This window comes from Sphingomonas sp. Leaf38 (assembly GCF_001421825.1).
Taxonomy (GTDB): domain Bacteria; phylum Pseudomonadota; class Alphaproteobacteria; order Sphingomonadales; family Sphingomonadaceae; genus Sphingomonas.
Genome location: NZ_LMLD01000011.1, coordinates 925,644 through 982,516 on the forward strand (window position 1 = coordinate 925,644; position 56,873 = coordinate 982,516).

The 56,873-nt window shown below is 66.1% G+C and carries 42 protein-coding genes and 1 tRNA gene (1 of these 43 only partly in view); 12 read left to right on the top strand and 31 right to left on the bottom strand.

Annotated features, from left to right (window positions below; all coding sequences use genetic code 11):
- The 14 genes from ASE88_RS11615 to ASE88_RS11675 form a co-directional block, all read right to left on the bottom strand.
- Positions 1-89 carry the 5' end (the start) of a hypothetical protein gene (locus tag ASE88_RS11615; RefSeq protein WP_056478236.1) on the bottom strand. Its footprint begins 1,030 nt before the window's first position, so only the first 89 of its 1,119 coding nucleotides appear in the window; the start codon lies at positions 87-89; its stop codon lies off the left edge, out of view.
- A gap of 3 nt (positions 90-92) precedes the next feature.
- Positions 93-410 (bottom strand): hypothetical protein, encoded by a 318-nt coding sequence (locus tag ASE88_RS11620; RefSeq protein WP_055872919.1) that lies wholly within the window; start codon positions 408-410, stop codon positions 93-95.
- Positions 411-421: 11 nt separating this feature from the next.
- Complete coding sequence (locus ASE88_RS11625) at positions 422-1,165, bottom strand: hypothetical protein (protein WP_056478237.1); 744 nt, start codon at positions 1,163-1,165, stop codon at positions 422-424.
- Positions 1,165-3,108 carry a hypothetical protein gene (locus tag ASE88_RS11630; RefSeq protein WP_056478238.1) on the bottom strand — a complete coding sequence of 648 codons (1,944 nt, stop codon included), beginning with the start codon at positions 3,106-3,108 and terminating at the stop codon, positions 1,165-1,167. Before ASE88_RS11630 ends, ASE88_RS11625 begins: the two co-directional genes overlap by 1 nt.
- A complete protein-coding gene (locus ASE88_RS11635; protein WP_056478239.1) occupies positions 3,108-5,042 on the bottom strand; it encodes a hypothetical protein in 1,935 nt (644 codons plus the stop codon). Before ASE88_RS11635 ends, ASE88_RS11630 begins: the two co-directional genes overlap by 1 nt.
- Positions 5,039-6,904: a hypothetical protein gene (locus ASE88_RS11640; RefSeq protein ID WP_056478240.1), complete on the bottom strand. Its 1,866-nt coding sequence runs from the start codon at positions 6,902-6,904 to the stop codon at positions 5,039-5,041. Before ASE88_RS11640 ends, ASE88_RS11635 begins: the two co-directional genes overlap by 4 nt.
- A gap of 3 nt (positions 6,905-6,907) precedes the next feature.
- Positions 6,908-7,132, bottom strand: coding sequence for a DUF6760 family protein (locus tag ASE88_RS19805; protein ID WP_321163415.1), 225 nt, complete (start codon positions 7,130-7,132; stop codon positions 6,908-6,910).
- Positions 7,075-7,881 carry a hypothetical protein gene (locus ASE88_RS11645; protein ID WP_055872903.1) on the bottom strand — a complete coding sequence of 269 codons (807 nt, stop codon included), beginning with the start codon at positions 7,879-7,881 and terminating at the stop codon, positions 7,075-7,077. Before ASE88_RS11645 ends, ASE88_RS19805 begins: the two co-directional genes overlap by 58 nt.
- Entirely contained in the window at positions 7,878-8,348 is a 471-nt protein-coding gene (locus ASE88_RS11650; RefSeq protein WP_056478241.1) for a phage tail protein, read from the bottom strand. The genes ASE88_RS11645 and ASE88_RS11650 overlap by 4 nt, the downstream gene beginning before the upstream one ends.
- A gap of 28 nt (positions 8,349-8,376) precedes the next feature.
- Entirely contained in the window at positions 8,377-10,476 is a 2,100-nt protein-coding gene (locus ASE88_RS11655; protein WP_056478242.1) for a phage tail sheath C-terminal domain-containing protein, read from the bottom strand.
- Positions 10,477-10,489: 13 nt separating this feature from the next.
- Complete coding sequence (locus ASE88_RS19125; RefSeq protein WP_235527915.1) at positions 10,490-10,768, bottom strand: hypothetical protein; 279 nt, start codon at positions 10,766-10,768, stop codon at positions 10,490-10,492.
- A gap of 4 nt (positions 10,769-10,772) precedes the next feature.
- Positions 10,773-11,804, bottom strand: a complete 1,032-nt coding sequence (locus ASE88_RS11665; protein WP_056478244.1) for a hypothetical protein — start codon at positions 11,802-11,804, stop codon at positions 10,773-10,775.
- Positions 11,805-12,645: 841 nt separating this feature from the next.
- On the bottom strand, positions 12,646-13,701 hold the full coding sequence (locus ASE88_RS11670) for a LacI family DNA-binding transcriptional regulator (RefSeq protein ID WP_321163416.1): 1,056 nt from the start codon (positions 13,699-13,701) through the stop codon (positions 12,646-12,648).
- A 1-nt stretch (position 13,702) separates the two neighbouring features.
- Positions 13,703-14,944, bottom strand: coding sequence for an MFS transporter (locus ASE88_RS11675; protein ID WP_235527916.1), 1,242 nt, complete (start codon positions 14,942-14,944; stop codon positions 13,703-13,705).
- 182 nt (positions 14,945-15,126) lie between these two features.
- Between ASE88_RS11675 and ASE88_RS11680 the strand changes: the two genes are divergently transcribed.
- The 5 genes from ASE88_RS11680 to ASE88_RS11700 all read left to right on the top strand — a co-directional run bounded on the left by ASE88_RS11680 (position 15,127) and on the right by ASE88_RS11700 (position 24,124).
- The gene (locus tag ASE88_RS11680) at positions 15,127-17,430 is read left to right on the top strand and encodes a beta-glucosidase family protein (protein WP_156357053.1); all 2,304 of its coding nucleotides are present in this window, start codon (positions 15,127-15,129) and stop codon (positions 17,428-17,430) included.
- A 138-nt stretch (positions 17,431-17,568) separates the two neighbouring features.
- Complete coding sequence (locus ASE88_RS11685; RefSeq protein WP_055872883.1) at positions 17,569-20,841, top strand: TonB-dependent receptor; 3,273 nt, start codon at positions 17,569-17,571, stop codon at positions 20,839-20,841.
- A 55-nt stretch (positions 20,842-20,896) separates the two neighbouring features.
- A complete protein-coding gene (locus ASE88_RS11690) occupies positions 20,897-21,601 on the top strand; it encodes a SapC family protein (RefSeq protein ID WP_056478247.1) in 705 nt (234 codons plus the stop codon).
- Positions 21,594-22,628 carry a cupin-like domain-containing protein gene (locus ASE88_RS11695; RefSeq protein WP_056478248.1) on the top strand — a complete coding sequence of 345 codons (1,035 nt, stop codon included), beginning with the start codon at positions 21,594-21,596 and terminating at the stop codon, positions 22,626-22,628. Before ASE88_RS11690 ends, ASE88_RS11695 begins: the two co-directional genes overlap by 8 nt.
- Positions 22,625-24,124, top strand: coding sequence for a tryptophan halogenase family protein (locus tag ASE88_RS11700; protein WP_056478249.1), 1,500 nt, complete (start codon positions 22,625-22,627; stop codon positions 24,122-24,124). The genes ASE88_RS11695 and ASE88_RS11700 overlap by 4 nt, the downstream gene beginning before the upstream one ends.
- Before the next feature lie 116 nt (positions 24,125-24,240).
- Here the strand turns inward: ASE88_RS11700 and ASE88_RS11705 are convergent, their stop codons facing one another.
- From ASE88_RS11705 to ASE88_RS11725, 5 genes are all read right to left on the bottom strand, one after another.
- Positions 24,241-25,626, bottom strand: coding sequence for a M20/M25/M40 family metallo-hydrolase (locus tag ASE88_RS11705; protein ID WP_056478250.1), 1,386 nt, complete (start codon positions 25,624-25,626; stop codon positions 24,241-24,243).
- 53 nt (positions 25,627-25,679) lie between these two features.
- Complete coding sequence (locus tag ASE88_RS11710) at positions 25,680-28,280, bottom strand: TonB-dependent receptor (RefSeq protein WP_056478251.1); 2,601 nt, start codon at positions 28,278-28,280, stop codon at positions 25,680-25,682.
- A gap of 117 nt (positions 28,281-28,397) precedes the next feature.
- Positions 28,398-29,963, bottom strand: a complete 1,566-nt coding sequence (locus ASE88_RS11715; RefSeq protein WP_235527918.1) for a tetratricopeptide repeat-containing sulfotransferase family protein — start codon at positions 29,961-29,963, stop codon at positions 28,398-28,400.
- Between the two features lie 714 nt (positions 29,964-30,677).
- Entirely contained in the window at positions 30,678-31,901 is a 1,224-nt protein-coding gene (locus ASE88_RS11720) for an MFS transporter (RefSeq protein ID WP_056478253.1), read from the bottom strand.
- Positions 31,902-31,912: 11 nt separating this feature from the next.
- The gene (locus ASE88_RS11725) at positions 31,913-32,947 is read right to left on the bottom strand and encodes an aldo/keto reductase (RefSeq protein ID WP_056478254.1); all 1,035 of its coding nucleotides are present in this window, start codon (positions 32,945-32,947) and stop codon (positions 31,913-31,915) included.
- 87 nt (positions 32,948-33,034) lie between these two features.
- Between ASE88_RS11725 and ASE88_RS11730 the strand changes: the two genes are divergently transcribed.
- Together ASE88_RS11730 and ASE88_RS11735 are read left to right on the top strand one after the other, a co-directional pair.
- Positions 33,035-33,943 (top strand): LysR family transcriptional regulator, encoded by a 909-nt coding sequence (locus ASE88_RS11730; RefSeq protein WP_055872857.1) that lies wholly within the window; start codon positions 33,035-33,037, stop codon positions 33,941-33,943.
- Between the two features lie 173 nt (positions 33,944-34,116).
- On the top strand, positions 34,117-35,025 hold the full coding sequence (locus ASE88_RS11735; RefSeq protein WP_235527919.1) for a DUF1080 domain-containing protein: 909 nt from the start codon (positions 34,117-34,119) through the stop codon (positions 35,023-35,025).
- 24 nt (positions 35,026-35,049) lie between these two features.
- On the opposite strand, the gene ASE88_RS11740 is transcribed toward ASE88_RS11735, so the two are convergent.
- From ASE88_RS11740 to ASE88_RS11755, 4 genes are all read right to left on the bottom strand, one after another.
- Entirely contained in the window at positions 35,050-36,642 is a 1,593-nt protein-coding gene (locus ASE88_RS11740) for an alkaline phosphatase D family protein (RefSeq protein WP_056478255.1), read from the bottom strand.
- Between the two features lie 19 nt (positions 36,643-36,661).
- Entirely contained in the window at positions 36,662-39,244 is a 2,583-nt protein-coding gene (locus ASE88_RS11745; RefSeq protein ID WP_056478256.1) for a TonB-dependent receptor, read from the bottom strand.
- A gap of 543 nt (positions 39,245-39,787) precedes the next feature.
- On the bottom strand, positions 39,788-40,885 hold the full coding sequence (locus ASE88_RS11750; protein ID WP_056478257.1) for a biotin carboxylase: 1,098 nt from the start codon (positions 40,883-40,885) through the stop codon (positions 39,788-39,790).
- Positions 40,886-41,036: 151 nt separating this feature from the next.
- Positions 41,037-41,585 carry a TetR/AcrR family transcriptional regulator gene (locus tag ASE88_RS11755; protein WP_055872847.1) on the bottom strand — a complete coding sequence of 183 codons (549 nt, stop codon included), beginning with the start codon at positions 41,583-41,585 and terminating at the stop codon, positions 41,037-41,039.
- A gap of 86 nt (positions 41,586-41,671) precedes the next feature.
- Between ASE88_RS11755 and ASE88_RS11760 the strand changes: the two genes are divergently transcribed.
- Together ASE88_RS11760 and ASE88_RS11765 are read left to right on the top strand one after the other, a co-directional pair.
- Positions 41,672-42,346: a DUF1349 domain-containing protein gene (locus ASE88_RS11760; RefSeq protein ID WP_200910205.1), complete on the top strand. Its 675-nt coding sequence runs from the start codon at positions 41,672-41,674 to the stop codon at positions 42,344-42,346.
- 2 nt (positions 42,347-42,348) lie between these two features.
- The gene (locus ASE88_RS11765) at positions 42,349-42,897 is read left to right on the top strand and encodes a sugar O-acetyltransferase (RefSeq protein WP_056478259.1); all 549 of its coding nucleotides are present in this window, start codon (positions 42,349-42,351) and stop codon (positions 42,895-42,897) included.
- Positions 42,898-42,904: 7 nt separating this feature from the next.
- Here ASE88_RS11765 and ASE88_RS18925 read toward each other — a convergent pair whose 3' ends face one another.
- From ASE88_RS18925 to ASE88_RS11785, 4 genes are all read right to left on the bottom strand, one after another.
- A complete protein-coding gene (locus ASE88_RS18925) occupies positions 42,905-43,210 on the bottom strand; it encodes a hypothetical protein (RefSeq protein ID WP_156357012.1) in 306 nt (101 codons plus the stop codon).
- Positions 43,211-43,695: 485 nt separating this feature from the next.
- Positions 43,696-43,770: transfer RNA gene (locus ASE88_RS11775), tRNA-Glu, on the bottom strand.
- 61 nt (positions 43,771-43,831) lie between these two features.
- Positions 43,832-45,592 (bottom strand): single-stranded-DNA-specific exonuclease RecJ, encoded by a 1,761-nt coding sequence (gene recJ, locus ASE88_RS11780; protein ID WP_056478261.1) that lies wholly within the window; start codon positions 45,590-45,592, stop codon positions 43,832-43,834.
- Positions 45,593-45,689: 97 nt separating this feature from the next.
- Positions 45,690-46,556, bottom strand: a complete 867-nt coding sequence (locus ASE88_RS11785; protein WP_055872837.1) for a TraB/GumN family protein — start codon at positions 46,554-46,556, stop codon at positions 45,690-45,692.
- Between the two features lie 189 nt (positions 46,557-46,745).
- Here ASE88_RS11785 and ASE88_RS11790 point away from each other — a divergent pair, with 189 nt between their 5' ends.
- The 3 genes from ASE88_RS11790 (at position 46,746) to ppdK (ending at position 52,910) form a co-directional block, all read left to right on the top strand.
- Positions 46,746-47,585, top strand: a complete 840-nt coding sequence (locus tag ASE88_RS11790; protein ID WP_056478262.1) for a glycine--tRNA ligase subunit alpha — start codon at positions 46,746-46,748, stop codon at positions 47,583-47,585.
- Between the two features lie 127 nt (positions 47,586-47,712).
- Positions 47,713-50,154, top strand: coding sequence for a glycine--tRNA ligase subunit beta (gene glyS / locus ASE88_RS11795; RefSeq protein ID WP_056478263.1), 2,442 nt, complete (start codon positions 47,713-47,715; stop codon positions 50,152-50,154).
- 92 nt (positions 50,155-50,246) lie between these two features.
- Positions 50,247-52,910, top strand: coding sequence for a pyruvate, phosphate dikinase (gene ppdK, locus ASE88_RS11800; RefSeq protein ID WP_056478264.1), 2,664 nt, complete (start codon positions 50,247-50,249; stop codon positions 52,908-52,910).
- Positions 52,911-53,140: 230 nt separating this feature from the next.
- On the opposite strand, the gene ASE88_RS11805 is transcribed toward ppdK, so the two are convergent.
- The 4 genes from ASE88_RS11805 to ASE88_RS11820 all read right to left on the bottom strand — a co-directional run.
- Complete coding sequence (locus tag ASE88_RS11805) at positions 53,141-53,521, bottom strand: hypothetical protein (RefSeq protein ID WP_056478265.1); 381 nt, start codon at positions 53,519-53,521, stop codon at positions 53,141-53,143.
- Positions 53,522-53,573: 52 nt separating this feature from the next.
- A complete protein-coding gene (locus ASE88_RS11810; RefSeq protein WP_055875169.1) occupies positions 53,574-54,566 on the bottom strand; it encodes a type II secretion system F family protein in 993 nt (330 codons plus the stop codon).
- A gap of 10 nt (positions 54,567-54,576) precedes the next feature.
- Positions 54,577-55,548 carry a type II secretion system F family protein gene (locus ASE88_RS11815; RefSeq protein WP_055872829.1) on the bottom strand — a complete coding sequence of 324 codons (972 nt, stop codon included), beginning with the start codon at positions 55,546-55,548 and terminating at the stop codon, positions 54,577-54,579.
- 50 nt (positions 55,549-55,598) lie between these two features.
- A partial coding sequence (locus tag ASE88_RS11820) for an AAA family ATPase (protein WP_056478266.1) occupies positions 55,599-56,873 on the bottom strand: 1,275 nt, incomplete at its 5' end.

A 56,873-nucleotide genomic window follows, 5' to 3' on the forward strand; every position in this document is an offset into this window, starting at 1 on the left:
TCGACATCGACGAAGCGGACGTTCGCCGAGATGTCGATGCCCTGAAGGAGCACGCGCTGGTAGGGCAGGGCTGCCGGTGCGCTGGCCACTGCTCAGAACCGCCGGTCGCGGACGATGCGCCCGGTGTCGTTCGTCCCGACGATGTCGACCACCTCACCGGCGCGCCAGTCGAGCGGGAACGCGAGGCGGTTGGCGTCCGCCACCCGCCACCAGCCATCGCTGGTGCCGCCGTAGCGCCAGCTGAGCGTCTCGAGCGTCTCGGTGCCGGTCAGCGCGTGCCGCGACCGCGCCGCAGCGGCCGGGGGCGTGTCGTAGAGCCGCGCGGGCAGCATCGCACGCGCGGTGCCGTCGCGGTCGGGCGCCTGCCGGACGGCGCTGGTGGCGTAACGCGATCGAATGGCGACGGGCATGCTGCGCTCCCTCAGAGATCGAAGATGTGCTTGATGGCGGAGACACCGGGGATGACGTTGACGTAATCGCCGCCATATCCCGGCCGCGCGAGCGTGGTCGCGACCCGGATCGTCCGCTCGATGGTCTCGATCATCGGCGTGATGGCCTTGGTCTGCTGCTTCAGCGTCACGCTCACCTCGGCCCGCGCGGGCGACGTGTCGGGATTGAATCGCGTCATCTTGATCGACAGGCTCTCCATCACGCAGTCGGCGTTGATCCCGCCGTAGATCAGCGTGCACTGCGGTGGCGGGAACGTCGTCTCGAACCCGCTGCTGAACCATTCGATCAGTCCGCCGGCATCGACGCCCGGATTGACGAACGATCGCAGGATCGCGAGGTCGGGTTCGATGCTGCCCTCGTAGCGATTGCCGACCTCGGCGGTCGCGCCGTCGAGCGGGACGCCGCCGTCGATGACGAAATCCAGTGAGAAGATGCGGTGATCGCCGCAGCCCGCCTGGAGCGGGTGGGTGCGGACCAATTTCGGCCCGATCTTCTGAACGTCCTTGTATGCGGCCGCCGGGGCGGTCGCGAGCTTGGTGTACCAAGGCTGCGCCGAGCTCATCGCCGCACTGGTCTTGTCGAATTCCCAGTTCCCGAAATTCGTCGCGTCGGTATATTTATAACTCTTCTTCTCGGTCATCGATTCCGGATTGAACTGGAACCGGAAGACCAGCGGCGGCAGGCTGAGCCACGAGGCGAGATAGCCGCGCGCCATCAGACCGCTGCCGCCAGCGGGGCGCCGGGTGCGAAATCGAGCCCGCGGCGCCGCAGTTCGTCGAGATGCGCGAGCACGTCGCCGGTCAGCCGGTCGATATCGAAGCGGGCATGCGGTTCGGCGCGGCGGGCGGGGGCGGCGGCCGGGGTCAGATCGATGACGACGTCGGCGATCTCGATCGTGGCGCGCACGCGATCGACCGTGTCGGCCACGACCGCGCCGGGGATCGACTGTGTGTCGGTGGCCGGCGTCCGGCGGAAACTGTCGGTCAGCCGGTCGAGCATCGTCGTAAATCCCGTGCCGGTCAGCCAGGCCTCGTACGCGCGGGCGATCGCCTCGAGTCCGGTCGCGGGCTGCCGGCGCGCCGCGGTTTCGGCCTCGGCGAGGATGCGGGCTTGCTCAAAACTGCCTGCGACCTCGGTCGAGCGTTGGTGGACGAGCGCGAGCTGGGTCGCGAACCGGTCCGAATTGCGCTGCAATTCGTCGGCGACGAGCGTTTCCATCCGCGTCGCGACCGCCCCCAGTCCCGCGCGCAACGCTCCGATCGTGTCGTCCATCCCCTGGAGCAGCCCTTGGCGCGTGCTGTCGAGCGCGCCTTGCAACGCGGCGACCGCGGCCGGTGGTGCGATCGCGTCGGCGACGTTGGGCATCGGCGGGAGCAGCGACGACGGCAAGGCGCCCGCCGTCTGCGGACCGGGAATCCCGATCGCTGCCGCGGCGGCAAGCGCCGTGGCCTGGGCAGGATCCAGCGCGGGCGCGCTTGGCCGGATCAACGCGAGCAGCGGCGGCAACACCGCGGGCAGGATCCGGACGAGATGCGTGATAAGCCGGAAGATCCGCAGATCGCCGAACCGTGCCAGGACGACGAACAGCGTGTCGACCAGCCAGCGGAGCATGACGTTGACGGTGCGCTGCAACGCTCCCGCCAGGAACTGGAAGACGCTCAGCGCGCCGGTCAGGACGGTGCCGACCAGCGTGAAGATCCCGGTCAGCGCGCCGCGAATCGTCTCGGCCAGGATCGCGGCGAGCCCGGCGGCCAGCCGCGCCGCCGAGGCGACCAGATCGAACACCGTCACCAGCACGACGCCGCGCAGCAGCAGGACGTTGCGCACCAGGAACTGTAGCATTTCGATGATCGCGAGCTTGATCGCATCAAGCTTGTCGACGAACAGCGCCAGGCTGCCGACCAGGATCGGCACCAGCGCGGTCAGGCCCTCGACGAGGCGCGAAACGCTGGCGACGGCCGCCTCGACGGCGTGGAGCATCGTCAGCCAGCGCTCGCCGGCCGGGGTCAGCGAGGCTTGGAGCCGCTCGGCGGGCGGCGGCGCGCCGCTGCCAGCCGCTTGGACCAGCCCGGTCGCGAGGTCGAGGATCGACCGCAGCTCGGCAAGCTGGTCGGTCGCCGACTGCCCCAGGGCGCCGGTCGGTGTCGTCGCCGCCGACGGGGAGTCCGTGGTCGTCGCGGTGGCGGGCTGCGGACCGATCCCCAGCCGCCGGATGATGGCTTCGATCGTCGTCACGATCGACTGCATCATCCCAAGCATCACCGGCAACGCGACGCCGGCGATCGTGCCGCCGACGATGCCGCCGACCAGCCCGCCAAACAACCGGCCGATGCCCCCCAACAGCCCCTCGATGAACCCGCCGATCCCGCCGCTCGCGACGAGATCGCGGATATTGACGATGTGGACCGCGAGCGCGCCGGCGACCATCGGCGGCGCGCCGAAGCCACCACACGGCGTAAACGCCTCGGCGAACGCAAATCCGGCATAGCGCGCCGTCGCTGCCGCGATCTGGTCGACCGACAGCCGCATCCCCGCCAGTTGCGCGATCGCCTGCCCCAGTTGCGCGGCGAGGCTGTGCGTTTCGAGCGCGGTGACCCGCCGCGCGAGCGCCTCCTGCTCCATCAACAGCAGGCTGAGCGGGAAGCTGGTCGGGTCCATCAGCCGCTCGCCGCCTGCGCCAGGATACGGCAGCCCTCGCCATAGGCGTCCTGGACCGCGCGCCGGACGCACTGAGCGGTCTCGCGGACCAGCGCTTCGTCGATCGCGCGGTCGCCACGGCGGATGTCGAGCCGGTGCATGTCGACCCGGGCGAGCACAGCATGGCGGGCGAGGATATGCGGCGAGGTGGCGGTGACCACGACGGTGTCGCCGCGTCCGGCAATCGCCTCGTCGTGCCAGAAGCTGCGCATCGCGCCGACATAGATCGGGATCACGTTGCCGATCGCCGCGAACCCGCCCGCGCTCAGCCAGCGCTCGATCGCACCGGCTGGGGCGTGCGGCCGTGCGTCCAACGCCCCGACTTGGTCGGCGAACAGGTCGTTGGCTGCGGTCGCGGTGGCGGCCTTGAAGTCGGTCAGCGCCGGACCGGTCCGCGCGACCTCGTCCGCACTCGCCGAGAGGGTCGCCGCGAGATCGGTTAACGCGTGCGCGCCGACACCGATGATGCCGGCGATATCCCGCGCGATCGCCGTGCCGAAGCTGGCGACGGACCGGCCGATCGCAGCGCCCCGTGCGCCGATCACCTGCTGATGGAGGTTGGGCATCCGCGGCAGGCGTGGTGCGATCGTCTCGTCCGGGTAGCTGCCGGTGTTGGCGAACAGCGCCGCGACGATCTCGCTGATCAGGCGCAAGGCACGGCTTGCCGCTCGGCCCCGCGCGCCGGGAATCGGGAATACCGCGACACGGGCGGCCGCGATCATGCCTTGCAGTGTGTGATACAGCGCGAAATTGAGCGCGGCGCCGGCGGCGTCGATCAGATCGTTGGGCGTCAACCGGATGCCGAAATAATCGAGGATGAACGTGCTCGGGCCGAGGAATGGCCTGATGATGCCGAGCAGGTCGAAGTCGAGCGCGTGATCGATCGCGCTCAGCACGGTGTCGACGATGGCGATATACTGGTTGATATACGCGCGGATCGCTTCCAGAAAATCGTGGAGGACCTCGGTCAACAGCCCGAAATAGCGTTGCGCGAAATCGCCGTAATGGCGGACATTGTCGGCCAGCAGCAGCCCCATGACGGTGACGATGGCGGGGATGCGGCGCAACTTGTGCGGCAGCGTGGTGAAGAAGATCGCATAGACGTGGCGGCGTAGTGTCGCGAGCTGGGCCTCGACCGACTGTATTGCGGTCAGCACGACGAGCCGGAACCCCGTCCAGATACCCCGAACGAGCGTGGCGAGGATGTCGGGTAACGCTGGTATGACGACCAGCGCCGCGACTACGTACCGGGTCAGCGTGTCGAGCGGCTGCGCGTTGAGATAGCCGGGGATCGTCGCTGCGGGATCGGCGGCGCGCACCGTAGCGGCCGCGGGCGTGGACGGTCCGACATCGCGCAGCCCGCGCACCCAGGCGATGCCGCCCGCGATCGTGCGGAGCTGGCCGCTGCTCGTGACGATCGCGCGATAGGCCATCGCTGCCAGACCGAACAAGTGTCCGGCGCGTGCCGTGCGCGGATCGAACATCGTCGCGGTCGGCGTGGCATAGGTGGCGATCTGCTCGTCGATCGCGACCAGGATGGTGCGGATCGTGCCGAGCAGGGTCGGCAGGATCGTCTCGTCGCTCGCCGCCTGCCCGACGCGACCGACACCGCGCCCGAACGCGGCGAAGGGCGCCGCGATCGCGCCGCCGATCGCGCCACGACCCGAACCATGGGCGGTCAGCGCGCCGGCTTGCGTCGCGGCGACACGGCCGACCAGCGCGGTGCCCTCGAAGGCATAGACCGGGAAACCGCGGGTGCGGGGCTCGAGGATCTGCAGCTGCTCGAGCCGTTGCGTCAGCCAGGGGCCAAGCGGCGTGAAGCTGCCGAGCAACCGGTCGATCGCGCGCCGGAACGGCAATGCGTGCGCAAGGGCGGCGAGATCGATCGGCATCATGCCGCCGCCAGATAGGGTTGCGCGCGCAGCAGCCCGGTCAGGTCGTTGGCGAAGTTGCGCGCCGTCGCGGGATCGCCATCGGGGAGCATTATCGTCAGCCGGCCGATGATCGGGCGCAGTCGGCCATTGTCGGGTACGAGGCGTACCGGATGCTGGTCGGCGGTCATGTCCGCCTGCGCGACGACGACCGCGTCGATCGCGGCGAGCATCGGGCGCAACGCAGGCAGGTGCGCGCGGATGAGCGGCATCAGGCTCTCCGCGATGAGGCTGTGTGCCTCTGCCCGGCGCTCCTCGATCGCCGCGCGCCCTTGCTCGACAATCGCGGCCGGTACGATGTCCATCAGCAACGGCAGAAGTTCACGCGCCCGCGCCAAACCGATCACCGGAGCCGCCGCGGCGGCCGCGTCCGCGACCGTCGCTGCCAGTTGATCCGCGACGATGCTGGCGGGTGCGCGCGTCAATCGCGCGATCATCGCCCGCGCTTCGTCGGTCAGCCGGAACGGCGCGACCGTATCGGCCGGCAGCGCGCCGATCGTGAACCGCGCGGCCGATCCGAGCAGCGATTGAGGATCGAGCAGCGCCTCGGCATTCTCCAGCGTCGGCGCCGCGGGACGCAGCCCGATCAGGCCCTCCACCACGGCCGGGTCCGGCAGCCCGGGCCATTTCGGCGCCGCGGCAGGCAGCATCGACCCCGTCGATCCGCCAGCCGGCGAGGGCGGCGTCGGCGCGGGCGGGATGATCGTCCTGACGAGGGTCACGACGCGGCCAAGCGCCCGGAACGTCGCGATCAGCGGGATCCTGACCAGAATATTGCGCGCGGCGCCGATGGTCGCGTCCAGATCGTTGCGGGTATAGGCGTTGGCCAGGAAGGCGCCGATGATGAACTGGACGGCAAGGGTCCAAAGCGCTTCGGTGACAAGCGCGATCATCCGGTCGATGCCCGTCATGACGCCCTGCAACAGGCTGGCGAGCAGGTCGGGCAGCGCACCCGGCGCGCCGCTCCACAACCATTCGAGCGGCGCGCGCGCGTCGTCGATGATCGCGGCGACCAGCGCGATGGTCGCGTCGGCAAGTCGCTGGATCGCCAGGAATTCGAGCGTCCACGGCAGGATCAGCGGGCCGATCCGCCGGACGACCCATGCGAACGCGCCAAGCCCCTGCGCGAACAGCCCCGCCAGCCGATCGAGCAGCCCGAGCAGCGACGCGATCAGCGGGTTGCCGATGTCCGAGCGCGGCCCGAGCAGGCGCGCCACGAGGTGCGGCAGGGCCACGAACAGCCGCGCCAGTGCGCCAAGCGCCTCGAGCCCCAACTGGACCGCGTTCGGTACGCCGGCGGTGGCCACGACATAGAGGATCGCGCCGATCACGCTGACCGGCAGCAGGATCGCCGCCACGCCGAGCCCTGCACCGGCTACCCCGGCGCCGATCCCGAACGCCGCCGCACGACCAAGGAAGGACGTGCTGAACAGCAGATGGAACAGGATTCGCGGCAGCTTTCCAGTCGCGCTGCCCAGTAGCCCGTAGAGGGCGAGAACGATGCCCGACGGCGACAATATGAGCCCGAGCGCCATGCCGGTCAGTCCTGCCAGCGGCTCGACGAGATTGGGCCCGCTCGCCCCTGCCACCGACGGCGCGCGGGCCAGGCGATACTGCGCCGCCAGCGCATCGAGATTGGTGATCCCGATCAGCAGCGCGTCGCCCGCGGGCGGCAGGCGTGCGCCGAACCAGTTCGACAAAAACGCACCGCGCGCACGATCGATGACCAGCGCCTCGATCGCAAGCACCGCGCGCCAGCGGTCGAGCGGCGGCTTCACGCTTGCCAGCCGGCCCAATTGCTGTTGGAGGAAAAGCGCGATCGGCACCCGTCAGCCCCGCCGCGCCGCATTAATCTCGGCGTTCTCGCGTTCGATCTGCTCGCGCAGCAACGCGGCAAACGCCTGTCTCTCGTCAGTAGGCATCGACATGATTTCGCTCCAGGACCAGTGAAGATGGTAGGCGAGGAAGAACAGTTCGCGCCTCAGACCCTCCAAATTCACTCCACTGCTAAAAAACGCGACAGATCCAGATTGGCCTTGAACTCGTTGCCGCATGCTGGACACTCGATCGGTCGGATCAGGTCCACCCCGGGTGCGGCCGAATTCAGCGCGCGATCGATCAGCCGGCGGTCGGTCATCGTCAGGTCGACGAGCATCTTGGGTCCCAGCGCCTCGAGCCGGTGCGCCGGGACGTCACCAAGAGAAACCATGCAGCGCGCGAGCAATGCGTTCTTACCGAGCGAGGGGTTCTTGCGCATCTGTGCGGCGACCGCACTTTCGTCGGCCCCGGTCGGCAGCCGCAGCACCATTGCGGTGTGCAGCATCCCCGCCCGGTCGAGATAGCCGTCCTCCAGCTCGACCAGGATCGGCTCGACGCGCTCGCCCTCTTCGAGCGAGCGGACCGGGAGGTCGTCGAGGTCCTCGGTCACCTCCCAGCCATGGCCGCAGGACGGGCATTTGTAGCTCGCCTCCAGCGCGGCGCCGAAGGTGATCGCGCGCAACCGCAGCAACAGATAGTTGCGATCCGCCGAATACATGTTGGCGACGACGACCGGCGATACCGGCTCGCCGCCGAGATCGACGATACAGCCATGCAGCAGCTCGGTGACGAGCTTGCCGCCGTTGCGCTGGTTCTGCGTGTCGGCGAGGATCGCCTCCTCGCGGCCGGTCATCTTGCGCAACGCGCCGTCGCGGCGGATCGCGCCATCCTCGTCGGTGACTCCGATCGGCAGCGTGAACGGCAGCGTGCGATGACCGCTGGCGGGCTGCGCGCGATCGAGCGGAAACTCCTCGTGCATGTTCATCCGACGCGCTCCAATCCGTCATGCTCCAGCACGATCGTCTGCTTGAGCAGCGTCGTGCTCCCCGCCTCGAGATCGGTGAATTTCGACGACTTCACCCAGGCGCCGTAAAAGGCGAAGGTGAGGACGTCGGCACCGTTGTGGCGCTTGACGATCATCCCGTTCTTGCGGACGCCCGACGATCCCTGATCGGTGACGTTGAGCCGGAAGGTCGACTGGAACCAGTCGCGGAACACCTTGTCCTGCGGACTGCCGTCGACATAGCGCTCGACCGTCAGCGATTCGAATTTCACCTTGGAGCCGGCGAGCTTGTAGACCCTGAGCGACGCGCCATCGGGCTGTTCGACCGATTCCAGCTCGCCTTCGGACAACCCCGAGACCTTCGACACGCCGGGGCTTTCAACCCCTTCGACCATCAGCACGAACTCGTTCGCGCGGTAGCTTTCCCAGATATTTCCGACGAGAGGCATCGCAGTTTCTCCTGGCTGGACGGTGGCGTCACTGCTCGGCGACGACGCCGCCCGACGGTTGCTGGCCGACGGTGATGAGGATCGTCTCGGCGGGCCGGGACGGGTAAAAATAGACTTCGAGGTTGAGGATGCCCTGATCGACCTGGTCGGGCGGGTTGTTGGTCGTGTCGCAGATGACGGTGAACACATCGGCGGGATTGCCCGTCCCGAACGCGCCGCGTCGCCACAGCCCGAGGAGGAACGGCGTTACCGTGCCGTAGTTGATCGAATTCCACAGCTGCGCGCGGTTCGGTTCCTGGCGGACCCAGCGCAGCCCGTCCTTCAGGCTCGACTTGACCAGGTTGAACAGCAGCCGGACGTTGACATACAGCCAGCGCGTATCGGTGCTCAGCGTCCGCGAGGCATCGATGACGATGCCGGCGCGGGGCATCGCCCGGATCCCGTTGACGCTGCCCTCCTTGACAAGCTGCGTGTGCTCCTCGTCGGTCATGCGATAGGTCACGTCGATCGCGCCGGCGAGGTTGGCCTCGTCGCCGGCCGGCGCTTTCCACACGCCGCGTAACCCGTCGATCCGCGCATAGACGCCCATGATGTGGCCAGTCGGCGGGATCGTCCGCTGCGGGGCATCGCCGACGCCCTGCGGATCGGACACGACGATCCAGGGGCTGTAGAGCGCGCCGTACACCTTGCGGCCCTGAAACGCCTGGCCGTAGGCGACGGCATCGGCTCCCACCACGCCCTCCGGCGTCGCACCGACATACATGCAGTCCTCGCGGGCCTGGCAATAGGCGAGGCCGCCGATCACGACTGCGGGATCGCTGCGTTCGCACGCGACGAGCTGGACCGCGGCGGTGTCGAACGCATGGAAACCCGTGCGCGCGGCGGGATCGCCGACGAAATCGGCCGCCGAGGGCGCGCCGTCGCGACCACCGGCGAGCGGCGCGAAACTGGCGCCGACCGGCAGATCCGCGCCGACCAAGCTCGCGCTCAACAGGTCTTCGGCGAACACGAACCGCGATCCGGTCATCGGGTGATTGAGCCGCGCCGGCGCGTAATCGGCGGTGTCCGCCTCCATCGACAGCCCGTCCCACACTTCCGCGACATTCGCCGGATCGGTTCCGCCTTGCGCGACGATCAGCTTGAAGCGGACGGCGCGCACGCGGATCTCGCGGCCCTTCCACGTCGCGATGTTGGCAACTGCGGGTGCCCAGGTGATCGCACCCGTCAGATCGTTGCGCGTCATCAGCTTGGCGAAGGCGCGGTTCGCCGGCGTTGCCGGATCGGTGATTTCGAGCGCATCGCCGGGCATGAACGCGTCGCTGCGGCGCAGTGTCGCGCCGGTCGGCGCCACCGCCGCGGGCGCGGCAAAGCTCTCCGCGACGATCGCGGGGAAGCCGGTCGCGGCATTAGGCGCGCGGACGCCGACGCTGGTCCAGCTATTGGCGAGATGCGCGATTTCGCCGGAGGACGTGAGCACGAGCTTGCCGCCCGGATTGATCGCCGCGACGACCTTGCTCTGGCGCGCGTTGATCGCCGCGGCGACCTCGCCTGGGGTGGCGTTGGCGGGATCGGCGAAATCGGCGGGTTGGAAGGTGATGGTCTGGTCGGTGCCGTCGACCGTCAGCGCCAGCGAGGGCAGCGCCGAAAGGTCGGCGGTCGCGGGCAGCGCGGCGGCCGATACGATCGATGCCCGCGCGCCTTCGCGCAGCCGCGTCTCGAACGCCGAGCTGGCCTCGACCTTGATGGCGAGGCCATCGCCCCAGCGCCCGGGGTCCTTGGCGCCGCGAAAACCGGCGAACAGGCGCAACGTCGATGCCGCCGCCGCATCCTTGAGCGACAGCGACGCGGCAAGATGCCCCGTTGCCGGGTCCGAGGAGACGACCCGGTTGATATAGGCCGCGCGGCCGCCATTGTCGAAAAAGCCCTTGACGAGGTAGGCGCCGAGCCCTGCCGGGCAATAGCTGCCAAACCGCTCGACGAACTGGTCGAACCGGTCGATCCGGACAGGCCGGTTGGCGACCCCGCGCCGGGTCAGCACGTTGAACGCCGCGACCGAGGTGGGGGCGGCGACGATCGAGGGACTGGCAGAGCCGTCCACTTCGCGGATGTTCAGGCCGATATTGGGCATGGGCGTGCTCCTGCTAAACGGGGCGGCGAGGAAGGTCGGGGCGTCGGCGCGGCGATTCCGGCTTTTCCGGCGCTTCGGGCGGATCAGGCTGTTCAGCGGGCGGCGTCGTATCCAAGGCCAAGGAGGGCGCATCCGGCGGGGATGCGCCGACATGCTGGAGCGCACCGCCGGCGATCAGGCGGTCGATCTGGCGCGATCGAACGCGTTCGACGCGCTCGCCAGCAGCCACGACGACCACCTCGCCGTCGGCGTGCAATTCGACCGGCCGGCGGCGAGGATTGTAGAGGATCACGCGATCATCCACCGGCCCTCTCCCGCGGATCGATGGTCGTCGTGATCGCCTTGACGGGGACGACGACCACCGGGACGCCGCGCTCGCGCCACGCGGTCACGCGCAGATGGATCAGCTGGCGTTCGATCGCGAAGGCGCGGTCGCGGACGGGCGCCGTGACCCATTCGAGGCGCAGCGCCGCGTCGTTGACGGCGATCGTGCCCTGGCGGGGTAGCGCATCGAGCAGGAAATCGACCAGCGCGGCCTGATCGGCCCGCGTCGCGGCGCGCGCCTCGACCGCGTAATCGAGCGTGACCGCTTCGCTGGCCCCGCGCAGACGCAGCCCGCCGCCGGTGAAATCGGCGGGCGTGACGCCTGCGGCATCGAGCGCCCAGGCGGGCTGCAGATCATAGGGCTGGAGGAGGAGCAGCGGCAGCGTTGCGGGCAGCGGCGCGCCCGCCGCCACGATCTGCGCCGCCACCGGCACGCCGGCGATGCTGATCTTCGCGTCGAGCCGGGCGAGCAAGGCCGCGTCGATGTCGGCTGGTATCGATGCGCGCGCGGCGGCGAGTGCGTCGAGGCGCGCGACGAACGGCGTATTCGCCACGCAGCGCAGTTCGATCTGGTTCACGGCGGCACGGACCAACGGCGGCAGATCGATCAGACTGAATCGCGGCGACTCCCACCGATCGGCGCGATCGAGCGGCAGCCGCCGACGCCAGTCATTGCCGGGCGAACCGATCGGGGCTGCGGCGGATCCCAGCCGCAGTTCGAGGAAGAAGGGGGAGTCGGCGCGCGACCCGGTCGCTATATTGGCCTGCCACGTCAGCCGCAGTTCCGGCCAGGGCGCGAGATCCAGCGGCGCGATGCTGCGGCGCAGACGATGGTCGAGCACCGGCCCCGCACTCTGCGCCACGAGCGACCGCGCGTCGCCGCTCGGCGTCTCGGTGGCAGCATCCCCGACGATGGTCAGCCCGGCGGATGGAGTCATTCCATCGGACGACAACGCGGTCCACGCCCCCCATAGCTGCATAGCGTCGATCATCAGCGCAGCCAACAGTTCCTCCTGTTGCGCCCGCCTACTGAAAGACGGTCGCCAGACTTCATGCTGTTCAATGTCGGTACGCGGTACTTGCTGCCGCGACTCGCGTCAGAAGTCCTTGAATATGTGCACAGTGTCCGTGAGCTGGAACGGCCTGTCAATAAATTGTAGATCTGAATCGAACCGTTCGGAGGCCGAGGCTGACTATAGAAATCGAGACTATCGCAATATTATCTGACCAATATGTATGAAGACCTACGGCTGGGGTAGTTTAATTCTAGAGATTGCAAGCTATCCCGATAGCGCAATGTGCGGCGCATTCCGAACGCCTATCCTATCATACTGACCGATAAAGATCAGGGAGTAGGAAGGGGAACGGTAGGCATTCATCCAGTGTGAACCATGTTCTTCGGCGACCGTCGACAATGCCATGCCGCGCCAAGACTTGTCCATCGCCTTAGCCGATAGCAAAGGACCGTAGGTCTGTGCGCCAGGTCAGCTGAGGGATCGGTGCCGGCAAATGACGTTTTGGGCCGTCGTGCGGCAGCGTTCGCGTTGCCGACCACCGCCGCCGACCACGGCCGATCGCCGCCGCATGGTCACGATGGCGTGGCGGTGCTCCGACACGGCCGCGGTCCCGGTTGGCCATGCGAGGGCCACGGACGGTCGATAGATGGTCGCACGTGGCGGTTACGGCGCGATGGTGCCGTCGATGCCGTGCAATGCCGAGCGTCTATCAGGACGATCGGTGGCAAATCCGGCTGATGCCGCTCCCTCAGCGCCTTTCGCCGCATCGGTCGCCACCGACGGGCACTGCGCTGGCACACCGCCTCCCGGTGGCAAACACCCCATCGAGCTATGCGGCGGTCGGTTGGCCTGTTTTCGCCCCTTGAGCCGGTCCCGAGCTTGAGCGGCCGATAAAGCTATAGGGTACCTGCACCGATCGCGCGGGCCGGTCGCCGGCCTGTTGGTACGCGGGGTCGGCCAGGATATCGATGGCCACACCGGCGAGCACGGCATTGGGTTGGCGAATGGTCGTCAGCTGAGGCCATGCCATGCGGGCAATGGGCGCATCGTCGAAGCCGACGACGGAGAGCGCCTTGGGTACGGCAATGTTCCTGCGCGCGGCGCTCACCAGAACACCCAGAGCCATCTCGTCATTGGCGGCAAACACCGCGCTGGGACGGTCTTCGGTCGACAGGATCGCGTCGCCCGCGGCGATGCCCGACCGGAAACTGAAGTCGCCGGCTTGAATCCAGGCTTCCCTGATGTCGATCCCCGCGCACCGCATCGCATCGCGAAAGCCCGCCAGCCGTTTGCCGGCGGCATCATGCGATACGATCCCTTGCACGAACGCGATGTCGCGATGCCCCAGCATGATGAGGTGCTCGGTCATATCGCGCGCGGCCTGATAGTCGTCGATGTGGATCACCGCGGCCGACGCGCCGGTTTGTGATGAATTCAGCTTCACGACCGGGATGCCGCGCTGCTCGAGCAGGTCGGTGAGATCGGACCAATCGCCGATCGGCGGGGTGAGAATGACGCCGGCGAGTTGCAAGGCCTGCAACGTTCTCGCGACCTCGTCGAGCGGCGCGGGCGCGTCGCGGTCGATCCGTTCGACGACGAGATGATAGCCGTGATGGCGGCAGCGGGCCATCGCGCCCAGCTGGACCTCTGCGGCATACCCCGATGCCGGATCGTCGAAAAACAAGCCGATGAGGTAGGATCGCGAACTCGACAGGCTGCGGGCGTAGGCGTTGGGGCGATAGCCCAGTTCCGCGACGACCCGCAGCACATGGTCCCGCACCGCTGGGCGAACATGCGCCTCCGCATTCATCACCCGCGAAACGGTCTTGGGCGACACGCCTGCGGCGCGCGCGACATCCTTGATGGTTACCGGCGGCGTCATCATGCTATAAATCCCATGTGCGATGCCGCCACCACGCGAACGCCGCGATGACGATATAGCAGGCGCCTGGAAGCATGAATGCCATCGTCAAGCCGACTGCGTCCGCAACGATGCCGGTCAGCAGCGGGATGATCGCGCCGCCGACGACGACCATGCACAACAGCATCGAGGCATAGGTCGCGGTGGCATGATCGTCGGGCAGCGAAAGCGCGAAGATCGTCGGATACATGATCGCGTTGCACAGCCCGACTGCAAGCAGCGCCGCGGCGGCCACCGGCCCCTGCAGGCTGATCGCCACCGCCACGAGCGCGACGGCGCCGATCGCGCAACCGAGCAGCATCGTCGGCGCGCCATAGCGGGTGAGGCAGCGCGCGCCGACCAATCGGCCGACCAGCGCCCCGGCCCAGTACAGACCGACGAGTTGCCCCGCCGCTACTGGCGAGACGTTCAGGATGTCGGGCATCGCCAGATATTCGACGAGCAGCGTGCCGATCGTGACCTCGGCACCGACATAGGCGAACATCGCGCCGCCACCCGCCAGCAATCGCCGGTTCGCCAGCACGTCGACCATGCCCGAGAGCGGCACGCGCCGCGGTGTCGAGGATGCGCGCAGCAGATCGCGTCGGCCGATAAAGGCGGCGGCCAGCGCAAGTGCGACAAGCGCGACCGCAAGGAATGGCAGGACGACCCGTATATGCTCTGCCACGTCGCCGGGCCGTTGCCGACCCGTCCCGAGCAGCAGCGTGGATCCTGCCAGCGACGCAAGCACGGTACCAAGCGAGTTGAAGCCTTGCAGCAACGTCAGTCGCGAGACGGCGCGGCGTACCGGTTCCACCACCGGCACGACGATGTTGGCGGCGATCTGCAGAAAGGTAACCCCGCCGGCGAGCGCGAGTAACGCGAGCAGGACCATGAAGTATCCAAGCGACCCAAGCGAGGCCGCCAGCAGGCCGCAACCAAGGGCGATGACGACCAGCCCCGCCGCGATGCTGCGCATGTAGCCGAATTTCACCACCAGCACCGTGATCGGCACGGCAAAGAGGAGATAGCTTGAATGGAACGCGAACTGCACCAGCAACGCGCGCGCGTGGTTCAGTCCCTCGATCATCCGCAATCGGGGTACCAGCAGTCCGACGAGCGAGTTGAGGAAGCCGCCGAGGAAATAGACGCCGATACAGAGCCGGAACAGCAGCGTCGCGCGCTGTTCGCTGGTCGTGGGCGCAAGGGGCATGCTGATGGTGGTCACGCCTCATCCTAGCAAGGCGACGCGGCTGCGCAACGTGCGACCATGGCAGCGCGCTTCGCATTGACATCGATGTCGGAGTTGGCGATCACGCCGCCAAGCCGCCCGGGAAGATGCGGCATGGGAGGATATTGACGATGAGCACGGGGATGAGCACCGGATTTTCGCGGATCGCCTGCGCGCTGATGAGCGTCGCGCCGATCGCGCTTTCGGCGCAGACGCTGCCGGTGCCGCTGCCGCTGCCGGTGGCGGGGTCCGCACAGGCGTCGGCGACAACGACCGCCGGCGTACCGGATGCCCGCACGTCCGAGATCTGGCGCGATACCACGCGAACCGCTGCGGACCGCGCGGACGCGCTGGTAAAGGCGATGACCAGCGCCGAAAAGCTCCGCTATGTTCACGGCATATTCCCGCCGATGGCGAAGCCAATGACGGCCGACATGATTCCGTCCGCCGGGTACGTGCCCGGTGTTCCACGTCTGGGCATACCGACGTTGCGCGAGAGCGATGCGTCGCTGGGCGTTGCCAACCAGGTCGAGCAGCGCAAGGGCGATGTGGCCACTGCGCTGCCCGCGAGCCTTGCCACCGCCGCGAGTTTCGATCCCGCCATCGCCTATGCCGGGGGCGCGATGATCGGCAGCGAAGCGCGGGCGAAGACCTTCAACGTGTTGCTTGCGGGCGGCGTGAACCTGACGCGTGACGCCTGGAACGGGCGCAACTTCGAGTATCTCGGCGAGGATCCGCTGCTCACGGGCGTGATGGGCGCCGCGTCGATCCGGGGCGTCCAGTCGAACCATATCGTTTCGACGATCAAGCATTTCGTCCTCAACAGCCAGGAGACCGGACGGGCCGTGCTCGATGCGCGGATCGATCCGGCGGCTTTGCGCGAAAGTGACCTGCTGGCGTTCGAGATCGCGATCGCGGACGGAAAGCCGGGTTCGGTGATGTGCGCGTACAATCGCATCGATGGTGACTATGCGTGCGAGAACAAGCGTCTCCTGACCGACGTGCTGCGCGGGGACTGGAAATATCCAGGGTTCGTCATGTCCGACTGGGGGGCCGTACATTCCACCGAGAAGGCCGCCAATGCAGGGCTCGATCAGGAGTCGGGTCAGGAACTGGATGCAAAGGTCTATTTTGGCACGCCGCTTGCTGACGCCGTCGCTGCGGGGCGGGTCTCGACGGCACGGCTCGACGACATGGTCCGCCGCATTCTGACGGGCGTCATCGCCAGCGGCCTTTACGACCGTCCCACGCCCCTGTCCGCACAGCCGATCGACTATGCCGCGAACGCCGAGGTCGCGCAGCATGCCGCCGAAGCCGGGATCGTCCTGCTTAGGAATGAGAACGGGCTTCTACCGCTTGCCAGGACGGCGCGATCGATCGTGGTCATCGGCGGGCATGCCGACGTCGGCGTGCTGTCCGGGGGCGGCTCGTCTCAGGTTCGCTCGGTCGGCGGCGTCCCGATCGAGATCCCGCTCAAGAGTGGCGCGGCCGCGTCGTTCGCGCGGGTGACCTATCATTCGTCATCGCCGCTGCGAGCCATCAGGGCGCTGGCCCCCAACGCGAAGGTGACGTTCGTCGACGGCACCGACCCCGCCGCCGCTGCCAAGGCGGCGCGCGCCGCCGACCTGGCGATCGTCTTTGCAACGCATTGGCAGACCGAAGCGCAGGATGCGCCATCGCTTTCGCTTCCTGATGATCAGGACGCGGTGATCGACGCGGTCGCCGCCGCCAACCGACGCACGATCGTCGTGCTCGAAACCGGTGGACCGGTTCTGATGCCGTGGGCGATGCGCGTGCCGGCGATCGTCGAGGCCTGGTATCCGGGCCAGCGCGGCGGCGAGGCGATTGCGCGCGTGCTGTTCGGGGAGGTCGATGCGTCGGGCCGTCTGCCGATCAGCTTCCCGCGGAGCATCGCGCAGCTGCCGCGCCCTCGGCCGGTCGCATCGCCGACGGGCGCGACGCGCAACGATGCCTCCGCCAATGCCGGTGCCGGAGACGCGAGCCTGCTTCCAGCCTATCCCGTTACCTATCGGGAGGGCGCGAACGTCGGATATCGCTGGTATGCCACGCGCAAGGACACGCCGTTGTTCCCGTTCGGCTTCGGGCTGAGCTATGCCAGCATCAGGATCAGCAACCCACACTTTTTGGGTGGGGCAAATGCGGGCGTGACGTTCGCCGTAACCAATCGGACGGCGCGGGCGGGGGTCGCCGTACCGCAACTCTACGCGACGCTGCCGGACGGCGGCGCCCCGCGGCTGGTCGGCTGGTCACGTCAGACGCTGGCGGCTGGCGAGACCAGAACCGTGACGATCACCGCCGATCCACGCGCGCTGTCGCGATGGGGCGCCGATGGCTGGCGCCTGAAGCGCGGCGCCTATGTGCTCAACCTCGCAACGGACGCGCAAACGACGGTCGCGGCGGGCACGGTCGCTCTGACGGGCCGGCGGCTGGCCTCGGCGCGTGCTGCTTTTGACACACCTTGAAACAAATCCGCGGATGACGGGCATGAATGGCGCGCGGTGATTGACATCGATGTCGGGCGACAGCACGGTCGGGAAACGCGGGGATACACCGCCAAGAATAACACACCGGCAAGGACTTGCTGGTCAGGGAGGATGAGTATGAGGGGATCTATTCCGTTGGCATTTGCGCGCTCGACGTCGCTAGTCGCGTTGGTGGCGGGGCTGACGATGCCCGCCTTGGCGACTGCGCAGGCCGCGCCTGTTCCGACCCCGTCGGAACAGGCCCAGCAAGGAACCCCGCAGGCTGATACGTCGCCAGGCGCTCCGCAGACCGAGACCGGCGCGACCGCGACCAACGCGATGCCCGACCAGGCCCCGGGCGACGAGATCGTCGTGACCGGCGTTCGTGCCTCGCTCGAGCGGTCAATCGCGATCAAGCGCGATTCGTTCGGTGTCGTTGACGCGATCAGTGCGGAGGACATCGGCAAGTTCGCCAACACCAACCTCGCGGAATCGCTGCAGCGCATCACCGGCGTGTCGATCGATCGCCGCAACGGCGAAGGCTCGACCGTCACGGTTCGCGGTTTCGGTGCACAGTATAATCTCGTCACGCTCAACGGCCGCCAGCTCGCGACATCGAACATCGTCGCGGTGGGCGGTGACCAGGGTGGCGACGGTGCCGGCGGGTTTGGCCGTTCGTTCGACTTCTCCAACCTCGCTTCCGAAGGCGTCAAGACGCTCGAGGTCTACAAGACCGGGCGCGCCGCGATCCCATCGGGTGGCATCGGCGCGGCCGTGAACGTCGTCAGCCGTCGTCCGCTCGATTCGAAGGACACGGGTTTGCTGGGCTCGCTCGGCGTCAAGGGCAGCTACGACAACAGCTCGTCAGACTGTTTCGACTGCGGCGCGCGCGTGACGCCCGAAGTGTCGGGCACCGCCAGCTGGAGTGATCCCGACCAGCGGTTCGGCGTGTCGCTCTTCGGCAGCTATCAGAAGCGCAACTTCAGCTTCTCCAGCGTCGCGCCCGACAATTGGAATATCCGGTCGCTGACCGATTTCCTCAATCCCGGCAACGGCTTCGTCAATGGTCAGACGGTCATCAACAACCGTCCGACGAACGGCAATGTCCTGGTGTCCGTGCCGAACGATTCGCGCTATCACTTCTCCGAGGCGAGCCGCGAGCGCATCAACGGGTCGGGTGTCCTGCAATTCCGACCGACCGACACGCTGACCTTCACCGCAGACGGCCTCTACGCCCAGCTCCGCCAGTCCGAACGGCGCTCGACTCAGTCCAACTGGTTCAATCGTCCGTTCGGCGTGGTCACGTTCGATGACGCCAGCAACGGCATTGCGACGACGAGCTTCCTGTCCGAAACGATCAACGGCGTGAAGGACGAGGCGTTCGAGCAGGCGTACCGCGCGCAGAAGAACAAGCTGTACGATTTCGGGGGCAACATCGAATGGAAGCCGACCGACCGCTTCTCGCTCGCGATCGACGGTCATATCGGTCGCGCGGACAGCGCGCCTGACAATCCCAATGGCCAGACTTCGACGACGGTTGCCTTCAACGCGCCGGTCGTCGCCGCACATTCGCTGACGCTGGGCAAGAATGGCTTCCCCCAGCAGACGATCGGCATCAATGACGGTTCGGTCAGCACGACGCCGACCGGCCAGTCCTTCATCAAGGGCAATGGCAACGGTGTGATCGATCTCGGCGATCTGTCGAGCGCGGTGCAGCGTCAGTTCGCCTCCAACCAGACGCAGCGGGTCAAGGAGCTGCGCGCCGACGCCGGATGGGCACTGAACGATCAGCTTCGCCTCGACGCGGGTGCCGATTACCGCACCACGAATACGCGTCAGACACAGTACAACACACGCCAGGTCCTGGGTGACTGGGGCAACTCGCTGCCGCCCGACATCGCGCGTCTCGCGCCCGGTCAGGTGTTCCAGTTCTGCAACGTGTGCAAGTTCGAGCATAACGACGGGAAACCGGACGCCAACACGCTGGTGGCGTTCCGTACGCAGGATGCGACGAAGCTCTACAACACGCTGTTCGACTATTATCGCGGCGTGACGAACGACGGCGTGAACCACGCTAACAACATCGACGCGAACGACGACAACCGCGTCCGCGAGAACATCTGGTCGGGCTATGTCCAGGGATCCTGGAACGGCACGCTCTTCGATCACAACGCACAGCTGGTTGCCGGCGTTCGGTATGAGAACACCAAGGTCCGGGCCGTTTCGCTTCAGCCGGTGCCGACCGCGGTCGTCTGGACGGCCGACAACGACTTCTTCGTGGCGAACACGGCCGATCGGCAGACGCTGTCGTCGCGCGGCGGCTACAGCAACTGGCTGCCGTCGGTGGATGCCAAGTTCGAAGTCGTCGACAACCTCTTCGCCCGCGCATCGTACAGCAAGACGATTTCGCGCGCCGGTTACGGCGACCTGTTCGCATCGACCAATGTGAGCGGTCCGGGTCGTCCGACGGCGATCGGCGGCATCGCCACCGGCACGGCGCACAATACCGATCTCGATCCGTTGTCGTCGGACAACATCGACGTGTCGCTCGAATGGTATCCGCGCAAGGACGTGTTCCTGTCGGCAGGCTTCTTCAACAAGAAGGTCCATAACTTCATCGGTCAGACGGTGGTCAACCGCAACCTGTTCGGTCTGCGCGATCCCACCTCGGGCGCCGCCGGTACGCGCTCGGGCACCGCGCGTCAGCAGCTTGCCGGCACGTTCAACGCCGACATCACCGACGTGAACCTGTTCACCTACACAGCGCTGCTGCAGCAGAATGCGGGCAATGTCGCGGCGACGAACGCGCAGTTCGCGGCCAACTACAACACGCAGAGCCGCGCGTTGAACCAGGGGTTCGTCGATCAGATCCTCGGCCAGTACGATATTACCGCCAATGGGCAGGATCCGCTGTTCAACTTCGCGGTGAATACGCCGATCAACAACCAGGACGCGCATATCTACGGCGTCGAGCTCGCCGGGCAGTATTTCCTCGGAGACACGGGTTTCGGCGTGGCCGCCAGCTATACGCTGGTCCGCGGCAATATCGGCATCGACATCGCGGCCGATCCTAGCGTGAACACGTTTGCGCTGGTCGGTCTGTCGGATACTGCCAACGCCACGCTGATCTACGACAAGAACGGCATTTCAGCGCGTATGTCCTACAACTGGCGCGACAAGTTCCTCAGCGGTATCAACCGCGGCGGCGATCGCAATCCGGTGTTCACCGCGCCTTATGGTCAGCTCGACCTTTCGGTAAACTTCGACCTTACGTCCCGTTTCGCGCTCGGGTTCGAAGCGATCAACATCACCGAGGAAGGCGTGCGCTCCTACGGCCGCGACGAGAGCAACATCTGGTACCTGTCGGAAGGGTCCGCCCGGTATCTGGTCGGAGCGCGATACCGCTTCTGACCAAACGGCGAGAAGGCCGCTGACGAAAGCGGCCTTCCTCGTCTAGGATCAACGCATGGCCTCTCCGGTACTTCTCAACAATATCGACCACCGCGACCTGCGTGTCGCGGTCGGTCATCACGCGCGCTACGGCGATGCGATCAACCAGACGCGCGTCTTCCCGGGCGAGTTCGAGGAGCTGCAGCGCGATTATGCAATCCTGCTGCGTCGCGACGAACAAGGCGTCCTCTTCGCGACCGTCCTACTCGGGCTCGATCCCGACGAGAACCTGTTCCTCGACGGCGAGAACTGGGACGCGCGGTACGTGCCTGCGGCGCGGGCGCGTGGTCCGTTCTCGATCGGCGTCGATGCCCATGGCGAGCCGATGATCCATGTCGACCCGGACCATCCGCGCATCGTCGACACCGGGGAGCCGGTGTTCCGCGAGCTTGGCGGGAACGCGCCGTTGCTCGATCACGTCTCGGCGATGCTGCAGCGCATCTATATCGGTCTGGAGACCGAGAAGGCGATGTTCCACGCGTTTGCCGCCGCCGACCTGCTCGAACCCGCGACGTTGCAACTCGATCTCGCCGATGGGCGTCGGTACGACATTCCCGATCGCTTCACCGTCGATGCAGGGCGCCTGGCTGCGCTCGACGGCGACACTTTGGCGCGTCTCCACCACGACGATTTTCTGCGTCCGGCGTTTTGGATCGCCTCGTCGCTTGGCAACCTGCGTCATCTGATCGATCGGAAGCTGCGGAAAGAGCTTCATGGCTGAGAGCTTGCGGGTATCGCGACGGGTGCGCGAGATCGATCACACCGATCTGCTTGATCTGGACGCGTTGATTGCGACCGACGAGCCGGTGATCCTGCGCGGGCTCGCCGCCGACTGGCCGCTGGTTCAGGCCGGACGTCGGTCGCCGCACGAGGCTGCCGCCTATCTGCGCGGGTTCGATGCCGGGCGCCCCGTCACCGGCTATGTCGGCGATCCCGCGATCGCCGGGCGCTTCCATTATGACGAGACCGCCACCGCGATGAACTTCACGGCCGAGCGGATCGCGCTGGGCGACTTCCTCGATCGCGTGCTTGGTCATCGCGGCGATGCCACGCCACCGGCCTATTATCTCGGCTCCACCGATCTCGACACCTATCTCCCCGGCTTTCGCGCGCACAATGATCTGGCGCCGCACGGTGACGTGTTCGATCGCCACCCGCCGCTCGCCAGCATCTGGATCGGCAACCGCACGATCGCGTCCGCACACCATGACATGTCGAACAATGCGGCGGTCTGCGCAGTTGGGCGGCGGCGCTTCACGCTGTTTCCACCGGACCAGGTCGCCAACCTCTATCCCGGCCCGCTCGCGCCCACCCCAGGTGGGCAGGTGGTGAGCATGGTCGATTTCGCTGCCCCCGATCTCGATGCCTATCCGCGCTTCGCCGCCGCGCTCGCTGCCGGATCGGTGGCGGAGCTGGCAGCCGGCGACGTCCTCGTCTACCCGGCTTTGTGGTGGCACCATGTCGAGGCGCTCGACGACTTCAACGTGCTGGTGAATTATTGGTGGAACGCGGCGCCCGCCTTCATGGATACGCCGATGGATACGCTGCTGCACGGTCTTCTCAGCCTTCGCGACCGGCCCACGCAGGAGAAGCGCGCATGGCGCGCGATGTTCGACCATTATGTGTTCGGCGATGCGGAGGCGGTTGCCGCACATCTGCCGCCGCCCGCACGCGGACCGCTCGCACCGCTGGACGAACCCGGCGCACGGCAGTTGCGCGCCTATCTGCTGCACAGGCTCAACCGATGAACGATGCGTCTGAGCCGCCGCGTACCCGCATCGTGGTCGCGGGTGGTGGCACCGCCGGATGGATCGCCGCCGCGGCGATCGTGCGCCAGCTCGGATCGCTCGTCGCCGTGACGCTTGTCGAATCAGACGAGATCGGCACCGTCGGCGTCGGCGAATCCACGATCCCTACCGCGCGCAGCTTTCACGCGTTTCTCGGCATCGACGAAGCCGCCTTCATGCGTGCCACGCAGGCGACCTTCAAGCTTGGCATCGCGTTCGAGAACTGGCGCCAGATTGGCGACCGCTATTTCCATCCGTTCGGCAGCGTCGGCAGGTCGGTGGCGATCGCCGACTTCCAGCATTTCTGGCTCGAGGCGCGCGCACGCGGGTTCGGTGGCGCGTATGGCGACTATTCGCTCGAGCAACAGGCCGCCGGCGCGGGCCTATTCGGTCACGACGAGCAGCATTCGCTGGCCTATGCCTATCACCTCGACGCGACCGCCTATGCGCGGTTCCTGCGAAGCCTGGCAGAGCCCTGGGGCGTGCGGCGCGTCGAGGGACGCATCGAGCGGGTCGAACGAGACGGCGAGGGGGGCGATATCGCCGCGCTTGTCCTGGCATCGGGCGAGCGGATCGCGGGCGACCTGTTTATCGACTGCACCGGCTTCCGCGCGCTCCTGACCGAAGCCACGCTCGGGACGGGCTACGAGGATTGGTCGGAATGGCTCGCAACCGACCGGGCACTTGCCGTGCAGACGGAGACCGTCGCACCGCCGGTACCCTACACGCGCGCGATCGCGCACGCTGCCGGCTGGCGCTGGCAGATCCCGCTCCAGACCCGGACGGGCAACGGTCTCGTCTATTCCAGCCGGCACATGAGCGATGACGAGGCGCACGCGACGCTGATCGGCGCGTTGGATGGCCGCCCGTTGTTCGAGCCGCGACCACTGCGTTTCCGCTCAGGCATGCGACGGCAGGCTTGGAACCGGAACTGTATCGCGCTGGGTCTCGCGGCGGGGTTCATCGAGCCCCTCGAGTCGACCAGCATCCATCTCATCATGAATGCGGTGATCCGTCTGATCCAGCTGTTCCCATTCCGCGGCGACGATCACAACGCACTTGCTGCGCGCTACAACGTTCAGTCGCGACACGAGTGGGAGCATGTGCGCGACTTCATCATCCTGCATTACCACGTCACCCAACGTGACGATTCCGACTTCTGGCGCGACTGCGCGCGGATGACTGTTCCGGATAGCCTGGCCGAGCGGATCTCGCTTTTCACGGCGACGGCTGGCGCATGGCAGGGACAGGACGACCTGTTCAGGATCGATTCCTGGGTTTCGGTCATGCTCGGGCAAGGCGTCGTGCCGCGCGCACATCATCGAATCGCGAGCATCATCAAGGCGCACGACCTGCAAACCTCCTTTGACGATCTCTCCAGAGGAATAGCGGGTACGGTTCGGACGCTACCGCGACATCATGATTTCCTCGCGCACTATTGCCCGGCGTCCGGCTGATACTTCGGGGGGCCGCAGGGCAAAACGAAGATGGGCACCAATTTCAGAGACAGCGCCGCATTTGCGCATGAGCGGCGGCGCATCGGCGGTAGCAGCGAGCGCCGGCGCAGGGGGCGTTATCGCGTCAGATCGGTGAGCAGCGAGCGGTAATAGGTGATCGCCAGCGGGATGTTGTCGATCGGTGTGCGTTCGTTGAGGCCGTGGCTGAAATCGTCTGATTGCTTGATGAACGTCGGGCTGACACCGTAGCTCGGCACGCCGACCGAGCGGTACCACATCGAATCGCTCGCGCCCGCGGACATGCTCGGGAACACGGGCACGCTGGGCCGGATCTTGCCCATCGCGGTCTTCACCGCATCCGTCAGGTCGGCGCGGAGCGGCGAGGCGTCGGTCGGGTTCGACCCTTCGGTAACGTCATTGAACGTCACGCCGGGGTCCGCGGCGACCTTGGCCAGTTCGGCCATCACGGTCGCGGGTTTGACGCCCGGAAAGATCCGGCAGTTGATATTGGCGGTGGCGCGCTGCGGCAGCGCGTTCAGCGCATGCCCGCCGCTGATCATCGTCGTGACGCAGGTGGTGCCGATCTGGCCGACATAGCCGGGATTGGCGGCAAGCGTCTCTATCGCCGCCTGATCCTTCGGGTTCGCCGCAAAAGCGCGCATCGCCGAGCCGATCGCGGGCGTCTGGCGCGGGGCGACGCCCTCGAAATAGCCCTTGGTGATCGGCGACAGCTGCGGCGCGAACCGGTAATTGCCGATCCGGACGAGGGCGGCGGACAGTTCGTTGATCGCGTTCACCTTGCGCGGCGCGGACGAATGGCCGCCGGGGTTCGTCACCGTCAGCTGGAAGTCGGCATAGGTCTTCTCGGCCGCGCCGATCGTGAAATATTCGGCCTTGCCGTTCTCCGCGTACAGCCCGCCGCCGCCGTCGATGTTGAGCGCCATCTCGGCGTTCTTGAGCGTGCCGGCGATCAGCGACGAGGTCTTCATCACCGTTTCCTCGTCGCCGGACAGCGCCAGGACGATGCCGCGTCTGGGTGCGAAGCCTGCCTTTTTCATGTCGAGCAGCGTGGCGATCGCGAGTGCGGCGTCGAGCTTCATGTCGGTCGCGCCGCGGCCATACAGATAGCCGTTCTCGACGACCGGCGTGAACGGATCGCGCTGCCAGTCGGCGGGTTTCGCCTCGACCACGTCGATATGCCCGGACAGGACGATCGGCTTTAGCGCCGCGTCGCTGCCTTTCCACGTCGCGATCAGATAGGCGGTATCGTCGACCGGGGTGACGGTCACGTCGCTTGCTGCGAAACCGCCGCCGACTAGCACCGACTTCAGATACGCGGCCAACTGCGGCGTCTGGTTGCCGGGGCCGCGGACGCTGCGGAAGGCAATCATTTTCTTGGCAATGGCGAGACCGTTGTCGGCGGCGGTCTGCGCCTGAGCGGGGAGGGCGGTCATCGCGGCGGTGCAGGCGAGAAACAGCTTGAGCTTGGACGTCATCTTCATCTTTCTTTGAAATCTTCCCCCCGGCAGGGGGAGGATCGGAAGGGCGTTCCGGTCTAGAATTTCGCGCCTGCGCGTAGGCCGATCGTGCGCGGCGTGCTGGTGACGATATAGGTGCGCTGCGAACACGTTCCACATTGCTGGAACCGCGACAATTGCGCGCGTTCGTCCCAGAGGTTCTGGACGAACAGTTCGAGCGTGTAGCCGGACAGGTCGGCACCGATCGAGGCATTGGCGGTCGTGTACGCCTTGAGTCGCCCGAGCGTGCCCGCTTGGAACGTGCGAATGTCCGCCGACGCCGAACTTTGATGCGCGACCAGCCCTTGGATATACGCCTTCGCGGTGCCTACCGGGACGCTGTAGCGCGCCGTTCCACTTGCCTTGAAGCGCGGCGTGATTGGCAGGCGCGTTCCCTTCACTGCCAATACCGGATTCTCCTCGCCGCCGCAGGGCTGTCTCGCGCACAGATCGTTGCGCGTCTTCGCATCGGTATAAGAGGCCGCCGCGGTCAGCGACAGCCCGCCGGTGGAGAAGTTCGCATCCGCCTCCGCGCCCCTGATCCGCGCGTTCGGCCCGTTCTGAATGATCGTGAAGCTGTTCGGTCCGAGGAACGAGAACTGGAACTTGTCCCAGGCCTGCTGATAGATCGCGGCGTTGAACCGGAGACGGTCGAACAGCGTCGTCTTCACGCCGAGCTCGTAATTGGTCAGGAAGTCCGCGTCATAAGGTGCGACGTCGCCGCGGCGGTTGATCCCGCCCGGCCGGAAGCCGCGCGAGAAGGTGGCATAAACCATCACCTTGTCGGTCGCCTTGTACGTCAGGTTGAAGCGGTAGGTGGCACCTTGTCCTTCCGTCTTTTTCGGGATCAGGCCGGTGGTCGTGTACGTCGCCAGGTTGGTGCAGGGCGACCCGGAGACCGCCGCGGGCAGCAGCGTGGAAGTATCGCCGCCGCTCCGATACGCCTCGCGCAACGTCTGGCCATTCGCCAGATAGCAGCCCGCGACGCCGGTCAGGCTGCTGCCCGCGGCGTTGAATGGTGTCGCGCTATAGGGCCGGCCATCGTCGGGATCGACCGCGGGATTACGGCCGAACCCGTAGAACCCGATCAACGAATTGTCGTAGATATAGGCACGGCCGCCCGCGGTCGCGGTCAGGTTCGGCAGGATGTCGAAGCTCGCCTCGCCGAACATGGCGTAATCCTTGTCGACGCGCTTCTGCTTGGTCAGCCACAAGGTGCCGGGCGCGCCGTTGACCGACACCGCGGTGCCGAGATTGGCGATCTGGTAATCCTGGAAGATCGCGTTCGTCTGGCGCTGGTAGAAGGCGCCGGCGACGATCCGGAACCGGTCCTCGACGGGCGATGCGACGCGCAATTCTTGACTCGTCTTCTTGAAATGATCGGTGCCGATGATCTTCTGCCGCGGATCGATCGTCCGCCCCGCATTGTCCTGGTAATAGAAATAGCCGGCGAGCCCACCGACCGACGAATAGGCGGAATCATAGGCCTCTGCGTAATCGGTATAGTCGCTCGACGTGTACGTCTTCCGATCGAGATACGCACCGGCATAGGTGACGTCCCAGTTGCCGACCTTGCCCTCGATCGTCAGCGCGCCCTGGATAAAGCGGTCGCGGCGGAATTCGGGGAAGAAATGCTGGAGCTGGAGGTCGCCGACCTTCGGATCATAGCCATAGGTGCCGTGGTTGCGCTGTTCCTGGTACAGCACGGTTGGCGTCACGGTCCAGTTGCTGTCGAGATCGACCTTCAGCGCGGCGCGGCCGCCATAGGTCTCGGTGTCGTTATAGTTCTTCTTCACGAACGCGGCATTGTCGACGACCACGCCGCCATTCGCCGAGGTGCACGAGGTCGGGGTGGGTTCGGGCAGATAGCTGCGGCATCCGGCGACGTTGTCGATGAAGCCGGCGTCGCGCTGGTAGAAGCCGACCACGCGCAGTGCCGCGGACTGCGACAGCGGCATGTTGAGCATGCCCTCGATCTTGCTGCCGATCCCGCCAGACTTGACGCTGTTCACCGCACCATCGACGCGGCCGTAAAAGTCGCTCGTGTCGGGCTTGTTGGTGATGATCCGGATCGTCCCCGCTTCGGACGATGCGCCGTATAATGTGCCCTGCGGCCCGGCGAGGCTCTCGATCCGCGCGATGTCGTAGACGTGGACGTCGAGCGTCCCGCCGATCGTCGTCACCGGCTGTTCGTCGAGATACGTGCCGACCGAGGGGAGCGGGCCCGAATGATTGCCGTCGCCACCCGATGCCACGCCGCGCATGTAGACGACGGTTGAGCCCGGCTGCGTCGTCTGGAACGACACCGACGGCAGCAGTTGCGTGTACTGGTTGAAGTTCGAGATGTTGAGATCGTCGAGCCGCTTGGTGCCGATCGCCTGGATGCTGATCGGGACCGTCTGGATATTCTGGTCGCGCTTCTGCGCGGTGACGACGATGTCGCCTTCATATTCCCCGGCCACCGGCCCGGTCTGCCCGGTGTCGGTCTGCCCGGTGTCGGTCTGCCCGGTGTCGGTCTGCGCCCTATCAGCCTGCGGCGGCGCGTCCGGCGCGGGAGCCGTCTGGGCGAACGCAGGCGCCACGACCGAAGCCGAGGCGAGCAGCGACGCGATCAATATGCGACGACCGAAAAGATGCATGCCCGTTGCCCCCACGACGATTTATGTCGGCAGAGTGTGTTGCGGCGCAACAAAGGTCAAACGAAGCTTGCGCGATCATGAATTTTTGTGACGCATCCGTGACGTTTTCGCCACGGGTCACGGCGTGGCGTCCAATCCCAGTGCCGCGCGCAGCGGTCCGAGCCACGCGTCATAGGGGCGCCAGGCATCGACGCCGTCGCGGTTGATCGGCCTGCGGACCTGTTCGGAACTGGCAGTCCGCACCGCGCGCTCGGTCTCATGGAACGCGAGACAGGCGGGCTCGAACGCCAGCCCGCAGGCGGCCAGCAACGCGCGGACCTCGGCCTCGGTATCCGCGATCAACGCTTCGTGATCGACGCGGTGGACCCGCCCCGGCAACACCGCGTCGACATGCGTCATCAGCCGCACATAATCGGTATAGTAGCGGCCCATATCGTCGAGCGCATAGCTGAACGCCTGCCCCCGCGCGTAATGCTGCTTGAAGTTCGAGAAGCAGCAGTCGAGCGGATCGCGGCGCGCGTCGATGATCCGCGCATTGGGCAGCGCGAGTTGGATCAGCGCGATATGCGCCCAGTTGTTCGGCAGCTTGTCGATGAAGAACGGGCGATCGGTACGCCGCTGGATCGCGGCGCGGCGCAGATACTGCTCGCCGATGTCGCGCGCTGCGTCGGCGGACAGCGTCGCCAGACCCTCGGGATAGGGTGCGATCCGGCGTGCCAGCGCGGGCATGTCGGGCAGTTCGGTCGTCCCCTCGACCAGGCTATGGCTTGCGAGGATCTGTTCGATCAGCGTCGAGCCCGCGCGGGGCATGCCGAGGATGAAGATCGGGTCGGGCGCATCGCAGCCCTCGCCCCGGCGTGCGTCCAGAAACGCAGGCGTCAGCAGCGCGATGCTGCGATCGACGAACGCACGCGTTTCGTCGGCGTCGTACACGATCCGCGTGCGGCGAAGTGCATTGCCCGCCGCGTAATGGGCGAACGACCGCACTGGATCGCGGCGATCCTCAAACGCCTTGCCGAGCGCGAAATCGAGATGGAAGCGGTCCTCGTCATCCAGATTGTCCCGCGCAAGCGCAGCCTCCATCGCCGCGATATCATCGTCATCGAACCGCACCGTCTTGAGGTTGGCGAGGCTCCACCACGCATCGCCGAGCGTCGGCAACAGCGCCAGCGCACGGCGATACGCGGCGATGCCGTCGTCGCGGCGCCCGACGGTCTTGAGCATATGCCCATAGCTCAGCCACACGCGCGGCTGGCCCGGTGCGTCGTGCAGTATCTTTTCATACAGCGCGATCGCGTCCTCGAACCCGCCGAGCCGGCCGAGCGCGGCGGCCTTCAGGTTCGCGTGCCCCGGATTGTCGGGCTCGTCGGCGATCACCGCGTCGAGCAGCGTCAGCGCCTCGGGCGCGCGGTTCTGGCGGTACAGCACGAGCGCGAGGTTCGCACGCGCCGCGGTAAAGCCGGGCGCCAGTTCGACCGCGCGGCGCAGCAACGCCTCCGCATCGCCGTACCGGCCGATCCGCCCCGCCAATTCGGCCAGCATCCGGATCGCGCGCGCATCGAACGGATCGCGCTTGAGATACGCCTTGAGCAGCGGCTCGGCGACGTGAAGCTGGTTGTCGTGCAGCGCAAGCGCGGCCTGCATGAGGTCGGCGGGCCAGCGGGGGGGCGGAATGGAAGCCATTATGCCGACTCTCCAAGGTGACCATGGCGTCGTCAAGCGCGCAGCTCCCCAGCGGCAGACGTCTGCTGATCAGTCATAGCCATCATTCAGGTCCGGATCCCCGCGCGCGCGCAAACGATCATCTTCAAGCCAGCAGCGTGAGGGCGACGTGACGAAGGACGTCGCGGCGCTGCGACGCTCCTTTGGGTGCCACCCAGCCATCTTTGACGAAATGCCCCCGAACTCGCGATGCCGAGATCGATGCGCTGCTTGACCAGCATGTCACATGTGCGGAACACCAGAGCCGCGCCCTGCTGCCGCTCGGTCTTCGCCGCCACGAACCGCCGAGAACCGTAACATCGACCGTCGCACTGCCTCGCCAATCGCCCGGGCATCGACCGAACCGTTCCCGTAACGCTGCACGAACAGTGTCACCTAGGCCGCCGGGATCAGTCGGACTGCGTGCTCGACCGGCTGCAGTTCACGCGCCCTGTGATGAGCACCCCCGCACACCTCCAGCGCCACCGTGCAACGCGGCTGCCGCCCGAAGAACAAAGCTGTTCGACACCCTCACTTTGGTGCCTCGATGCCGTCGGGGCGGCGTCCACTCCATCACCAACTTTCGCCATTTGCCTGGTGAAATCGTTGCACCGGACGCTGCCGTTGGCGGTTGCCGAATGGCTGATTCCGGGAAGCAAAACAGCGCCGTGGAGGTCTGCAACGGGGTCGTTTGAACTATCGACGGGCACCGGCGGCTTGCGCTGCAAGCAAATCTTTGCGGTCGCCGCTCTTTGGGTCATGGGCGGCAGGGGATGCCCTTCCGCTGCGTACGCTAACGATTACCGCAACCAAGCCGAGCACCGAGGCGCCGGCACCAGCCAGCGCCACGGCGGGGTAGCCCAGACCGGCGGCAATCACGCCGCCGCCCACCGCTGCGCCGATCGCATTGCCCAGATTGAACGCGCCGATATTCATTGCCGAAGCCAGATTGGGCGCATCGGCGGCCGCGTGCATGACACGGATCTGAAGCGGCGGAACCAGGGCGAAGCTGGCCACGCCCCACAGGAAGATCAGGATCGCGGTCGGCCCCTTGAAGGGCATCAGCAGCGCAAAGGCGATCAGGATCAGCGCGAGCGAGCCCAGCGTGACGATCAGCGTGCGGTCAACCGAGCGATCGGCGAAGCGCCCGCCCAGCCAATTGCCGACCGTCAGACCGACGCCATAGGTGACCAGCATCGCGGTGACGAACCCGAGCGAGGCATGCGTCACGTCGCGCAGGATCGGGGTGATGTACGTGAACACGGTGAACATCGCGCTCGCCCCGACGGCGGTCAGGCCGAGCGCGCCGAGAACCGGGCCACGCGTGAGGACGCGCAGCTCGGCCATCACGTTGCTATCGGACGGTGCGGGCAGGGCGGGCAGCGTCAGCCTGAGCGCCGCCATCGTGACGACGCCCAGCGCGGAGACGCCCCAGAAGGACGCGCGCCGGCCGAGATGTTCGCCCGCCCATGTCGCAAGTGGCACCCCGACGACATTGGCGATCGTCAGCCCCATGAACATCGCCGCCACCGCGCCTGCGCGCCGCTCGGCCGGCACAAGGCTGGCGGCGACGACCGAGCCGACCCCGAAAAAGGCGCCATGGTTGAACGAGGTCAGGATCCGGGCCGCCAGCAGCATGCCGTAGCTGCCCGAAAGCGCCGCCAACACATTCCCCGCCGTGAATATCCCAGCCAGCGCGATCAGCAGCGCCCGCCGCGGGACGCGGCCCGTCGTCAATGTCATCACCGGCGCGCCGATCACGACGCCGAGTGCATAGGCGCTGATGAGCAGTCCGGCGCTCGGGATCGATACGCCGAGGTCGCGGGCAATGACGGGCAGCAGCCCCATCGGCGCGAACTCGGTGACGCCGATGCCGAACGCACCGATCTCGAGCGCCAGCAAGCCTGGATTGCGCTTCATCGTTCGCCTCCTCAGACCAGTGGCGGGTTCAGGCGGGCGAAGCCCTCCTGCTGGTGATACGGGGTATGGGGGTAGGGCGGCAGGACGGCGCTGGCCGTATCGAGCACCGCGACCTGATCGGGCGACAATGCCCATCCGACCGCACCCAGATTGTCGCGCAACTGCGCTTCGGTACGCGCGCCGATGATGACGGACGCGACGGTCGGGCGGCGGAGCAGCCAGTTGATCGCGACCTGTGGTACGCTCCTGTCCGTCTCGGCGGCGACGGCTTCCAGCGCGTCGATCACGCGGTAAAGATGCTCGGACTCGACCGGCGGCGCGAACTGCTCGGTATCGTGCAGCCGGCTGCCTTTCGGGATTGGCCGGTCGCGTCCGATCCTGCCGGTCAGCCTGCCCCAGCCGAGCGGGCTCCACACCAGCGCGCCGACCCCCTGGTCGGCCCCGAGCGGCATCAGGTCGGCCTCGTAAGCGCGGCCGATCAGCGAATAGTACACCTGATGCGCGACGAGACGCGGCCAGCCGTTGCGCTCGGCAAGGCCTTGCGCCTTCATCAGCTGCCAACCGGGATAGTTGGACACCCCTGCATAGCGCACCTTGCCCGCGGCAATCAGGCTGTCGAGCGTGCCCATCACCTCCTCAGCCGGCGTGGAAGCATCGAACGCGTGGAGCTGCAGCAGATCGATATGATCGGTCCCGAGCCGGCGCAGCGAGGCCTCGACGGCGCAAATAAGTCGCCCGCGCGACGCGCCCCAGTCCTGCGGCCCGTCGCCCATCGGCAAGCCCGTCTTGGTCGAGATCAGCACCGCATCGCGCCGTCCCTTTATCGCAGCGCCCAACACGGTCTCGGATGCCCCGTTGGAATAGACGTCGGCCGTGTCGAACATCGTCACACCGGCCTCGAGGCAGGTATCGACCAGCCGGCGCGCCTCGGCCGCGTCGCTCTGGCCCCAGGCGCCGAACAGCGGCCCCGTGCCGCCGAACGTTCCGGTGCCGAAACTCAATGCCGGCACCCGCAGGCCCGATGATCCCAATTGCCGATAGTCCATGCGCATTTCCCTGACTGAGGTCTTGGCGCATAGATGGCCGATAGTACTGCGCCGGATAAGGTGACGGTACCGCGAAGGACTTTTGATATGGACGCAAAGGCGGGCATGGGCGCCGATCGTGCGCGGGCGCTGGAGATCTTTGCGGCGGTGATGCGCGAGGGCAGTTTTTCCGCGGCCGGACGGACGCTTGGCCTGACACCGTCCGCCGTCGCGCGGTCGATCGATCGCATTGAGGCGCGGCTTGGCGTACGCCTCCTGTTGCGATCGACCAGGGCGCTGACGCCGACGGCGGAGGGACAAGCCTATCTCCAGACCGCGCGACGCATCCTCGCAGACCTCGACGATGCCGAACAGCAGCTTGCCGACCAGGGCGCCCCCCGCGGCCGGTTGCGGATCAGCGCCGCGCTATCGCATGGGAGGCTCTGTATCGTGCCGCTGCTCGGTGAATTCGCCGCGCTATACCCCCACATTCTGGTCGATTTCGCGCTGAGTGATGGCATCGTCGATATCGCCGCCGGACAGGCGGACGTCGCGGTCCGGTTTGGCGCGCTTCCCGACAGTCCGCTGACCGCGCGCAAACTCGGCGAAAGCGGCCGGGTGATCGTTGCGGCACCGGACTATCTGGCACAATACGGTACGCCAGTCGTGCCTGAAGACCTTCACGCGCACAACTGCCTTAACTTCAACTTCCGCCGTACCGAGCCGATTTGGCCGTTCCGCCGGGATGGCGGGGACATCGTGCTGTCGGTGAAAGGGACTATCGAGGCGAACAATGGCGAGACGCTCGGCCAACTCGCGGCTGCCGGCGTCGGCGTGGCACGCGTCGGCGCGTTCAGTGTCGTCGACGACATCGCGGCCGGCCGATTGGTGCCCATCCTCGAAGACTTTAATCCCGGTGACGTCGAACTCATTCACGCGGTCTTCGTCGGTGGCAGCCAAACCCCCGCGCGCGTCCGTGTGTTCGTCGATTTCCTGTCCGAGCGCCTCGCCGATTGATCGCGACGCGCCCCGCCTGGCAATTTTCGCAATGCGTCAGCCATACCCCATTTTCGACGAAGCCGACGTTCAAGTCGTATCGATACAGCGCTAGACGAATAGAGTATCGCTGAGCGGACGACGGTTGAGGGGGAATGTTTATGCGGTTTCATCGAGTACTGACGGCGCTTCTGGTGCTATCCGCCCCCGCGACCGCGCAAACGTCGAAGGACCGGGCACGCGCCGTCGCGGGCGAACCGGCAAGGGCGGCGCAGCGGCTGACGCTGACGGACATACCCGTGCCGACCAGCAAGCCGACCGCGTTGTTCGACGGGCGTACCCTGAAGGGTTGGGCGCCTTGGCTCGGTTATGCCGACCCCGCGATTACCTACCAATCGAACCCGGGCACGCCGCCGATCGGTACCAGCCGAGATACCAGCGGGGACTTCGCCGTGCGCTCCGTGGACGGGGCTCCGGCGATTTGGGTGAACGGCAGGACCTGGGGCAGCCTCGTCAACACCGCCGACCTTGGCGACTATCACTTGCGGCTGCAGTTCAAATGGGGGGCGAAGACCTGGGCGCCGCGCGCGACGCTGCCGCGCAACAACGGGCTGCTCTATCATACCCACGGCACCGCCGGCGAAGTCTTCGGGACCTGGCGTCCGTCGGTCGAGTTCGAAATCATGACCGGATCGACCGGCATGATCGTCGCGGTGGGCGGCCAGGTGCGGGGGCGCACCGGCGTGACGTTCGATCCAGCGTTGGCCGAACCGCATCTTCGCTATCGCGCCGGGGGCCGCGAGATCGACATCGTCAACGGCACCCCGACCTGGAACGTCGAGGCCGCGACCGATGCCGAGCGTCCGATCGGCGCGTGGAACACGCTCGATTTGTATGTCGTCGGCGACCGCGCGGTGCATGTCGTCAACGGCGTACCCGTCGCCGAGGTGCACGACCTGGCAACGATCGCAACCGACGGCACGCGGCAGCCGCTGACGCATGGCCAGATTCAGCTGCAATCCGAAGGCGCGGAGACGTGGTTCCGCGCGATCACGGTCGAACCGATCACGACGCTTCCGAAGATCGTCGTCGCGGGACGGTAGACGTCCGGGCTTGCCGCGACGTCATCACGCCCGCTGCAGGCCGGGCTTACCACGCTCCGTGACAAAGCTGGCGTGAGTCGACAGCGTCCCGTTCCGCGTTGCGATCGTGTCCAGAACTTTGAGATCGCCGCGCCACAGGTTGCGCCCGACGTCGCACAAAACATAGCCACGGCGGTCCGTCAGCGCCTTGAGGTTCGCATTTTCCGCGCGGGACGAGCGTGTGTAGTCGTCGTCCTCGCCGACACCGTCCGCCCCCGAGCTGATCGAGGTCGCGAGATATTCGCTGCTGATGATCTTGCCGTTGCCGTGATCCTGGATCAGGTCGCCGGCATAATGACGATGCGCGTCGCCGCTGACGGTCATGACGTTGCCGGGACAATGCGCGTCGATATGCGCGAGCAAGCGACGGCGGCTGTTCATGTACCCCGACCATTGGTCCATCGAGACAAGCTGCTCGGACCGGCCAGCCTTGTGATAGCCGAGGTTCATCAGGCACACTTGCTGCGCGATCAGGTTCCAGCGCGCCTTCGAGCGATCAAGCCCCTTGAACAGCCACGCTTCCTGCGGTGCGCCGGTGATCGACCGGTGGGCGGCGAAGGCGTCCGGCCCCTGCGGAGCATCCCGATCGCCATAGACCTGATCCGAGCGATATTGCCGCGTGTCGAGGAAGAATGCGTCCATCAGGTCGCCGAACCGCGCCCCGCGATACATCTGCATGTGCCCACCATCGGGCATCGAGGAGCGGCGCAGCGGCATGTGCTCGTAATAGGCCTGCATCGCCATCGCGCGTCGCGTCCGGAACACCTCAGGCGTGGTATTGTCCTGATCGATGTCGCCGGCCCAGTTATTGTCGATCTCATGATCGTCGAAGCTGACGAACCACGGTGCGGCGGCGTGCGCGGCCTGCAGGTCGGGATCGCTCTTATATTGGGCATAGCGCTGGCGGTAATCGCCGATCGAATAGATTTCGTGGCCGAGATGGCGGCGCACCAGCGGCTTCTTCGCGCCGCGCGGTTGTTCGCCGCGATCGGGACCCTCGTAGATATAGTCGCCGTAATGGAACACGAAGTCGATCGGCTCGGCGGCGATGTGGCGCCACGCGGTGTAATAGCCCTCCTCGTAATGCTGGCACCCGGCGACGGCGAAGCGCACGCGGTCGAGCGGCGCGCCGGGCAAGGGCAGGGTCGCGCCGCGCCCGGTTGCGCTGCGCTCGCCGCCGCAGGTGAAGCGGTACCAATAGGGCCGTGCGGGTGCCAAACCGGCGACCTCGACATGGACCGAATGCGCGAGTTCGGGATGCGCGATCGTCTCGCCGTGCTGGAGCAGCTGGCGGAACGCGGGATCGGCGGCGACCTCCCATCCGACCAGCACCGGCGCCATCGTCATGCCGCCATCGGGCTGGAGCGGCAGCGGCGCGAGCCGCGTCCAGATGACGAACCCCGAAGCGTCCGGATCGCCGGCCGCGACGCCGAGTGTGAACGGCGGGGTGGGGAAGCGCGGGGCGTCGATCAGGTTGCGGGGGCGCACCTCGGCCGCGGAAGCCCGCCACGGCAGGATGCCAGAAGCGGTCAGGCTTCCCAGCGCGGACAGGAGATAGCGGCGGTCGACTTCGTACATGGTCGGTACTTACCTCGGATCAGCGCAGCATGATGTGGAAAAAGGCGCCCTGGCCATAATCGTCGACTTCGCTGACGTAGCGCAGGCCGTTGCCGACCAGGAACTTCGGCTGGTCGTTCAGCAGGTTGGTTATCTCGTATTTGAACGTCACGTGCTCCGTCACGCGGTGCCACAGACCGAGGTTGACGGTGGTCAGCTTGGCGCGGCCATTGTCGTCCTGCGCGGTCTCGCCGATGCCTTCCATGTAACTGCCGCGGTGTGTGACGGTCGCCCGGAACGCCCCGTCGATCGCGGGCAGGCGGAGCGTCGCGCCGCCGTTGATGATCCATTTCGGCTGGTAGATCAGCCGGTCGAGCGTCCGCGTCCCGGCATCGCTGGTGATCGACATCCGTCCCTTCAGCCAGGTTGCGTTGAAGAACGGATCGATCCGCTGGCCGAACAGGTTGACGTCGTGATCGGCCGCCTGGAACTCGATGCCGTAGAGCCGCGAATTGTCGGCGTTGAGCGGCTGGCGGACCCGGTAGTTGACGTCGTCGATCAGCTGCGTCGTGGTCAGCGTGAAGCTGTCGTCCTTGATCCACTTGGCGAAGGCGCCGAGCGAGACGATGCCGTCCTTGTGGAAATACTGCTCGAACTGGACATCGATATTGTCCGACCGACGCGGGCGCAGATCGGGGTTGCCGCGGCTGATCGAGCAATCCGCGCCGCCCGAGTCCTCGTCGCCGCAATTGAGCGATTCCGGCTGGGCGATGTTGCCGGGCGTGGGGCGGCCGAGCGTGCGGCTGTACGAGAAACGCAGCTTCTTGCCGCCCGCAAAGTCCTGGATTCCGGTGAACGACGGCAGCAGATACTGATACCCGCCCTTGTTTCGCGTCATCACCGCAGAGGCCGTGCCGCCGGTGATCGTCGGCTGGAACGCGGAAAAGCGCGTATGGTCGTAGCGGACGCCCGCGACCAGCGTGGTATCGTCGGTGGCGTAATGCAGCGAGAGATACGGCGTCACCAGCCGCTCGGTATAGCGATAGTCCCCGGTGATGCTGTCATAGGTCGAGTTGGGTACGTCCTTGACGAACTTCGGCCACAACTCCTTCTTCACGCGCGCCCAATCGACCCACGGAAAGGATTGCGGCGCGCCGACGGGCACGTAGCCGGGATCGTAGAGATAGCCGTTCATCGCCTGGCCGAGCTTGTATTCGGTCATGTCGACGTTGCGCGCCAGTTCGAGGTTGCGGAACTCGATCCCTGTGACGAAGCCGAAGCCGCGATCCTCCGGTTCGGCGTTCCAGCCATAATCGACGCGCGCAGTCGCCAGCCCTTCGTTGGCCATGCGGTACGTCGTCTGCGCGGTGCTGAGCTTGTAGGGTGATCCGAGCACGAGGCCGGGCTTGTTGACCCCGGTGACGTAGGGCAGCCCGCCGGTGCCGTCATTGCCCGCCGCCCAATCGAGCGAAAGCCCGGTCGGATAGGTGCGGACGCCGATATAGGGCTGCGTATTGTCGTATCGGGCGCGCGTGTAGCCGCCGCGAACGCGGAGCGTCGAGCGGTCGTCATGCCATTCGACATTGCCGATCGCGCCGACCGTCGCCTTGTTCCAGGTGTCGTAGCGATAGCGGGAATAGAGACTGTTGATGTCCGATCCGCCGCCCTCCGCGGTCAGGTCGCTGACGCTGTTCTTGGTGTAGTAATCGTTCTTGTTCATCGTCGAGGATTCCCACTGACGATAATTGAACCCCAGCAGCGACGCATAGATGTCCGTGCCGAGCGGGCGCCATTCGAATTTTGCCGAGCTGCCCGCGGTCTGGAGGCGGTTGGTGTAGCTCCCATAGCTATGGTTGTACGGCACGGCGATGCCGTTCCAGGCGGGATCGTCGGGGCCGGCCAGCTTCTTGCCCGCGTCGCTGAAGTAATATTTGGTGTCCTGCCACCATTTGCGTGAGTTGCGGATGCGGTTCTCGTAGCGAGCCGACAAGACCACGCCGAACTGGTCGCCCGCGCCGAACTTGTCCGCGAACACCATCTTGCCACCGGCGCCGAAATGCGGCGTGCTGCCGTTGCCCGCGTTGCTGCCACCATCGCCCTTGAACGACGAATAGATGCCATAGCCGTCGACCATGACGTAGCGGCGCTTGAGAGCAAAGGCGCTGCGCGTGACGATGTCGACGATCCCCCCGATCGCAGCGCCGTCCTGTTCGGCGGTAAAGGTCTTGTAGACGTCGTTATGGAACGCGAGTTCCGACGGAATCTGCTGCAAATTGACCTTGCGCGAGCCTTCCCCGTCATTGCCGATCGTCGCCAGCGTGATCCCGTCGATCGTGGTCTGGTTGAGATCGGGCGAAATGCCGCGGATGCTGACGAACCGCGGCGCATCGCCGTCCTCGATCGCGCTGATACCGGGCAGCAGGATCAACTGGCCCGCGACGCTGCCGTCGGCGGACAGTGTCTCGAGATCATCGAACACGATCGAGTCACGCACCGAGGTCGACTGCTCCTTGTCCGACCGGACCGCACGATCGCCCATCACGATGATGTCGGACTTGGTCTGCTCGGGATCGGCGGTCGGATCCTCGGCGTTTGCGGCACTCGCCAGGAATAGCAGGGGCACCGTACAATAGGCGGAGGCGACCAGTCGGACGCGTCTGGCGGACGAAAGACACAACATTGGGCCGGCATCTCCGAGAGGCACGGGCAGAGTGTCGTCCCCGGAACGGGACGGCTGGCTCTACCGGTTGCGCGACCCGGATCTGGGTCGCGAATGCCTCGCTTATGATCGCAATGCGACACAACAGCGTCAGCTGTGCTGACCTTTTATGACCGTCAACAGTAATCCGGCGGCCTCTCGGCTTGCGGAACCGGTCCCGTACTTTGAGCGAAGGCCGTCCAGACTGGCACTGTCACGCCGTTCGGACACAGTCCCATGATACCATCGATTCCGAGGCAGTCATGCCGGTCGACCGCGCAACGATGAAGGCGAGAACCGAAGACGGGCGCTGCCATGGGACTTGTTGAACGAATGGCTGGAGTTGGGCGGCGGGGAAGGGCACCCGAACCGCCGCTTGTGGAGATCGAGTAAGCGGCGTTGAGCGGACTCCTATCGGTCTGAACAGAAGCATGGGCAGGTCGCCCGCCGCATAACGGACGTTCCTGGTTAAGCGCCCTTCGACGGGTCGAACCTCCATTCGGCAGCAAGCATCGCCTGCAGAAGATCGACGTAAGCCCATCCTTCGGCGCGGGCGGCGATCGCGGAGAGGCAATCCTGATCTTCGCGCCCCGGGCGGCCCGGTCCCGTCATGTTGGGTTTCATGTTGAGGTCGAACAATTTGAACAGGCCATGACGATCCGCGCGGCAATCGATCCGGATGGCGGTCCGGGCGTCGACCAGCGCGGCGGCGGAGACGCAGCTGTCGATCATCGCCACGATCGCCGGATCGAGTAGCCGCTCGGGCGTGATTGCGATGCTGTTGGCGGTGACCGGAACGTCGCCGTTATACGGCGCTACGCCGCCGTGCTGATCGAAGCGGTATACCGGCGGTAACGCCCAGTGCGTCGGTGACCGCGAACCGTCCGGACGCGGGGACGCGGGCGGCATGAGGGTGACGGTCATCTCGTCGCCGCCGAGAAATTCCTCCACCATCAGCATGTCGCCGAAGGTGGCGGCTGCGATCAATGCAGTCGCGGCATCGCGCAGGTCGCCGAGGCTCTCCACCAGGGTCACGCCCTGGCTGCCACGCCCGCGCACCGGCTTGACGATCATCGGAAAGGCCATGCCGCGGGACGCGCACGCGTGCTCGACATCGGCCAGTGCGCAGACATTCTCCCTCGCGGTGCCGGAAAGCAGAAACGATTGCGCTACCGGCAGGCCAGCCTCGGCAAGGAGATGGTTGGTCTGGAACTTGTCGTCGAACGCCTGCATCGCCGCGGGAAGCTGCCCGACGATGTCGAAGTCGACCATTGCCGCCTCGAGCGGATGTCCTTCAAACAAAACCGTGTTCGCCCACAGGACCGATGCGCCGGCTGCGCCTGCGCTACGGATGCCCTCGGCCGTGTCCGGGAAGACCCAGTCGAGTGCCCTGGCAGGGTCTGGCGAGGCGGTGGGCGTGACCACATTCACTCCGGCCGTCCGCAAGGCGAAAGCAATGTCGGCGCCGCCATCCGAGTATCCGCCCGGTTTTGCGTCCTTGCGCAGGCCGTCGATCAGCGGTGGGGGAAGCGCTTGGTAGAGAAGGGCGACCGGCGCTGCTGTCATGAATAATCTCCTGCGCGCTGCGCCTTAGCCCGGCACGGCGCGCGCATGAAAGGGGCGAGGATTGCGGTCATGCGGCAGTGATGCCTCCTGCATCGGCTCGACCATGACGGTGGCGCAATTTTCGCTGTGGTATCCTGATGGATCCGACCGGCTAACACCCGGCAATCCGCGCGACGATGGTCGTGATCGCATCGCGCTCTAGGGGGGCGCGATCAATCGAATTGTGGATGCCGATCCCTTCGATCAGCGCGTCGAGCGCGCGCGCCGTGAGCGGGTCGAAGAAGCGGCCCAGGGCGCCTCGGCTGCTGTCCATCCAGTTTTGCATGACCGCGCCGACCGGTGGGTGCCGGGCCGCGAAGGCATAGAGTTCGTAGCTCAACAACAACGTGCGCGGTTCCGCCCAAATCTGGTTCGCGATGATGTCGATGACTGCCGTACACGCCTCTGCGCGGTCCGTCGCCGCCTCGAGGCGCGCGCGGAAGGCAGTGGAGGAGTCCGCGGCCAGTTGCAGAAAGGCCGCCGTAAGTAGTTCTTCCAGGGTCGCGAAATAATAGGTCACGGAGCCGAGCGGGACCTGCGCCGCCTCGGCGATGCGACGATGGGTCGTGGCCGCGGTTCCGTGATCGGCAATGACTGCGAGAGTTGCATCGATGATGCGTTGCCGCCGTGCCGGATCGTTGCGCCGGGACTGTTGGGTCATCGCCTCTTTACCTCGATCTCGGCATGTGTACATATGTACATAACATCGAGGGTGATTGGAAGGCAGCGGCTATGACGGAGGATCGGGTGAGCAGGCGAGCGGTGATCGGTGGTGCTGCGGCGCTGACGATCGCGGGCAGTACCGGCGTCGCAACGGCGCAGGGCTCGGCAATCTCGGCGCTTGGGCGTCGTGACGGTCGCTGGCTGAATGCGCCCAAATCCTCGAAGGTTGCGCCTGGCGGAGACCTGACGCTCGTCACCGACAAGGGCAGCGATTTCTGGCGCGAGACGCATTACGGCTTCACCCGGGACAGCGGTCATTTCCTCGGCTTTACCGCGCCTGCCGCGTTTACCGCCCAATTGCGCATTCGCGGCCAGTATCAGAAACTCTACGATCAGGCCGGCATCATGGTGCGGGTCGACGAACGACGCTGGGTCAAAGCGGGGATCGAATTGTCCGACGGGCGCGCCATGCTGAGCAGCGTGCTGACCGACGGAAAGTCCGACTGGGCCACCGGCCCCTACGAACATGACGCGCAGGATTTCTGGATGCGTGCGACCGTCGCCAAGGGCGTCCTGCGGTTGCAGGTCTCGGCGGACGGCAAGACGTGGCCGCTGGTCAGACTGGCGCCCTTTCCGGTCGCCGCCGCCTATCAGGTCGGACCGATGGCCTGCACGCCCGAACGCGCCGGCCTGGAAGTACGGTTCTCCGACCTGAGCATCACGGCGCCGCTCGGCAAGGACCTTCACGACTTGAGTTGATCATGATGACCCAGAAGGAACGGATGCTGGCGGGCGAGCTCTACATCGCCGACGACCCGGAACTCGTCGAGGATGCGGCGCGCGCCGCTGCGTGGTACGATCGCTATAACCGCGCATCGACCGCTACAGCGGCGGACCGTGACGCGCTGTTGCTGGAAGGGCTCGGTCACGCCGGGCGCGGTGCGACGATCCGACCGCCGTTCCACTGCGACTATGGCTACAACATTCATCTCGGTGAGGGCGTGTTTCTCAATTTCGGCTGTACGGTGCTCGACGTGGTGCCGGTGCGGATCGGTGCGGGCACGCAGATCGGTCCGGGCGTGCAGATCCTCACCGCCGATCATCCGCGCGATCCGGCTGAGCGTGCCCGAATGCTGGAATTCGGGCGCCCGGTCAGCATCGGTCGAAACGTCTGGATAGGCGGCGCGGCGCTGATCCTGCCGGGCATCACCATCGGCGACAACGCGATCGTCGGCGCGGGCAGTGTCGTGACGCGTGACGTTCCCAATGGCGCGACGGTGGCGGGCAATCCCGCTCGTCTGCTGCAATAGTGTTCGCTTACGCATAGCTGCGGGCCGCCAATCGCGCTTGATCGCGCGAAATTCCGGGGGTGGCGAAGACGCGGGCGACGATTGGACCGAGCTTCGATGACGAGCCCGGCCGAACGAAGACCTCTAGTTCCTCGTCGGCAACGATCCCGACTTGGAGTCCCTGGCCGCGGCCATGCGCAAGCAATTCGATCCGGGTTTCAGGAGTAAGCATGGCATCTTTGGCAGCGACTGCCCGTTCAACCGCATGGCAGGCATTCTGGACAAAGGTGCGCCACTTGTCTTCCTGGGGATGAAACTCGACGCGATCGACCATGCGCGCCTCGCGGAGGCGCGTTCTGCTCTGCGGGCGTCGCCGATTTTACTCGATGCGGTAGGGCGCGACTTGGCCACGACCCCGTAGACGATAGGGTGGAACGGCAAGCCACATTGCTGGTTCGACGACTATGTTTCACGGTGTCTACGGTCGGCCTCCTAAGGACGGTGTTTAGACCCCGACAGGATAAGGGTGTCAGCCTTCGCTCCGCCTGAATCGCCACATCCACCAAAGAGGAACGGCGTGGAGCGACAGCTGTACAACCACGTAAGCGCGCGATCCCAATGCCGATCTGAACGCCCGTCCGAGATTAAGGAGGCGCCCGCGAACCCCGAGCGTCCGCTGCTGGAAATTGAAGAAAAGATCGATCCGCCACGGCCGATGATGAGCGACTCAACACCCGGCTACGCATGAGCGGGCAAACACGCGAGTCTGGAGGGGCGACTGATTAGCTAACGTCACCGAAAACCGCCATTCTGTGCGAATGGTGACCCCTACGGGAATCGAACCCGTGCTTCAGCCGTGAAAGGGCCGCGTCCTAACCGCTAGACGAAGGGGCCTGCGTGGTGGAGGCCGACTAAGGGGAAGGGGGCGGTGCGTCAAGCGTTTCGGTACAAGAATTTAGTCGGCCCATGCCGCATCCTCGACATGAAGTTCGGCCGAGGGGCGCGACGACCAGTCGTCGATCTTCGCGCGACCGGCGAGCCAGAGCTTGCGGTGGGGGGCGGCGCCCAGCAGCGCCTGGCCGAGCGGGGTTTCCGCCGCGCGGAACGCCATCGCCTTGATGCTGCGGCCGTCGTCGCCCGCGACGATCGTGCGGACATGGCCGTTGCCGACGATATCCGCCTTGATGATACGCACCGGGCCCATCGCGACGCGCGGCGCGGGCCAGCCCATGCCGTAGGGGCCGCCCGCCTCCATCGACTCGACGAGACCGGGGTTGACCCCGCCCGTCGCCAGGACCGCGTCGAGCAGCAGCGCGCGGTCGCCATTCGAGCGCTCCACGGCGTCGGCGAGACGCTCTTCGAGGAAGTCGGTGAAGGCGGGGATCGCGGCCTCGCTGATCGTCAGGCCGGCGGCCATTGCGTGGCCTCCGCCGGCGACGAGCAGGCCGTGCTCGCGTGCGGCCATCACCGCGGCGCCGAGGTCGACTCCGGGAATCGAGCGGCCCGAGCCCTTGCCGATGCCGTTCTCGTCGATCGCGATGACGATCGCGGGGCGGCCGAGCTTTTCCTTCAGCCGGCCGGCGACGATGCCGATCACACCGGGGTGCCAGCCATGCCCGGCGACAACCGCGACGGCGCGGCTCCGGCTGGCGAGCAGGTCGGCGGCTTCCTGCACGGCGGTCTCGATCGCGCGGCGTTCCTCGTTGAGGCGGTCGAGCTCGGCGGCGATTGCGCGCGCTTCGTCGGGGTCCTGCGTGGTGAGCAGGCGGACGCCGAGATCGGCGCGTCCGACGCGGCCGCCGGCGTTGATGCGGGGGCCGAGCGCGAAGCCGAGATCGGTGCAGGTCGGGTTGCGGGTCAGGCGCGAGGCCTCGATCAGCGCGGCGACGCCGATGTTCTTGCGTGCGCCCATGACTTTCAGGCCCTGCGCTACGAACGCGCGGTTGAGCCCGCGGAGCTGGGCCACGTCGGCGACGGTGCCGAGCGCGACGATGTCGAGCAGGTCGATCAGCTTGGGTTCGGCGCGGTCCTTGAAGAAGCCGCGCGCGCGCAGCGTGCGGACGAGCGCGGCGGCGGCGAGGAAGCACATGCCGACCGCGGCGAGATGGCCGTGCGCGGCGCCCTCGGTCTCGTCGAGGCGGTTGGGGTTCACGAGCGCGAGCGCATGCGGCAGCGCGGTCGAGCATTTGTGGTGGTCGATGACGATCACGTCCACTTTCGCGTCGCGCGCGGCGTCGAGTGCGTCGAACGCCTGCGCGCCGCAATCGACCGTGACGATCAGCGTCGCGCCCTCGGCGGCGAGCCGGACGAGCGCTGCGCCCGACGGGCCATAGCCTTCGAGCAGGCGGTCGGGGATATAGGCGCGCGCCTCGATCCCGAGATCGCGCAGAGTCAGGATCATCAGCGCGGCGGAGGTGGCGCCGTCGACGTCGTAATCGCCGAAGATCGCGACCTGTTCGCCGGCCTGCACCGCGTCGGCGAGGCGCTCTGCGGCGCGGTCCATGTCGCGGAAGATCGACGGGTCGGGCATGAACGCGCGGATCGACGGCGTGCGATGCGCGTCGAGCGCATCGCGCGGGCAGCCGCGCGCGAGCAGCAGCGTGGTGACGAGGTCGTCGCCCGAGCCGCCCCCGACGCCGTCGCGCTGATCTGCCGAAAGCGCGCGCCAGCGCCAGGGTTGGCCGAGGATCGAGGATGTTACGCCGAGAACTGTCATGCCTCGGACCTAGTGGCTGCGAAGCGATTGTCGAGCGCATGGCGTGCGCGCGCGGTCCCGGCGCGCGCCCCGCATCGCGGCGGCGGCGGCGATCCGATTAATACCGGACGCGCTCCGCCGTCAGGCCGCGCTTGGCCAGCTGCGCCTGCACGCTGTCCTGCCCCGCTAGATGCCCCGCACCGACCGCCACGAACACCGTCCCCGGCGTCTTCATCCGGTTCGCGACCCACTCCGCCCAGCGCGCATTCCGATCGACGAGCAACACCTTGGCGACCTCGGGCGAGTCCTTCAGACTGTCGTTCATTTCCCTGGCGAGCGCTTCGGGATCGCCCTTTGCCCATTCGTCGACCATCGTCGCCATCGTCGTTTCCAGCTTCGGCAGCTCGTCGATCGTGCTGCCGAGAAACTGCAGCTGCGCCTTTTGCGACAGGCCGCCGAAATAGCCCAGCTGCTCCTCCGCCGTCTCCAGCCCGGTGACCGGCTTCCCCGCCGCCTTCGCCGCCGCGGTGATCACCTGCTCGGGTCCGTTCGCCGAATCATAACCAAGCTTCGACAGCGGCGCGATCGACAGGTTGGTCGCCGCCAGCCAGGGGCGGAACCGGTCGAACGCATTCGCCGGCAGCCCCAGATCGGTCACCGCCTTGGCATAGGCCGCGCGCTTGTCAGCGGGCAGCTGCTCGGTCAGCGTCGGGCCGTCCTTCGCCACGCCCGTCGCCATCACGAGGCTCTGCATCTTGTTCGGATCGGGCATCACCAGCTCGAGCACCACCTGCTGCGACCGGTCGAACGCGGTCTTCACCGCCTCGTCGAACCAAGTCATCCCGGGTTTGAGCACATGGATCGTCCCGAACAGATAGATCGTCGTGTCCTTGTCCTTCACCACCCACAAGGCCGGGTCGGCATCGTTGGCGGCCTGCACGGGCTTCGGCGCAACCTGTGCGCAGGCGGGGAGCGCAAACGCCATCGCCAGGGCGGACAGCGCGGATCGGAACGAGACGAGTCTGGAAAACAGCTTCAAGGCGACGGCATCCTCTATATCGGTTTGGCCCCATGTAGGAGGCCGCATGCAAACGCACCACTTGCCTCGTCTGCCCCCATCCGCCAAAGCCCGCGCGTGACCCAGCCCCTGAAAAAGCCTCTCAGCTTCCAGCGCATGATCCTCACGCTCCATGACTATTGGAGCGAGCACGGGTGCCTGATCCTGCAGCCCTACGACATGGAAATGGGCGCGGGCACCTTCCACACCGCCACGACGCTGCGCGCGCTCGGGCCGAAGCCGTGGAACGCCGCGTTCGTGCAGCCCTGCCGCCGCCCGACCGACGGTCGCTACGGCGAGAACCCCAACCGGCTCCAGCATTATTACCAGTATCAGGTGATCCTGAAGCCATCGCCCGCCAACCTCCAGGAACTCTACCTCGGCAGCCTCGCGGCGATCGGCATCGACATGCTGAAGCACGACATCCGCTTCGTCGAGGACGATTGGGAAAGCCCGACGCTCGGCGCGTGGGGGCTCGGCTGGGAGGTCTGGTGCGACGGCATGGAGGTGACCCAGTTCACCTATTTCCAGCAGATGGGCGGCTTCGACATGAAGCCCGTCGCGGGCGAGCTGACCTACGGGCTCGAGCGCCTCGCAATGTATATCCAGGACAAGGACAGCGTCTACGACCTCGCGTTCAATGACGCAGGCGTCACCTATGGCGAGGTGTTCCTGGAGAACGAGCAGGAGATGTCGAAGTGGAACTTCGAGGTCGCCGACACGGACTCGCTGTTCGACCAGTTCCGCAAGCACGTCACCGAATGCGAGAACAGCCTGAACCACCAGCTGCCGATCCCGGCGTACGAACAGGCGATCAAGGCGAGCCACATCTTCAACCTGTTGCAAGCCCGCGGCGTCATCTCGGTCGCCGAACGCCAGGCCTATATGGGCCGCGTCCGCGACCTCGCCAAAGGCGCCTGCGCAGCCTGGATGGACAAACATGGATGGGCGGCATGATGCGCCCCCGCAGCGCCGCAGGCTGTATCTCTTCTTCTCTCCGCGTCCTCTGCGCCTCCGCGCGAACAGACTATCGCGCAGAGGCGCAGAGAGCGCAGAGTGTTTTTGCTCCGACCGGTGAGCCCGAATGACCGACTTTCTCCTAGAACTCCGCTCCGAAGAAATTCCCGCCCGCATGCAGGCGAAGGCGCGTGAAGATCTCGCCAAGCTCTTCACCGCCGAACTCGCCAAGGCCGGGATCGCCACCAGCGCGCTCGTCACTTACGCGACGCCGCGCCGCCTGACGCTGATCGCGCGCGACCTGCCGATCGAGACCGCCGCGGTCTCCGAAGAGGTAAAGGGCCCCAAGACGTCCGCCCCCCCGCAGGCGCTCGAAGGCTTCCTGCGCAAGACCGGTCTCACGCGCGAGCAGCTGGTCGATCGCGGCGGCACGTTCTTCGCGGTCACCGAAAAGCCCGGCCGCGCCACCGCCGCCGTGCTGGCAGAGGCGATCCCCGCGATCGTCCGCGCGTTCCCATGGCCCAAGTCGATGCGCTGGGGCGATGCCTCCGCCAGCACCGAAAGCCTGCGCTGGGTCCGCCCGCTGCAAGGCATCGTCGCGCTGCTCGGCGAAGAGATCGTACCGTTCGAGATCGCGGGCATCGAGAGCGGCGCCGCCACGCTCGGCCACCGTTTCCACCACCCGTACCAGATCACGATCGGCGGCGCGCACGACTATGTCGAGAAGCTGCGCGCCTGCCACGTCATCGTCGACCACAACGAACGCGCGACGCTGATCCGCGATCACGCGCGCGAGGCCGCGATGCAGGCCGGGCTCGAACTGATCGACGACGAGGGTCTCGTCGCCGAGAATGCCGGGCTCACCGAATGGCCGATTCCGCTGCTCGGCCAGTTCGACCCCGCGTTTCTCGACGTCCCGCCCGAGGTGATTCAGCTGACGGCGCGCGTAAACCAGAAATATTTCGTCTGCCGCAGCGCCGACGGGACGCTCGCCAACGCGTTCGTCTGTACCGCTAACATCGCCGCGCACGACGGCGGCGCGAAGATCGTCGAGGGCAACCGCAAGGTCCTCGCCGCACGTCTGTCGGATGCGAAATTCTTCTACGACACCGACCTGAAGGTGCCGCTCGAAGAGCAGGCGGCCAAGCTCGAAAAGATCGTCTTCCACGAAAAGCTCGGCACGCTGGCCGACAAGGTCGACCGCGTCGCGAAACTCGCGCGCTGGCTGGTCGAAGAAGGAATAATCCTCCCCGGAACGGGGAGGGGGACCAGCGAAGCTGGTGGAGGGGGGGCGCCACGAAGCGCAGCGCCTGCGGAGAACCCCCTCCACCCTCAGCCTAAGGCTGACGGTCCCCCTCCCCCTGCAGGGGAGGAATTGGCAGACCTCGCAGATCGCGCAGCCCGCCTCGCCAAGGCGGATCTCGTCACCGGCATGGTCGGCGAGTTCCCCGAATTGCAGGGCCTGATGGGCGGCTACTACGCCGCAGCCCAAGGCGAGCACCCGTCCGTCGCCGCCGCGATCCGCGACCATTACAAGCCGGTCGGGCAGGGCGATGACGTTCCCACCGACCCGGTGACGGTGGCGGTAAGCCTGGCGGATAAGCTGGATACGCTTGTTGGATTTTTCTCTGTCGGTTTGTTTCCTACGGGCTCGAGTGACCCGTTTGCCCTTCGCAGAGCCGCAATCGCTACCGTGCGTTTAATTCTGGCAAACCAACTGCGCGTGTCCATCAGCAGTTTGGTCGATTATACCGCTCGATGGGGCTTTAGAATGACTTCGATATCGGTGCTAGATCACCCGATTTGGGGCAAACTTGTAGCATCAAATGACGAAAAGCATGCTGTTGAACTAGCTGAACGAATTTCCAAAATTGAAAGCGAATTTGAGACTAAAATTGTTACTGACTTGACGACGGCAAAGCTTATCGTTGCTTATCAGGACGTTTACTTGAGGGGCGGCAGCCGCCGTTTGCTCGACTTCTTCGCCGACCGCCTGAAAGTCCAGCAACGCGAAGCCGGTGTCCGTCACGACCTGATCGACGCGGTGTTCGCGCTCGGCGGCGAGGACGATCTCGTCCGTCTGCTCGCGCGCGTCCACGCGCTTCAGGCGTTCGTGACCACCGAGGACGGCAGGAACCTGCTCGCCGGCTACAAGCGCGCCGCCAATATCCTCAAGAAGGACGCCCCTTCCAGTTCCCCCGCGAAGGCGGGGGCCCAGGGACTCAGCGGCGGCGAAGACCGGGAGGGTGCGGAACTGGCCCCCCGCGTTCGCGAGGGAACAGCAGAAGGCGAGAAGGAAGCGCTGTCCTACACGCCCGAACCGGCAGAGGCTGCGCTGATGACCGCGCTCGACTCCGCCGAACCCCGCGCCACCACCGCCATCGCCGCCGAGGATTTCGCCGCGGCGATGGCCGCGCTCGCCTCACTGCGCGCGCCGATCGACGCATTCTTTGATAGCGTTATCGTCAACGATGCCGATCCCGCCAAGCGCTCTGCCCGTCTCGCGCTACTTGAGCGCGTTCGCGCCGCAGTGCACAATGTCGCGGATTTTTCGAAGATCGAGGGCTGATCGGCATGGATGTGCATACGCTCGCCAGCGTGTGAACTTTGTGAACTTCACTTTTGCCCTGCCAATAAAAACAAGCACTTAGAGGACCTGTAATGACCCAATATGTGTACCGTTTCGGCGGCGGCGTTTCGGACGGCGGCAAGGGCGACAAGAACCTGCTCGGCGGCAAGGGCGCCAACCTCGCCGAGATGGCGTCGATCGGCCTCCCTGTGCCCCCCGGTTTCACGATTTCGACCGAGTTCTGCGCGGTCTATTACGACGAGGGCGGCCAGTTCCCGCAGAGCCTGCGCGACGAGGTCGCGACCGGCCTCGCGCATATCGAAGGCGTCACCGGTAAAAAGTTCGGCGACGCCGCCGATCCGCTGCTCGTCTCGGTCCGCTCGGGCGCCCGCGCGTCGATGCCGGGGATGATGGACACCGTCCTCAACCTCGGCCTCAACGACCAGACCGTCGAGGGCCTCGCCGCCAAGTCCGAGGACGCGCGCTTCGCGTGGGACAGCTATCGCCGCTTCATCCAGATGTACGCCGACGTCGTTCTCGAGCTCGATCACGGCGCGTTCGAGGAAGCGCTCGAGATCGCCAAGGAAGACCAGGGCTTCACGCTCGACACCGAGCTGAGCGCCGACGACCTCCGCGCGCTGGTCGCCGAATATAAGAGCCTTGTCGAAAAGCAGTGGGGCAAGCCCTTCCCGCAGGACGTCCACGACCAGCTCTGGGGCGCAGTCGGCGCGGTGTTCGGTTCGTGGCAGTCCGAGCGCGCGAAAGTCTATCGCCGCCTCAACGACATCCCCGCCGCCTGGGGCACCGCGGTCAACATCCAGGCGATGGTGTTCGGCAACATGGGTGACACCTCGGCGACCGGTGTCGCGTTCACGCGCGACCCGTCCAACGGCGACCGCGCCTATTATGGCGAGTTCCTGATCAACGCGCAGGGCGAGGACGTCGTCGCCGGCATCCGCACCCCGCAATACCTCACCAAGACCGCGCGCGAAGACGCCGGCGCCAAGCCCGCCTCGATGGAAGAGGCGATGCCCGAGGTCTATGGCCAGCTCGCCGACGTGTTCGACACGCTCGAAAACCATTATCGCGACATGCAGGACATCGAGTTCACGGTCGAGAAGACCAAGCTCTGGATGCTCCAGACGCGCGCGGGCAAGCGCACCGCCAAGGCCGCGCTCAAGATCGCGGTCGACATGGCCAACGAGGGGCTGATCACGCGCGAGGAGGCGATCCTGCGCGTCGAGCCGATGGCGCTCGACCAGCTGCTCCACCCGACGCTCGATCCCAAGGCGCACCGCGACGTGCTCACCAAGGGGCTTCCCGCCTCGCCGGGCGCCGCCTCGGGTGCAGTCGTGTTCGACGCGGATGCCGCGGAGAAGAAGGCGGCGGATGGCGTCGCCGTCATCCTCGTCCGCACCGAAACCTCGCCCGACGACATCCACGGCATGCACGCGGCCAAGGGCATCCTGACCGCGCGCGGCGGCATGACGTCGCACGCGGCGGTGGTGGCACGTGGCATGGGACGCCCCTGCGTCTCCGGCGCCGGCACGCTGTCGATCGACGCCAAGGCGAAGATCATGCGCTGTGGCGGTCGTGAGGTGAAGGAGGGCGACCTGCTCACCATCGACGGCACCACGGGCGAAGTGATGATCGGCGCGGTCGCGACCGTGCAGCCCGAATTGTCGGGCGATTTCGCGACGCTGATGGTCTGGGCCGACGAGGTCCGCCGCCTGAAGGTCCGCGCGAATGCCGAGACCCCCGAGGATTGCCGCGTCGCACGCGAGTTCGGCGCCGAGGGCGTCGGGCTGTGCCGCACCGAGCACATGTTCTTCGAGAGCAGCCGCATCACCAACGTCCGCCAGATGATTCTGGCGAGCGACGAGAAGGGCCGTCGCGCCGCGCTCGAGAAGCTGCTTCCCGAACAGCGCAAGGATTTCACCGAGATCCTCGAGGTGATGGCCGGGCTGCCCGTGACGATCCGCCTGCTCGATCCGCCGCTCCACGAATTCCTTCCCCACGAGGAATCCGAATTCGCCGAAGTCGCGACCGCGGCGGGCGTCAATGTCGACACCTTGAAGCGCCGCGCGGCGGAACTGCACGAGTTCAACCCGATGCTCGGCCATCGCGGCTGCCGTCTCGGCGTGACCTACCCCGAGATCTACGAGATGCAGGCTAGGGCGATCTTCGAGGCGGCGGTCGACGTCGCGGAGAAGTCGGGCGCGGCGCCGATCCCCGAGGTCATGATCCCGCTGGTGGCGACCCGCCGCGAGCTGGAGCTGATGAAGGCGGTCGTCGACAAGGCCGCGCAGGCCGTGTTCGCCGACAAGGGCCGGACGATCGAGTACCTCGTCGGCACGATGATTGAGCTCCCCCGCGCCGCGCTGCGGGCTGGCGAGATCGCGGAAGTCGGCGAGTTCTTCTCGTTCGGTACCAACGACCTGACGCAGACGACTCTGGGCGTCAGCCGCGACGACGCGTCGCGGTTCCTCGGGGCCTATGTCGAGCAGGGGATCTACGCGAAGGACCCGTTCGTCAGCATCGACGTCGAAGGCGTCGGCGAACTGATCGAGATCGCCGCCGAACGCGGTCGCAAGACCCGCGCGGGCATCAAGCTCGGCATCTGCGGTGAACATGGCGGCGACCCGGCGAGCATCGCGTTCTGCGAGAAGGTCGGCCTCGATTACGTCTCGGCGTCGCCGTACCGCGTCCCCATCGCCCGCCTCGCCGCAGCGCAGGCAGCCCTGACGAAGAAGTAACGTCGGTCCACGACACAACGCCACCCCGGCGAAGGCCGGGGCCCAATTGGAACGTCCTGAGTAACGAAGTATCCTCCAAAGTTACGCAGCATCCCCAATTGGGCCCCGGCCTACGCTCGGGTGGTAAAAGAAGAAGAATGTTGCCCCGCGAAGGCGGGGACCCAGATTGGGCTCCCGCCTTCGCGTGCGAACAAGAAAGCGGGGAAAAGCCTCACCCCCGCTGCAGACCCTTACCGACGCTGATCGAAATCGAACCAGCCACGCTTGGTCCCATCGGCCCGATACGCAGGCCGCGCATAAGCCGGCCGCACCTCAGAACGCGCAACCGTATCGATCACCGGGCGACGCTCGACGACTGGCGCCGCAACCGGCACGACCGCAGCCTCTTTCACCAGCCGTGCGTTCTCATGCTCGGCCTCGACCGCCCGCTTCTCCGCAGCGGCTGCACGAAGATCCGAGTCCTTCTTGGCAGCGCCGTGCGCATCCCGCTCGGCAAGATAGCGCGCCTTCCACTTCTTGCCCCCCGGATGACTCGCCAGCCCGAACAGCCAGCCGGCGACAAAGACCAGCGCAAGCGCCGCGAACTGCGTAGGTGTGGAAAACAACGGCATCGTGAAACCCTCCTGTTACGGCAGCTCAACGATCAGCCCGCGCTGCGGTTGCCTAGGTCTTGATGAGCGCGTCGGAGATCGAACACGCCGCCGGCCCGAGGATGACGACAAACAACACGGGCAGGATGAACAGGATCAGCGGGATCGTCATGATCGCGGGCAGGCGCGCAGCCTTCTCCTCCGCACGCATCATCCGCTCGTTGCGGAATTCGCCCGACAACACGCGCAGCGCCGACGCCAGTGGCGTACCGTATTTCTCGGTCTGGATCATCGTCGTCACGACCCCCTTCACCGCATCCAGCTTCACGCGTTGGGCAAGATTCTCGAACGCCGAACGCCGATCGGTTAGGAATCCGAGTTCGATCGCGGTCAGCGTGAACTCCTCGCCAAGCTCGGGATACGCCCGCCCCAGCTCACGCGCGACGCGGTGGAACGCAGCGTCGACGGTAAGCCCCGCCTCGGCGCAGATTACCAGCAGATCGAGTGCATCCGGCAGTCCCTTGCGGATCGCGTCCGAACGCTTCTTGACCTTGTTGTCGAGATACAGATCGGGCGCCTTGTAGCTCAGGATGAAGGTCATCGCGACGAGCCCGTATTTCTTAAGCGGCCCCCAGGTCGCAAAGCCATCGGTGCCGTACACCCAGTACAGCATCGCGCCCCCCAGCACGATCGGCAACACCAGCCGGCCGAAGATCACCGCGGGTGCCCATTCCTTCGACCGGATGCCGCCCTGCATCAGTTTCAGCTGGACCGCCTTGACCTGGCTGTCCTGCAGCATCTTCATCGCCGACAGGATGCCGCGCATCTTGTCCGCGGTATCGTTGCGCTGGACCAGCTTGGCGCGCCGCTTGGTCGAGGCGGTGATACCCGCCTTGAGCTGTTCGCGGCGATCGTTCAACGCCTTGACGCGCTTCGTCATCGGATCGCTGGCGGTGGTCGCCGCATAGATCGCGATCATGACCGCGAACGCGGCGACCCCCGACAGGATCGTCGCGACCCAGAGTACATCGAATCCGAGCAGGGTAGGTCCGGCGGTCGTGCCCATCATTGCGCCCTTAAATCTCGAAGCTGATCATCTTGGACATGATGAAGGCGCCGATCGCCATCCAAACTATGCCGCCCATGCCGATTGCCATCAGTCGCTCATCGATAAAGAAGTTCTGCATGTACTTGCCGTTGATCACCCAGATCATCGCGAACACGATGAACGGCAGCGCGCCGATGATGTACGCGGATGCCTTCGATTCCGACGACATCGCCTTGATCTTTAGCTTCATCTGGCCGCGCTGGCGCAGCACGCTGGAGAGGTTCGCCAGCGTTTCCGCCAGATTTCCGCCAGTCTCGCGCTGAATCGCGATCGTGATGACGAAGAACTGGAATTCGGGCGTGCCGAGCCGATCGGCCGTGTCCTGCAGCGCGGCATCCATCGTCCTGCCGATCTTCATCTTGTCGCTGACGGATCGAAATTCCTCGCCGACCGGCCCCTCGACTTCATGGCCGACAACGCCGATCGTCTCGCTGATCGGCAACCCTGAGCGCAGGCCGCGGACGAGCAGGTCAATCGCGTCGGGGAACTTTGCGGTGAATTTGCCGATCCGGCGCTTGATCGTCGTGCCAACGATGAAATGCGGCAGCCCGACACCGACGAACACGCCGAAGAGCAGCGCGAGCAGGACCGGCAGGCCTTTCAGCAGCATCAACACGGCGACGACCAGTGCGATTCCGGCGGTTGCCATGCCATATTGCCCGACCGTCCAGGTCTTGCCGGTCATCGCAAGGCGCTTGGCGAGCTGGACCGGGTTGGGGAGAATGCGCCCGAAAGCGAGATCCATCTTGGTATCGCGGCTCATCGCGATGCGCCGCAACTGCGCTTCGGCGACGACTAGCGCGTCGCCGTGGCGTTCGCGCAGCGACGCGATCCGGCGCGATTGTGCGCGCGCGGTCGAGGGGCCCGCAAACGCGAACGCGATCATTCCAAGCACGGTCGACGCGCCCAGGATCACCAGCAGGAGCGGCATAATCTCCATCGTGCGCTATCGCCCCCCGGCCGTTGCGATCTCGATGATCGAGCCGCGGTTCACTTGGTTTTCGCCTTGGACGCGCGCTTGGGGATCAGCCCCTTCAGCTCGCCGAACTTGCCGATCAGCGACTTGCCCTTTGGCTTCGCAGCCTCGTCCGAACTATCTGGTACGGCGGAGGCGAGCGCACTGACCAAAGCCAGCATCCCCGCGATCGTCTTCGAGGTCTTGCCTGCTTCGACGATCGGTTTGCCGAGCTTGGCCGCCTGTGCCGCGAGCTTCTGGTCGAACGGCACCAGGTAATCGATCTTGCGTTCGATCGAGCCCTCGAAATCCTTGCGGCTGATCTCGAGCTGACCGCTGGCGTGCATCCGGTTGGCGAGGACGAAGAGCTGCGTCTGCGGCGCGTTCGTCTTCATCCACGACAGGATGCGGATCGTGTCGCGTGCCGATGCCAGCGTCAGTTCGGTAACGATGACGGCGAGCTGCACCTCGGTGACGAGGTGAGGGTGCTGAATCAGCATCGATCGGGGCAGATCGACGACGGTGCATTCGAACGCGGCGCGCATCTCTTCCTGCAACTGATAAAAGGCCGAGCCGTCAGTGACGAGCGGGGCGTTGATCGGTGCTTCGGCCGACAGCACCGACAGCTTTTCCGACGCCTTGACCATCGCGCGTTCGATGAACAGCCCATCGATCCGGCTCGGATTATCGATCGCATCGGTCAGTCCGCGGCCCGGCTCGAGATCGAGACCGAGCGCGCCGGTGCCGAAATGCACGTCGAGATCGAGCAATGCGGTTGCGCGCTTTTCCCTGTCCGCCAGCAGCCACGCGACCGACGTCGCGATCGTCGACGCGCCAACGCCGCCACGCGTCCCGATCACCGCGATCGAACAATGCGGGCGATCGGTCGACACCTCGACGTGCTTCGGCGCATTGAGCAATGCCTGCGCATGGCCGAAGGCATCGCGCAGCATGTCGGGATGGAGCGGCTTGAGCAGGTAATCCTGGATCCCGCTCGACACGAGATCGCGGTACAGCCGGACGTCGTTGACCTGGCCAGCCGCAATCACCACGGTTCCCGGCTCGCATACCTCGGCGAGCGCATTGATATCGTTCAGCGGATCGCCCGATTCGGCGAGGTCGACGAACAGGATCTGCGGGCTTGCCGATACCGACAGCGACTGGATCGCGTTGCGCAGACCGCCCTTGTGGATCTTCTCGACCGACCAGCCGAGTTCGCTCGCGATCGGTCGTAGCGCCTCGGCCGTGGTCTCGTCGCAGACGTAAGCGGTGAACGGTTCTCGGTGGGCGATACCGGCGGGCTTCCAGGG

Coding starts and splice junctions, on each gene's coding strand:
- ASE88_RS11695 (WP_056478248.1), top strand. CDS start 21,594: ATGGCTGAGAGCTTGCGGGTATCGCGACGGGTGCGCGAGATCGATCAC.
- ASE88_RS11650 (WP_056478241.1), bottom strand. CDS start 8,348: ATGCCTCTCGTCGGAAATATCTGGGAAAGCTACCGCGCGAACGAGTTC.
- ASE88_RS11625 (WP_056478237.1), bottom strand. CDS start 1,165: ATGGCGCGCGGCTATCTCGCCTCGTGGCTCAGCCTGCCGCCGCTGGTC.
- ASE88_RS11765 (WP_056478259.1), top strand. CDS start 42,349: ATGATGACCCAGAAGGAACGGATGCTGGCGGGCGAGCTCTACATCGCC.
- ASE88_RS11805 (WP_056478265.1), bottom strand. CDS start 53,521: ATGCCGTTGTTTTCCACACCTACGCAGTTCGCGGCGCTTGCGCTGGTC.
- ASE88_RS11720 (WP_056478253.1), bottom strand. CDS start 31,901: ATGAAGCGCAATCCAGGCTTGCTGGCGCTCGAGATCGGTGCGTTCGGC.
- ASE88_RS11690 (WP_056478247.1), top strand. CDS start 20,897: ATGGCCTCTCCGGTACTTCTCAACAATATCGACCACCGCGACCTGCGT.
- ASE88_RS11620 (WP_055872919.1), bottom strand. CDS start 410: ATGCCCGTCGCCATTCGATCGCGTTACGCCACCAGCGCCGTCCGGCAG.
- ASE88_RS11635 (WP_056478239.1), bottom strand. CDS start 5,042: ATGATGCCGATCGATCTCGCCGCCCTTGCGCACGCATTGCCGTTCCGG.
- ASE88_RS11815 (WP_055872829.1), bottom strand. CDS start 55,548: ATGGAGATTATGCCGCTCCTGCTGGTGATCCTGGGCGCGTCGACCGTG.
- ASE88_RS11630 (WP_056478238.1), bottom strand. CDS start 3,108: ATGGACCCGACCAGCTTCCCGCTCAGCCTGCTGTTGATGGAGCAGGAG.
- ASE88_RS19805 (WP_321163415.1), bottom strand. CDS start 7,132: ATGCGGCAACGAGTTCAAGGCCAATCTGGATCTGTCGCGTTTTTTAGC.
- ASE88_RS11755 (WP_055872847.1), bottom strand. CDS start 41,585: ATGACCCAACAGTCCCGGCGCAACGATCCGGCACGGCGGCAACGCATC.
- glyS (WP_056478263.1), top strand. CDS start 47,713: ATGACCGACTTTCTCCTAGAACTCCGCTCCGAAGAAATTCCCGCCCGC.
- ASE88_RS11655 (WP_056478242.1), bottom strand. CDS start 10,476: ATGCCCAATATCGGCCTGAACATCCGCGAAGTGGACGGCTCTGCCAGT.
- ppdK (WP_056478264.1), top strand. CDS start 50,247: ATGACCCAATATGTGTACCGTTTCGGCGGCGGCGTTTCGGACGGCGGC.
- ASE88_RS11740 (WP_056478255.1), bottom strand. CDS start 36,642: ATGTACGAAGTCGACCGCCGCTATCTCCTGTCCGCGCTGGGAAGCCTG.
- recJ (WP_056478261.1), bottom strand. CDS start 45,592: ATGACAGTTCTCGGCGTAACATCCTCGATCCTCGGCCAACCCTGGCGC.
- ASE88_RS11680 (WP_156357053.1), top strand. CDS start 15,127: ATGAGCGTCGCGCCGATCGCGCTTTCGGCGCAGACGCTGCCGGTGCCG.
- ASE88_RS11730 (WP_055872857.1), top strand. CDS start 33,035: ATGGACGCAAAGGCGGGCATGGGCGCCGATCGTGCGCGGGCGCTGGAG.
- ASE88_RS11700 (WP_056478249.1), top strand. CDS start 22,625: ATGAACGATGCGTCTGAGCCGCCGCGTACCCGCATCGTGGTCGCGGGT.
- ASE88_RS11645 (WP_055872903.1), bottom strand. CDS start 7,881: ATGAACATGCACGAGGAGTTTCCGCTCGATCGCGCGCAGCCCGCCAGC.
- ASE88_RS18925 (WP_156357012.1), bottom strand. CDS start 43,210: ATGGTCGATCGCGTCGAGTTTCATCCCCAGGAAGACAAGTGGCGCACC.
- ASE88_RS11725 (WP_056478254.1), bottom strand. CDS start 32,947: ATGGACTATCGGCAATTGGGATCATCGGGCCTGCGGGTGCCGGCATTG.
- ASE88_RS11715 (WP_235527918.1), bottom strand. CDS start 29,963: ATGGCTTCCATTCCGCCCCCCCGCTGGCCCGCCGACCTCATGCAGGCC.
- ASE88_RS11705 (WP_056478250.1), bottom strand. CDS start 25,626: ATGAAGATGACGTCCAAGCTCAAGCTGTTTCTCGCCTGCACCGCCGCG.
- ASE88_RS11685 (WP_055872883.1), top strand. CDS start 17,569: ATGAGGGGATCTATTCCGTTGGCATTTGCGCGCTCGACGTCGCTAGTC.
- ASE88_RS11710 (WP_056478251.1), bottom strand. CDS start 28,280: ATGCATCTTTTCGGTCGTCGCATATTGATCGCGTCGCTGCTCGCCTCG.
- ASE88_RS11785 (WP_055872837.1), bottom strand. CDS start 46,556: ATGGCGTTTGCGCTCCCCGCCTGCGCACAGGTTGCGCCGAAGCCCGTG.
- ASE88_RS11790 (WP_056478262.1), top strand. CDS start 46,746: ATGATCCTCACGCTCCATGACTATTGGAGCGAGCACGGGTGCCTGATC.
- ASE88_RS11810 (WP_055875169.1), bottom strand. CDS start 54,566: ATGGGCACGACCGCCGGACCTACCCTGCTCGGATTCGATGTACTCTGG.
- ASE88_RS11750 (WP_056478257.1), bottom strand. CDS start 40,885: ATGACAGCAGCGCCGGTCGCCCTTCTCTACCAAGCGCTTCCCCCACCG.
- ASE88_RS11670 (WP_321163416.1), bottom strand. CDS start 13,701: ATGATGACGCCGCCGGTAACCATCAAGGATGTCGCGCGCGCCGCAGGC.